Genomic DNA, 57671 nt, shown 5'->3' on the forward strand with positions numbered 1-57671 from the left:
CCTGAAGGGGCGCTCACCGCGGCGACCTGCTTCTAGGGGCGCGGGGAACTGCGCGACCAGCCACGACGGCGCCGCACCGGACCACCGACCGCCGCCGCCGGCACAGAATGGCCGTGTTCAGGACGCGGCGCTGCGCAGGCCACCGAGGTTGATCTGCTCCGTCTCGTCGTGCGCGGTCAGGTCGATGACCTGGCCGACGCCTCGCGCCTGCGCGTCGGCGGGCTTGAACTCGGCCTCGGACTCGGCCTTGTGGAGCGCGAGCGCCTCCTGGCCGACGACGTCCGCGAGGTCCTCGTTGTGCATGGCGTCCATGCCGCCCGCGGGCGAGCCCTTCTGGGTGCCGAAGAAGTCGAAACCGCCGGTGACCAGCGGGCGCGGGATCGGCGCGGCCGGCAGCACCGCCACCGCGGTGGGCACCGTGAAGTGGCCCGAGGGCCGCACGGAACGGGCGGACGGTGCCGCCGTGGGGTGGGCATCCTGCTCCGCCGGCGCCGGGGTGGTGTCCTCCGCCTCCGGTCCGGCCGTGGTCGTGGCGGCCGCACGCGCGTGCCCGTCGGCCGCCCCGGGCTGCCCCTGCGCCTCGTCCTCCGGCGCGCTCTCGGCCGCCGGGGCGGCCTCGGTCCCGGCGGCCGTCTCCGCCGCGCCCTGAACGTCGGTGTCCGCCTCGGTCCCGTCCTTCGGGGTGTCCTTCGCGTCGAAGCGGGCCAATGCCACCTTGGCCCGCAGGAACAGCTTGGAACCCTCCGGAGAGAAGACCGCGGGAACCGTCTCCTCGACCGTCAGCGCCTCGGCCTCGTCCGCGGCACTGTCCGCGGCCTTCTCCTCGGCCTTCTCCTCGCCGGGGGCAGCGGATCCCGGCGCCTCCGCCTCCTCCGCCTTGCGGGGGGCCGGCAGGGCGTTCGACGGCTCGGCGGCCTCGATCTCCAGCAGGCGGCGGCCCTCCAGGGCGCTCGCCCGCTCGGTCTCGGCCGTGGCGTAGCGGCGCAGCAGGGACGCGTGCTCGTTGCGCAGCCCGGCCAGCTCCGACCGCTTCGCGCGCAGCCGCTGCTCCAGCTTGGCGCGCAGCTCCCGCGACTCCTCCAGGTCGGTCTCCAGCTCGGCGATCCGCTCCTCGTGGCGCCACTCGTCGCTCGCACGCGCGCGTGCGAGGTCGGCCACCTGCTTGCCCGCCTCGCTGTCCCAGCGCCGCATGACGGCGGCACCGACGGCCGCGGTGGCCGCGGCTATCGCGGCCAGGGTGCGCAGCACCGTCGGTTGGGAGAACAGCCAGGGGCCAAGGGCGCAGACGAGGGAGACACCGGCGATCGCCGAGGGAGGCAACAGCCTGTGCAAGGGCGGGGAATGACGGTGGCGTCCACGTGGCATGGCCAGAAACTTACCGCGCGTAGGCGAATCGTGGTGCCCGGGGCCGTAAAAACACAGCGACAACGAAGTCTTCACACGGTATCGGCAGGGGCGGGACTCAGTGGCCGCCCAGTCGGCCGCTGATCCACTGGAGCGTCGCGGGGATCTCGCGGCGCCAGGTGTTGAAGTTGTGGCCGCCGCTGTCGAGGATGATCGACGAGATCCGGGTCAGCTTCGTGGCCTCCACGCTCGCGATGAATTTCAGCGTGGCCTTGTAGTTGGTCTCCCCGACCTTGCTGCTGGTGACCAGCAGGGAGGTGTTCGGGGCGGGTTCGTGCTTCAGGAACCACCAGAGGTCGGCCCGGTCGCGGAGATTCCGGTCGCCCTGGAAGAGGTCGCCGGTCGTGGCGTCGAGGGGCGCCTTGTACGACGGGGAGAGCCCGGCCCCTGCCCCGTACACGCCGGGGTGGTGCACGGCGAGCTTGAGCGCGCAGTACCCGCCGGTCGAGTCGCCGACGATCCCCCAGCCGCCCTGCCCGACGGCGGCCCGGTAGTGCGCGCGCACGGCGTCGGGCAGGTCCTTGGCGAAGAAGGTCTCGGTCTGCGGCCCGTGCGGGACGTCCACGCACTCGGTGTCCCGGGGCGGCGCGACCGTGGGCCGCAGCATCACCAGGATCGTCGGACGCATCTTCCCGTCCCGGACCAGGTGCTGCGCCGTGCGCGGATAGTGCAGCTTGTCGACCAGCGCGCGGGCGGTGCCCGGATAGCCGCTGAGGACGACCACCACCGGGAACGTCCGCGTGCGGTACTGCGGCTGGAAGTACTCCGGCGGCAGGTACACGTAGGCGGGCGTGGTGATGTGCGTCGTACGGCCGACTATGCCGACCTGCTGGATCTGCCCGGCCGTCCGGGGCAGCGAGCCGCCCATGCCGTGCACCTCCGAGGTGGACAGCACCTGGAGCGGGCCGGAGGCGTGGTTGACGACCACGCCCTGGTCGGTCTCCGTGCCGAGCAGGTCCGCCCAGCTCGCGTAGAAGCCGAAGGCCTGGTTGACCGCTATCCCGACGCACGCGAAGAGGGCCAGCTGGGTGGCCAGCAGAAGACCGACGCGGCCGCTGACGGCCCGCCAGTTCCGGCGGCCGAGCCGGGGCCACAGCCACACCGTGCCGACGAACAGCAGTACGGCGCACAAGATCGCCAATGCCAGCAGTTTATTGCTCGTGAGACCCATGAGGTGCTTCCTGCCTGCGCTTTCCCCCGTGACCTTCGCTGTTTTCAGCGAGCCTTGCCCCGGGCTTTCCCTGGCCTTTGAACCGGCTTTCCGGTGGGGAGTGAACCTCTCCCCCCGAGACACCGTCCTAGAGGGCGCAATGTCGCCGGATGCCCGAATCGGGCCCGGGTTCAAGGTCTCTCGCAGAACTACGGGATACGATGTCTGTCAGGATAGATGGGGAAATGTCGGGCGAGGTTCCGAGCCGATCAGGCCGGGCGCGGCGCATAGTCCGCGGCCCGCGCCCTGAGGCCGTCCCCGCCCTGGTCGGCAGGGCGTGCGCGGTCGTAGGCGTCCTGGACATCGCCGCGGGTGTGTTCCCGCGCTTCCGTCACAGCCGTATGCACGCCATGGCCGAGGTGCTGCCAGGCTCGCTCGGCCCGTTCGCCGCCGCGCTCTCGCTCAGCGTCGGCGTGCTGTTGCTGCTGCTCGCGCACGGCCTCAAGCGGCGAAAGCGGCGGGCCTGGCGGGCCGCGGTCGCGCTGCTGCCGGCCGGCGCCATCTCGCAGTTCGTGTACCGGCACTCGGTCATCGGCGCGCTGATCTCGCTCGCCCTGTTCGTGCCGCTCGTGCTCCACCGCGACGAGTTCAAGGCGCTCCCCGACCCCCGCAGCCGGTGGCGCGCGCTCGCCAACTTCGTCCTCATGAGCGCCGGTTCGCTCGCGCTCGGCCTGGTCGTCGTCAGCGCCCACCCCAGGCGCACGATCGGCGACCCCAGCCTGGCCGACCGCATCACCCACGTCCTGTACGGCCTGTTCGGCTTCGAGGGCCCCGTCGACTACGAGGGCTCCACCTCCTGGACGGTCGCCTTCTCCCTCGGCGCCCTCGGGCTGATCACCGCGGTCACCACCATCTACCTCGCCTTCCGCCCCGAACACCCCGCCGCCCACCTCACCGAGGAGGACGAGACCCAGCTGCGCGCCCTGCTCGACAAGCACGGTGCCCGCGACTCCCTCGGCCACTTCGCGCTCCGCCGCGACAAGGCGGTCGTCTTCTCCCCCAGCGGCAAGGCGGCGGTCACCTACCGCGTCGTCTCCGGCGTGATGCTCGCCAGCGGCGACCCGATCGGCGACGTCGAGGCCTGGCCCGGCGCCATCGAACGCTTCATGGACGAGGCCAAGGCCCACTCCTGGACCCCCGCCGTCATGGGCTGCTCGGAGACCGGCGGCGAGGTGTGGACCCGCGAGACCGGCCTGGACGCCCTCGAACTGGGCGACGAGGCGGTGGTGGACGTCGCGGATTTCTCGCTCGCCGGACGCGCGATGCGCAACGTGCGCCAGATGGTCAAGCGCATCGAGCGGGCCGGCTACGAAACCCGGGTACGGCGCATCCGTGACCTCGGCGAGGCCGAACTCGACCGCATCCGCCGCGCCGCCGAGGACTGGCGCGGCACCGACACCGAGCGCGGCTTCTCCATGGCCCTCGGCCGCATCGGCGACCCCGCCGACGGCGACTGCCTGATCGCCACCGCCCACAAGGCGGATGATGAGCCCGGCCAGTACGGCGACCTCAAGGCGATCCTGCACTTCGTGCCCTGGGGCACCGACGGCGTCTCCCTCGACCTGATGCGCCGCGACCGCTCCGCCGACCCCGGGATGAACGAACTGCTCATCGTGGCCGCCCTCCAGGCCGCCCCGAAACTCGGCATCAACCGGATATCCCTCAACTTCGCCATGTTCCGCTCGGCGCTCGCCCGCGGCGAGAAGATCGGCGCCGGACCGGTGCTGCGCGCCTGGCGCGGACTGCTGGTCTTCCTCTCCCGCTGGTTCCAGATCGAGTCCCTGTACAAGTTCAACGCCAAGTTCCAGCCCCGCTGGGAACCGCGCTTCGTGGTCTACCGGGCCTCCGGCGACCTCCCGCGCATCGGCCTCGCCGCCATGCAGGCAGAGGGCTTCGTCAGCCTCGCCCTCCCGCTGCCCCGCTTCCTGCGCCGCCAGGCACCCGCCCCCCGCCCGTGCGCCCACAGCATCGCCGAACAGGGTGTACGCGCGGCCTGACCCCCTGACCGGCCCGAGCGGACGCCCCGCCCCCTCCAGCCCTGAGGGCGCCGCTCGGGCCACGGGGCTGGCCACGGGGCCCTGGGCCTACGCTGAACGTATGAGCAACCACAGCGGACGTGGCCAGGTGGCAGGGCTTCCGGCATGGGACCGGTGCGCGGTCATGGGGGTCGTGAACGTCACCCCCGACTCCTTCTCCGACGGCGGCCGCTGGTTCGACACGACCACCGCCGTCAAGCACGGCCTCGACCTCGGCGCCCAGGGCGCCGACCTGGTCGACGTCGGCGGCGAGTCCACCCGCCCGGGCGCCACCCGCGTCGACGAGGACGAGGAACTGCGCCGGGTCGTCCCCGTCGTCCGCGGCCTCGCCGCCGAAGGCGTCGTCGTCTCCGTCGACACCATGCGCGCCTCCGTCGCCCGGCAGGCCCTCGCCGCCGGCGCCGCCCTCGTCAACGACGTCAGCGGCGGCCTGGCCGACCCCGACATGATCCCCGTCGTCGCCGACGCCGGCGCCCCCTTCGTCGTCATGCACTGGCGCGGCTTCCTGGAGGGCGGCAACGTCAAGGGCGTGTACGCCGACGTCGTCGGCGAGGTCCTCGACGAACTGCACGCGCGCGTGGACGCCGTCCTGGCCGGCGGCATCTCCCCCGACCGGATCGTCGTCGACCCCGGCCTCGGCTTCTCCAAGAACTCCGAGCACGACCTGACCCTCCTCGCCCACCTCGACCGGCTGCACGCCCTGGGCCACCCCCTCCTCGTCGCCGCCTCCCGCAAGCGGTTCCTCGGCCGGGTCCTGGCCGGACCCGAAGCGGCGCCCCCGCCGGCCCGGGAGCGCGACGCCGCGACCGCCGCCGTCTCCGCGCTCGCGGCGCACGCCGGCGCGTGGGCGGTGCGCGTGCACGAAGTACGCGCCACGGCCGACGCGGTACGGGTCGCGCGCGCCATAGAAGGAGCGCGCACCGGAACGGACGCGCCGGGTGAAGGAGCCCGGTGAGCGCCCCCCATACCGACGTCGAGCAGGTCGAGGCCGCCAACACCGCCTTCTACGAGGCACTGGAGAACGGCGACTTCGAGACCGTCTCAGGCCTCTGGCTCACCCCCGCCGACCTGGGCGTCGACGAGGAGTACCACGACCCCGCCGACAGCGGGGTGATCTCCTGCGTGCATCCCGGCTGGCCGGTGCTCACCGGCCGCGGCGAGGTCCTGCGGTCGTACGCGCTGATCATGGCGAACACCGACTACATCCAGTTCTTCCTCACCGACGTGCACGTCTCCGTCACCGGCGACACCGCCCTGGTGACCTGCACGGAGAACATCCTCAGCGGCGGCCCGGCCCCCGAGGGCAGCCAGGAACTCGGCCCGCTGGTCGGACAGCTGGTCGTCGCCACGAACGTGTTCCGGCGCACCCGGGACGGCTGGAAGCTCTGGTCCCACCACGCCTCACCGGTGCTCTCCGAGACCGACGGGGACGAAGAGGACGACACGCCCTCCTAGCGCCGGACACCCCCTGGCGGACCAAGAAGTGGCTGGAATCACGAACCCGCGAGTAGGTACGGCTACCGGCCCATGAGCCACCGGGTTCTCCGCGGGAAACACCCGATGAACCCTGCCGCACCCCGGCGAACCCGGGCCCCGTTCCCCGGCGCTGTCAGTGCCCGCAGGTAGATTCGTGTGAGGCCGGTCCATCGCCCGCACGCGGTGCGGCCCGGCCGCACACCGACGATTGCAGGAGTGATTCGCGTGGATCGTGTCGCGCTGCGCGGCCTGAGGGCCCGCGGGCACCACGGTGTCTTCCCGAAGGAGCGCGAGGAGGGCCAGACCTTCATCGTGGACCTCGCCCTCGGCCTGGACACCCGTCCGGCGGCGGCCGACGACGACCTGACGAAGACCGTGCACTACGGCATCGTGGCCGAGGAGGTCGTCGCCGTGGTCGAGGGGGAACCGGTGAACCTGATCGAGACGCTCGCCGAGCGGATCGCCCAGGTCTGCCTCAAGCACGAGGGGGTAAGAGAGGTCGAGGTCCAGGTCCACAAGCCGGACGCGCCCATCACCGTCCCCTTCGACGACGTCACCGTCACCATCACCCGGAGCCGAGTATGACCGCATCCTCCCTGCGGGGTCCCGTCGACCCGACCGTCCAGCCGGTGCCCGCCTCCGTCGTCGCGCAGGTCGACGCCGCCGACACCACCCTGTCCAACCCCAAACGCGCCGTGGTCGCCCTCGGCTCCAACCTCGGCAACCGCCTGGAGACCCTTCAGGGCGCCGTCGACGCGCTGGAGGACACCCCGGGCGTCCGCATCAAGGCCGTGTCGCCGGTGTACGAGACGGAGCCGTGGGGCGTCGAGCCCGGCAGCCAGCCGACGTACTTCAACGCGATCGTGGTGCTGAAGACCACCCTCCCGCCGTCCTCCCTGCTGGAGCGGGCGCACGCGGTCGAGGAGGCGTTCAACCGGGTGCGCGACGAGCACTGGGGCCCGCGCACCCTCGACGTCGACATCGTCGCCTACGCCGACGTCGTCTCCGACGACCCGCACCTCACCCTCCCGCACCCGCGCGCCCACGAACGCGCCTTCGTGCTCGCGCCCTGGTACGACGTCGACCCGGAGGCCCTGCTGCCCGGCCGCGGCACCGTCGCCGACCTCCTGGCCGCCGTCACCCGGCACGGCGTGGAAGCCCGCGGGGACCTGGAACTCCGACTGCCCGAGTAGTCGTTAAGGTCGAGACGACCACATCGCTGCGGGGGAGCTGAAGGAAAACAGTGAAAGAGCTGCGGATCAGGGTGCTGGCCGGCGTCTTCGTCGTGGCCGGAGTGCTGTCCTGGGCGGCCGCCCGCCTCTGGAACGCGGTGGGGACGCTGCCCAGCGTGCCCGTCGCCGCCCCGATCGTCCTCGCCCTGATCGCCGTGGTCCTGCTCTCCACCGCGCTCTCGCTGCGCGCCCGTCTCAAGGCCCAGCGCGAGCGCCGCCCCGGCGCCAAGGGCGTCGACCCCCTGATGGCCGCCCGAGCCGTCGTCTTCGGCCAGGCGAGCGCCCTCGTCGCCGCCCTCGTCGCCGGCATGTACGGCGGCACCGGCGTCTTCCTCCTCGAACTCCTCGACCTCCCCACCCGCCGCGACCAGGCCCTCTACGCCGCCTTCTCGGTCGTCGCCGGCATCGCCGTCATAGCGGCAGCCATGTTCCTGGAACGGGTGTGCAGGCTTCCGGAGGACGACGACAACAACCACAGCGGGGCCGAGCCGGTGGCGTGACCCCGGGCAGGGCCGGGCGTCAGCGGGCCATGATGAGGCTCATCGCCTCGTTGCGCGTGGCCGCGTCCCGCAGCTGGCCACGGACCGCCGACGTTATGGTCTTGGCGCCGGGCTTGCGGATTCCCCGCATCGACATGCACATGTGCTCGCACTCGACGACCACGATGACGCCCCGCGGCTCCAGGATCTGCATCAGCGAGTCCGCGATCTGCGTAGTGAGACGTTCCTGCACCTGCGGGCGCCGGGCGTAGACGTCGACCAGCCGGGCCAGCTTGGACAACCCGGTGATCTTCCCCGATACCGACGGGATGTACCCGACGTGGGCGACACCGTGGAACGGGACCAGATGATGTTCACAGGTGCTGTAGACCTCGATGTCCTTCACGAGCACCATTTCGTCGTGCCCGATGTCGAACGTGGTGGTCAGGACGTCCTCGGGCTTCTGCCACAACCCCGCGAAGATCTCCTTGTACGCCCGCGCGACCCGCGCCGGAGTCTCCCGGAGGCCCTCGCGGTCGGGGTCTTCGCCGACCGCGATGAGGAGTTCGCGTACGGCGTTCTCGGCGCGTTTCTCGTCGAACTCGCCGATGGTGCCTTCGCCGTCCAGGGTCACGGGGTCGGTCATCTGGGGTGCCTCGTTCCTCAGGGTGAGCACATGTGGATCACGCGCCTCATGTACAGGCATTACGGAAATGCCGCGCCCCCCAGGCTAGGTCCTGGGGGGCGCGGCATCCATTCCGAGCCAGGTGAGGCCGGTGTGAGTCAGCTCTCGGGGCGGTCCTCGGGAGCCTTCTCGACCGCGGGGGCGGATTCGGCCGCCGTGGCCTTGACAGTGCTGATCGCCGCGGTGGCGCCGTTGGCCCCGTTGGTCAGTGCGAGCTCCTTCGGGGAGAGCACCGGCGGGCGGGTGGACGGCGTACGGCGGGAGGAGCCGGTCCAGGCGGGCCGGGCCGGGCGCTTGACGATGGCGGAGAAGACCTCGGCGATCTCCTCCTTGCCCAGGGTCTCCTTCTCCAGGAGCTGGAGCACCAGGTTGTCGAGGACGTCGCGGTTCTCGACCAGGATCTCCCAGGCCTCGTTGTGCGCGTTCTCGATGAGCTTCTTGACTTCCTCGTCCACCAGGGCCGCGACCTCTTCCGAGTAGTCGCGCTGGTGGGACATCTCACGGCCGAGGAAGGGCTCGGTGTTGTCGCCGCCGAACTTGATCGCGCCGAGACGCTCGGTCATGCCGTACTGCGTGACCATCGCGCGGGCGGTGGCCGTGGCCTTCTCGATGTCGTTGGCGGCGCCGGTGGTCGGGTCGTGGAAGACCAGTTCCTCGGCCGCGCGGCCGCCCAGCATGTAGGCGAGCTGGTCGAGCATCTCGTTGCGCGTGGTCGAGTACTTGTCCTCGTCCGGCAGGACCATCGTGTAGCCGAGGGCGCGGCCGCGGGACAGGATCGTGATCTTGTGGACCGGGTCGGAGTTCGGGGAGGCCGCCGCGACCAGGGCGTGGCCGCCCTCGTGGTACGCGGTGATCTTCTTCTCCTTGTCCGACATGATCCGGGTCCGCTTCTGCGGGCCCGCGACCACGCGGTCGATCGCCTCGTCGAGCATCTGGTTGTCGATGAGCTTGCGGTCGCTGCGGGCCGTGAGCAGAGCCGCCTCGTTCAGCACGTTCGACAGGTCGGCGCCGGTGAAGCCCGGGGTGCGGCGGGCGACCGCCGCGAGATCGACGTCGGGCGCGACCGGCTTGCCCTTCTGGTGGACCTTGAGGATCTCCAGACGGCCCTGCAGGTCCGGCGGGTCGACCGCGATCTGGCGGTCGAAGCGGCCCGGGCGCAGCAGCGCCGGGTCGAGGATGTCGGGCCGGTTCGTCGCGGCGATGAGGATCACGCCGCCCTTGACGTCGAAGCCGTCCATCTCCACGAGCAGCTGGTTCAGCGTCTGCTCGCGCTCGTCGTGACCACCGCCGAGGCCGGCGCCGCGGTGGCGGCCGACCGCGTCGATCTCGTCGACGAAGACGATCGCCGGGGCGTTCGCCTTGGCCTGCTCGAAGAGGTCGCGGACCCGGGAGGCACCGACACCGACGAACATCTCGACGAAGTCGGAACCGGAGATCGAGTAGAAGGGGACGCCCGCCTCGCCGGCGACGGCGCGCGCGAGGAGCGTCTTGCCGGTGCCGGGGCGGCCGTAGAGGAGCACGCCCTTGGGGATCTTGGCGCCGACGGCCTGGAACTTGGCCGGCTCCTGCAGGAACTCCTTGATCTCGTGGAGTTCCTCGACGGCCTCGTCGCAGCCCGCGACGTCCGCGAAGGTCGTCTTCGGGGTGTCCTTGGTGATGAGCTTCGCCTTGGACTTGCCGAAGTTCATGACCCGGGAGCCGCCGCCCTGCATCTGGTTCATCAGGAACAGGAAGACGACCACGATGAGGACGAAGGGCAGCAGGGAGAGCAGGACGCTGACGAAGGCGTTCTGCTTGGTCGGCGCGACGGTGTAGCCGTCGGTGATCTGCTTGTCCTGGTACTTGGTCTGCAGCGTGTTGGCGAGGGCCACGCCCTGGTCGCCGATGTAGCTCGCCTGGATCTTCGAGCTGCCGTCGACCTTCTCGCCGTTCTTGAGCGTGACCTTGATGGTCTGCTCGTCACCGGTGGTCAGCTTCGCCGATTCCACCTTGTTGTCATTGATCGCCGCCACGACCTGGCCGGTGTCCACCGTCTTGTAGCCGCCGGACGAGCCGACGACCTGCATCAACACGACCACGGCAAGGACGGCCAGCACGATCCACATGACCGGCCCACGGAAGTATCGCTTCACGTCCATCCATACGGAGCGGTGTCGCCCCGTCCCTCCTGCCATAGTGAGTTTGATAAGACAGTTCTTCTGACGGTACCCCAGCATTGTGGCCCGAAGCCGCACGAAGCTGCGCGGACGACTGGTGAAACCCGTCTCTGCATGCTCCAACGGCGCGAAACCCGCTGGGGTTCCCGATCGTCTTACGGAACTGGACCCCGCGGCGTATCAGCCGGGGTTCAGCCGCCGTAGACGTGAGGCGCGAGCGTACCGACGAACGGGAGGTTGCGGTACTTCTCGGCGTAGTCGAGGCCGTAGCCGACGACGAACTCGTTGGGGATGTCGAAGCCGACCCACTCGACGTCGATGGCGACCTTGGCCGCGTCCGGCTTGCGCAGCAGGGTGCAGATCTTCAGGGTCTCGGGCTCGCGGGAGCCGAGGTTGTTGATCAGCCAGGACAGGGTCAGGCCCGAGTCGATGATGTCCTCGACGATCAGGACGTGCCGGCCCTTGATGTCGGTGTCGAGGTCCTTGAGGATCCGCACCACACCGGAGGACTGGGTGCCCGCGCCGTACGAGGACACGGCCATCCAGTCCATGGTGACGGGGGTGGACAGCGCCCGGGCGAGGTCCGCCATGACCATCACGGCGCCCTTGAGGACGCCGACGATGAGAAGGTCCTTGCCCGCGTACTCCGCGTCGATCTTCGCGGCCAGCTCGGCCAGCTTCGCGTCGATCTCTTCCTTGGTGATGAGCACCTGCTGGAGGTCGGCACCCATGTCTTTCGCGTCCACCCGCATCACTTTCGGTCGGTCGTCCCACCGGCCTACCCGGCCTCTCGCCGGAGCTCCGGGGAGCTCTTCGCGAGGTCGGGATTCAGCCTTGCCGAATCACCAGTCTGCCACCCTGACGCTGGGCGACGACTTTGCCGGGGAGATTGATGGCCCCCTGGCCTCGCCATCCGGTGATGAGGCGGTCGACTTCCTCGATGTGCCGGGCGAACAGGGAACCGGCCGGTGCGCCCGCCTCGATGGCCGCGCGGCGCAGGATCCGGCGACGGACCGCGGGGGGCAGGGCGTAGAGCTTGGCGCACTCCAGCAGGCCCGCTGCGTCCCGTACGGAGGCCTCGGCCTGGCTGGCCCAGGTGTCGAGGGCGTCGGCGTCGTCGCGGGAGAGCTGGGCGGTGCGGGCGAGCGCCTCGACGACACCCTTGCCGAGGGCCTTCTCCAGGGCGGGCAGGCCCTCGTGGCGGAGCCGGGAGCGGGTGTAGGCCGGGTCCGTGTTGTGCGGGTCGTCCCAGACGGGCAGGGACTGGACCATGCAGGCCTTGCGGGCGGTCTGCCGGTCCAGCTGGAGGAACGGGCGTCGGTAACGGCCGCCGGCCCCCGAGACCGCGGCCATTCCGGACAGGGAGCGGATGCCGGAGCCGCGGGCGAGGCCGAGCAGGACGGTTTCGGCCTGGTCGTCCCTGGTGTGGCCGAGCAGGATCGCGGTGCCGCCGTGCCGTTCGAGCGCGGCGTCCAGGGCGGCGTAGCGGGCGTCGCGGGCGGCGGCTTCGGGCCCGCCGTCGCGGCCGACGGTCACGGTGATGGACTCGACCGGGTCGAGGCCGAGTTCCCGCAGCCGCAGGACCACCTCCTCGGCGCGCAGGTCGGAGCCGGGCTGCAGGCCGTGGTCGACGGTGATGCCGCCGGCGCGGACGCCGAGCTTGGGGGCCTCGAAGGCGAGGGCGGAGGCGAGCGCCATCGAGTCGGCGCCGCCGGAGCACGCGACGAGGACGAGCGGGGAGGGGGGCCGCTCGTTCGGTGTCTGCTCCGGGATCTCCGGGGCCCCGGGGAGACCGCCGGCGGGGCGCGCGAGGCGCACGCCGATCCGTCCGCCGGTGCGCTCACCGGCTGTACGGCTGTGACGGCTGTCGTCGGTGAGGATGTCGTGGAGGACGCGGCGGACCGCCAGGCGTATCGCCGCGACCGCAGGATGGGGACCCATGTCCGGTTCCCTTCATGAAGTTTTCGGGGGGTGAACCCGAGATCGGTCACTCAGAGTGTGTCGATGGTGACAGAAACGGGCCGTTCCCCGAGCATCGCACGCCTACCCATCGCTCACGGTCCCTCGGACGGGTGATTGGAGGGGCGTTCGCCTGCCGTCGGCCGGTTTCCGTTCACCACGCATCCGTTGGTTCACGACTCGGCCTTGCGGTGCACCCGCGCGACCCAGTCCGCCGGTTTGGCGATCTCGGCCTTGGTCGGCAGGGTGTTCGGGGAGGTCCACACCCGGTTGAAGCCGTCCATGCCGACCTGTTCGACGACGGCCCGCACGAACCGTTCGCCGTCCCGGTACTGGCGGAGTTTGGCGTCCAGGCCGAGCAGCTTGCGCAGGGTCGTGTCGAGCCTGGAGGCGCCCTTGGCGCGCCGCTGCTGGAACTTCTCGCGGATCTCGGCGACGGTCGGCACGACCGTGGGCCCGACGCCGTCCATGACGAAGTCGGCGTGGCCCTCCAGGAGGGACATGACGGCGGTGAGCCGACCGAGGATCTCGCGCTGGGCGGGGGTCTGGACGAGTTCGACGAACGACCGTCCGCCGTCGTCCTCCTCGGCCTCGGGGCGGCTCCCGGCGAGGGACTGGGCGGCGTCCCGGATGCGTTCGAGGACCGTCATCGGGTCGACGTCGGTCTCCGACAGGAACGACTGGATCTCGCCCTCCAGGTGGGCGCGCAGCCAGGGCACCGCCGTGAACTGGGTGCGGTGGGTCTCCTCGTGCAGGCACACCCACAGGCGGAAGTCGTGGGGCTGGACGTCGAGTTCGCGCTCCACGTGGACGATGTTCGGGGCGACGAGCAGCAGTCGGCCGCCGCCGTTCTCGTCCGCCGGGAGGTCGCGCGAGGAGGGTGCGAAGGTCTCGTACTGGCCGAGGACCCGGGATGACAGGAACGACAGCAGCATGCCGAGTTCCACGCCGGTGACCTTGCCGCCGACCGCGCCGAGGACCGCACCGCCGGGGGTGCCCGCGCGCCGCTCCTGCATCTTCTCGAGCAGCGGCTTGAGGAGTTCGCGGAACCCGGCGACGTTCGCCTTGACCCAGCCGGGCCTGTCGACCACCAGAACGGGTGTGTCGTGGATGTCGTCGGTCCCCATACGAGTGAAGCCCCGGACGTGTTCCTCCGAGGCCTTCGCGTGCCGACGCAGTTCCGCGACGATGCCCCGGGCCTCGTCGCGGCTCACCTCGGGTCCCGGCCGCACGAGTCGGGTCGCGGTCGCCACCGCGAGATTCCAGTCGACCATCCCAGATGAAGCAGCGCCACCGATGCTCGTCATGTGTCAACCGTACGTTAGCGCTACGGGTTGGGGCAGGCCGTGCGGGTTGGTGTGGTTGGCGTGACTTGTGTGGTGCGGTGGGGTGCGGTGCGGTTGAGGGCTTGCGTCGGCGAGGCGGGGGTTTGTTTCACGGTGCCCGGCGCTGTCGGCCGTGCCCACCCGTTCCGCCCTGCGGAACGCCTGCCCACGGCGATCGAGAACCGCCCGCGATCGTCCTACGGGCGACGGTCGGCAGTCGGCGAGCGGCAGGCTGGCGGCGGGCGGTGAGCGGTAGGCGGGCGGGCGGCGGTCGGCGAGCGGTAGGCGAGCGACAGGCGGGCGGCGGTCGGCGAGCGGTAGGCGGGCGTGAAGCGGTAGACCGTGGCGCCGCCCTTCGACTCGACGTCGGCGAGGACGCCCAGCGCGTCGGCGAGCGGCGGGCGGCAGTCGGCGAGCGGTAGCCGGCGGGCGGCGGTCGGCGAGCGGCAGGCGGGCGGTAGGCGGGCGGGCGGCGGTCGGCGAGCGGTAGGCGAGCGACAGGCGGGCGGCGGTCGGCGAGCGGTAGGCGGGCGTGAAGCGGTAGACCGTGGCGCCGCCCTTCGACTCGACGTCGGCGAGCGGTCGGCGGTCGGCGAGCGGTCGGCGGTCGGAGCAGTTACAGGCCCGCCAGTGCTGTCGCCGTTTCGTCCAGGGCCGCCTGGGCCGCCACCGGGTCGGTCGTGTTGGCGGTGAGGAAGGCGAAGGCGAGGAGGCGGCCGTCCTTGTCGACGACCGTGCCGGCGAGGGTGTTGACGCCGGTGAGGGTGCCGGTCTTGGCGCGTACGACGCCTGCCGCGCCGTCCGTGTAGCGGCCGGTGAGGGTGCCCGTGAAGTGGGCGACGGGCAGGCCGGTGAGGACCGCGCGCAGGTCCGGCCGGTCCACGTCGGCGGCCTTGACGAGGAGGGCGGTGAGGAGGTTCGCCGTCAGCCGGTCGTCGCGGTTCAGGCCGCTGCCGTCGTGGAAGGAGGCGCCGGTCATCGGCAGGCCCAGCTTGGTCAGCTGGGCCTCGATCGCGGCCGCTCCCCCGTCGAAGCTGGCCGGCTTGCCGGCCGCGAGCGCCGTCTGGCGGGCCAGGGCCTCGGCGATGTCGTTGTCGCTGTTGGTCAGCATGCGCTCGACGATCGAGGACAGCGGCGGCGAGGAGACGGTGGCGAGGGTCTCGGCCCGGCTGCTCGCCTTGGCGGTGCCGGGTGACGAGGTCTTGACGCCGGCGTCCGCCAGAAAGCCCGCGAACTTCTGTGCCGCGTCGGCCGCCGGGTCGCCCACCCGGGTCACCGGTCCCTCGACGGAGTCGTTGGTGCGGCCCTCGTCGGCCGTCAGGGGGCTCACGCGCGCGAGGTTCTCGTTGACGCCGATGACGTGCAGGTCGGGGCCGGAGTAGAGCGTGGTGTCGTACGAGAGGGTGATCTGCTTGATGCCCCGCGCGGTCAGCGACTTCGCCGTCTCGGTGGCGAGGGTGCGCAGGCTGGCCCAGCCGGCCGCGTCCTTGTGCGCGGTCAGGGTGGGGTCGCCGCCGCCGACCAGGACGACCTCCCTGGTGCCGGGTTCGAGGGCCACGCGCGTGGTGATGCGGTGGTCGGGGCCGAGGGCGGACAGGGCGGCGACGGCGGTGGCGATCTTGGTGGTGGAGGCGGGGGTGAGGGCGGTGTCGGCGCCGGAGCCGTACAGGCGGCTGCCGGTGGCCACGTCGACGACCACGGCGGTACGGGTACTGCCGAGCGCCGGGGCCTTCAGGAGGGGCCCCAGCAGGCTCGTGACGGCCGTTCCCGAGAGGCCGACGGACTTTCCGGCAGGGGCCGACTTCACGGTGTCCGTGGCGCCGTCCAGCGCCGTCAGGACGGGTCCGGCGCTGGGCGCTGGGCGCGGCTCGCCGTCGGCTGTGACGGAGTCCGCACCGGAGCCGTGATCTGTGCCACCCGTCCGCTCCAGGGCGGCGGCCCGGTCCCGCTCGGCCGTACGCTGACCGTCGGCGTCCCAGGGGCCCGCCGCGGTCACCGCACCGGCGGCCAGCGCGAGCCCGACCGTGGCGGCGCCCACGGTGTACTGCCAGGTCCTGAGCGTCCGGGACCGAGGCCGAGAGGGGCGGACCAGGGTGGCAAGCCGGGGTCCCGTCGCGCGCGCGGCGCGTGCGAGCCGCGGTCCCACCGCTCGCCGCACCCGCGCGACCTGCGATTTCGTGGCGTTCGCCAGGAGTGCCAGACGCGGTCGTAGGGCGGCCGCGATCTTCCGCACACGCGGTTTCGCGGACTGCCAAGGCCCCAGCTCTGGCACGACCACCAGCCCCTTTCGCGATCACACACCTGCGTGGGGGACACTTAACCATCAGAACTATGTGTTGATCATGGAGGAGCCACCGGTGGAGTTCGACGTCACGATCGAGATCCCGAAGGGTTCGCGGAACAAGTACGAGGTGGACCACGAGACCGGTCGGATCCGCCTCGACCGTCGTCTCTTCACCTCGACCGCCTACCCGACCGACTACGGCTTCGTCGAGAACACCCTCGGCGAGGACGGCGACCCGTTGGACGCGCTGGTCATCCTGGACGAGCCGACCTTCCCGGGCTGCCTGATCAAGTGCCGCGCGATCGGCATGTTCCGGATGACGGACGAGGCCGGCGGCGACGACAAGCTGCTGTGCGTCCCGGCGACCGACCCGCGTGTGGAGCACCTGCGCGACATCCACCACGTGTCGGAGTTCGACCGCCTGGAGATCCAGCACTTCTTCGAGGTCTACAAGGACCTGGAGCCCGGCAAGTCCGTCGAGGGCGCCAACTGGGTCGGCCGCACCGACGCCGAGGCGGAGATCGAGCGGTCGTACAAGCGTTTCAAGGAGACCGGCGGTCACTGAGACCACCCCGGGACAGCACCGGGAAGCGGGCCGCACGCACGCGCGTGGGGCCCGTTTTTCGTGTCCGCCGAGCGGTCATGCGCATACTGAGGGTCAGGTGAGGTTGTCGTTCAGGGAGCGTTGCGACGGTGACGGAGGCGGAGGACCGCAAGCCCAGGTCGGACGAGGCGCGGTACGACCCGGAACTGACGTCCGAGTTCGCCGTCCCGCAGGGCATCGAGGTCCCTGAGGGCGGCGGCGGTGAGCCGGAGACGACGTCCGAGTTCTCGGTGCCGGAGGGGCTCGCGGCGCGGCAGCCGGCGGCCGCCGAGCCGGAGGGGTCGGCGTTCAGCCTGCCGAGCACCTACAGCGCCCAGGACGCCCCGCCCGTCTTCACGCCCGCCTCCGGGTTCCCCGCGGTCAGCCTCGTCAAGGACGCGCCCTGGCAGGACCGGATGCGCACGATGCTGCGCATGCCGGTGGCCGAGCGGCCGGCCGTGGAGCCGGTGCAGAAGGCCGAGGAGGGTGCTCCCGCCGTCCCGCGCGTGCTCGACCTGACCCTGCGTATCGGGGAGTTGCTGCTGGCGGGCGGGGAGGGCGCGGAGGACGTGGAGGCCGCGATGTTCGCGGTCTGCCGGTCCTACGGCCTGGACCGGTGCGAGCCGGGTGTCACCTTCACGCTGCTGGCGATCTCGTACCAGCCCTCGCTCGTCGACGACCCGGTGACCGCGTCCAGGACGGTGCGGCGGCGCGGGACCGACTACACACGGCTGTCCGCCGTCTTCCGGCTCGTGGACGACCTCACCGACCCCGAGACCCATGTCTCGCTGGAGGAGGCCTACCGGCGGCTCGCGGAGATCCGCCGCAACCGGCACCCGTACCCCGGCTGGGCGCTGACCGCCGCGAGCGGGCTGCTGGCCGGGGCGGCCTCCGTGCTGGTCGGCGGTGACCTGCTGGTGTTCGTGGCGGCCGCGATCGGCGCGATGCTCGGGGACCGGCTGGCGTGGCTGTGCGCGGGGCGCGGGCTGCCGGAGTTCTACCAGTTCATGATCGCCGCGATGCCGCCTGCCGCGATCGGGGTCGCCTTCTCGCTCGCCCACGTCGACGTCGCGGCGTCCGCCGTCGTCACCGGTGGGCTCTTCGCGCTGCTGCCCGGACGGGCCCTCGTCGCGGGCGTCCAGGACGGGCTCACCGGCTTCTACATCACGGCCTCCGCGCGGCTGCTGGAGGTCATGTACTTCTTCGTCGGCATCGTCATCGGGGTGCTGACGGTCCTCTACTTCGGCGTGAAGCTGGGCGGGCGGCTCAACCCGGACGCGGCGCTGGTCGGCTCCGAACGGCCGCTGCTGCAGATCGCCGCGTCGATGGTGCTGTCGCTGACCTTCGCCGTCCTGCTCCAGCAGGAACGATCCACCGTGCTGGCGGTGACCCTCAACGGCGGTGTGGCGTGGTGCGTCTACGGCGCGATGCACGACGCCGGGAAGATCTCGCCGGTCGCCTCCACGGCGGTGGCGGCCGGGCTGGTGGGGTTGTTCGGGCAGCTGCTGTCGCGGTACCGGTTCGCCTCCGCGCTGCCGTACACGACGGCGGCGATCGGGCCGCTGCTGCCGGGGTCGGCGACCTACTTCGGGCTGCTGTCGATGGCCCAGAACGAGGTGGACAAGGGGCTGGTGTCGCTGGCCAAGGCGGCGTCGCTCGCCATGGCCATCGCCATCGGGGTCAACCTGGGGTCGGAGATCTCCCGGCTGACCCTGCGGGTGGGGTCGGCCGGGAAGCGGCGGGCCGCGAAGCGGACCAGGGGGTTCTGAGCGCCTCGTGGGGTGGGGGCTCAGGCGGGACGGCGGCTGCGGGTCGTTGTGGTTCGTCGCGCAGTTCCCCGCGCCCCCAGAAGCAGGGCGTTGCCGCTTACGGCGCCCGGTAGTGGTCCTCGGTGTACGGGTTGTGCTGCCGGTCGTAGCCGTTCTGGTCGTAGCCGTTCTGGTCGTAGCCGTTCTGGCCGTAGCCGCCCTGGCCGTAGCCGTTCTGGTCGTGGCCGTTCTGGTCGTAGTAGGGCTGCTGCTGGTCGTAGTACGGCTGCTGCCGGCCGTACTGCTGCTGGGGCTGCTGCGGGGTGTACGTCGGCTCGATGCGGCGAAGCTGGGTCGTCGCGTCGTCCATCACCGGGGGTGCCTGGTACTGCTGGACCGGCTCCGGCTGCTGCGCCTGTGCTGCCGCCGCCTTCTTGTCCTTGGCGCGGGCCCGCAGGAACTCGATGACGATCGGGACCACCGAGATCAGGACGATCAGGATCAGGATCAGCTCGATGTTGTCATTGACGAACTCGATCTTGCCGAGCCAGGAGCCGAGCAGGGTGACGCCGGCGCCCCACAGGACGCCGCCGATGACGTTGAACGTCAGGAACGAGCGGTAGGCCATACCGCTGACACCGGCGATGATCGGCGTGAACGTCCGGATCACCGGTACGAAGCGGGCCAGGATCAGGGACTTGGGGCCGTGCTTCTCGAAGAACTCGTGCGCCTTGGTGACGTTCTCCTGCTTGAAGATGCGGGAGTCCGCACGGTTGAAGAGCGACGGGCCGACCTTCTTGCCGAACATGTAGCCCGCCTGGTCGCCGAGGATCGCGGCGAGGCAGATCAGGGCGATGGCGGCCCAGAGCGGGAAGTCCAGCTGGTTCGAGGTGATCAGCAGACCGCAGGTGAACAGGAGCGAGTCACCCGGCAGGAAGAAGCCGATCAGGAGGCCGGACTCGGCGAAGACCACCAGGAGCAGGCCCCAGATGCCGAACGAGTCGAGAAGTTGGTTCGGATCCAGCCAGCTCGGGCCGAGAGCGAGCGTCATCGCGGTTCCGGTCGTCACGGTTCCGGGCTCCTGAGGGGGAAGGCACGTCGGGTTCCTAGTGCGGGCGCACAAAACTATCAACGTCAAGTGTCCGCCCCAGGTTCCACCGGTGGAACCTGGGTGGGCTGTGCCCGGCCTGGGGAATGGCTGTGGACATGGGTATCGAAGAGTACGGCGGCGGTCAGGGGCCGCAGGCCGATGTGCTGGTCGTCACCACGAACGACGTTCCCGGGTACCGCGTGCGGGAGGTCGTCGGCGAGGTCTTCGGGCTGACCGTGCGCTCCCGGCACCTGGGCAGTCAGATCGGGGCCGGTCTGAAGTCGATGATCGGCGGCGAGCTGAAGGGGCTGACGAAGACCCTCGTCCAGACCCGCAACCAGGCCATGGAGCGGCTGATCGAGCAGGCACGCGCGCGTGGGGCCAACGCCGTGCTCGCCTTCCGGTTCGACGTGACCGAGGCGGCGGACACGGGGACCGAGGTCTGCGCGTACGGCACCGCCGTCGTCATCGACAGGGAGTAGGTCCGGGTGAACGGCAGGGGGTGGCCCCGGGGCCACCCCCTGCCGCTGTGGCCCCGGCCGGGTCAGGCCGGGTGCCGGGCCGCGTTCGCCTCGATCGCCTCCTTGAGGTGCTCGGCCAGGCCCGGGGCCATCGCGTCGTAGAAGGCCCGGAAGCGCTCGTCGGAGACGTACATGGCGGCGAGGCAGCGGTGCATCTCGGGCGGGCAGTCGTAGAACCAGGTCGAGATGTGCTGCCGGTGCTCCTCCGCCATGTCCATGGCCCGTTCGCCGGCCGGCGGCTCGGCGGCGGTCACCAGGGCGGCGTAACGCGCGCTCCAGTCGTCGACCTCGGCCTTCATGCGCTGCCAGTCGGCCTTGGTGTAGCGGGCCGCGCGGCGCTGGGACTCGGCGTAGGCCTCGGTGCCGCCCCAGCGTTGCTCGGCCTCCTCGGCGTACTGCTCGGGGTCCTTGTCGCCGAAGACCTCGAAGCGTTCCTCGGGGGTGAGGTCGATGCCCATCCTGCGTGCCTCCATGGCGTGCTCCACGGCCGCGGCCATCTGCTGCAGCTTCTCGATCCGGGCGGTCAGCAGGTCGTGCTGCCGGCGCAGCTGCGCGCGCGGGTCCGCGTCCGGGTCGTCGAGCAGGGCGGCGACCTCCTCGAGCGGGAAGCCGAGCTCCCGGTAGAACAGGATCTTCTGCAGCCGGTCGAGGTCGGCGTCGCCGTAGCGCCGGTGTCCGGCGGCGCTGCGCTCGCCCGGCACCAGCAGGCCGATCTCGTCGTAGTGGTGCAGGGTGCGCACGGTGACGCCGGCGAACCCGGCGGCCTGTCCTACGGAGTAGTTCACTTTCCGCTCCTTTCCGCGCTCCACCCTGGGTCCTCACGTCACGTGAGGTGCAAGCCCGTTCCGCGGGAGGGCCCACGGACACCGCCCGTCGCGAAGTTCGGGATGTTACGTCTGTTTTGCCCGCTTATCGTGAGCCCGTGGCCCAGGACACCGCGCCGCAGGCGCTCCCCACCCCGCCCTCGGCCCCCGCGCGCGCCCTGCTGCCGCTGATCCTGCCCGCCCTCGTCGTCGGCGTAGGCAGCAGCCTGCTGTTCCTGCTGGTGAGCTCGCTGGCCGAACGGCTGCAGCACGTGCTGTGGAAGAACCTGCCCGACGCGCTCGGCATCGGACGCTACTCGGTGCTGTGGATGCTGGTGATGCTGACGGCCACCGGGATCGCGGTGGGGCTGGTGGTGTGGCTGGTGCCGGGGCACGCGGGGCCGGATCCGGCCACCCTGGGCCTGGAGGCGGTGGCGCTGCCGCCTGCCGTGCTGCCGGGGCTGGTGCTGGCGACCGTGCTGGTACTGGCGGGCGGGCCGAGCCTCGGTCCGGAGAACCCCCTCATCGCCGTCAACGTCGGGCTGGCACTGTGGCTGGGGCGGCTCGCGATGCCCCGGCTGCCGGGCTCGCTGTGGCCCGCACTGGCCGACGCGGCGACCCTGGGCGCGCTGTTCGGGACGCCGGTGGCGGCGGCCCTGGTGATCTCCGAGGCGCTGGCCGGGAAGCCCCTGAAGGGGGCACTGTGGGACAACCTCTTCGGGCCGCTGATGGCCGCGGGTGCGGGTTCGATGACGACCGCCCTGGTGGCCCGCCCGACCCTGGACCTCGGCCTGCCCGCGCTCGGCCACCCGCGCTGGCCCGATCTGGTGGCGGTCCTGGTGATCGCGCCCGCGGCCGCGCTGTTCGGCATGTGCGCCGTCCGTGCCTTCCCGTCCGTCCACGGCGCCTTCCGGCGCCTCGGGCACCCCATGGTGGCCCTTCCGGCCGGCGGGCTCGTGCTGGGCCTCCTGGGGGCGCTGGGCGGCCATCTGACGCTCTTCAAGGGGCTGGACGAGGTCGCGGAACTGGCGAAGGACCCGGCGGGCTGGTCCGCCGGGCAGTTCGCCGCGATGGCGGTCGTCAAGCTGGCCGCGCTGCTGGTGGCCGCCGCCTGCGGGTTCCGCGGTGGCCGGATCTTTCCGTCGGTGTTCATCGGCGCCACCCTCGGGCTGTGCGCCCACGCCCTGGTGCCTGCGGTCCAGCCCTCGGTGGGGGTGGCGGCGGGTGTACTGGGCATGCTGTTGGCGATCACCCGGCAGGGCTGGGTGAGCCTGTTCACGGCCTCGGTGCTGGTGGCCTCGGCGAGCGTCGTCGCGCTGCTGTGCATCGCGTCGCTGCCCGCGTGGCTGCTGGTGACCGGGCGGCCGAGAATGCAATTGCGGGCGGACGGTACGGCCCTGCGCTGATCCTTGTGAACTCCCGCGTGCCGGTCACGTCCTTCGTATGGCCCATATCGTTCATTTCGTCCATGTCGTCCAGGAGGCACTCCTCATGCCGCTCCACAAAGGCCCCCAGAAGCACCAAGAGCGACTCATGTCCGTCAACCCGTTCTTCGGTGAGGCGAACCCGGTCGCCGGCATGGCCGAGGCCCCGCCCACCCACCGGCTGCCGGACGGCCCGCTGCCGCCCTCGACCGCCTACCAGCTGGTGCACGACGAGCTGATGCTGGACGGCAACGCCCGGCTGAATCTGGCCACTTTCGTCACCACCTGGATGGAGCCCCAGGCCGGGATCCTGATGACGGAGTGCGACGACAAGAACATGATCGACAAGGACGAGTACCCGCGCACCGCGGAACTGGAGCGGCGCTGTGTGGCGATGCTCGCCGACCTGTGGAACGCGCCGGATCCGGCGAACACCATCGGCTGTTCGACGACCGGCTCCAGCGAGGCCTGCATGCTGGCCGGGATGGCGCTCAAGCGGCGCTGGATGCAGCGCAACACCGACCGCTATCCCGGCAGCGCCCGCCCGAACCTGATCATGGGCATCAACGTCCAGGTCTGCTGGGAGAAGTTCTGCAACTTCTGGGAGGTGGAGCCGCGGTTCGTGCCCATGGAGGGCGACCGCTACCACCTGGACGCGCAGGCCGCCGCCGACCTCTGCGACGAGAACACCATCGGTGTCGTCGCCATCCTCGGTTCCACCTTCGACGGCTCCTACGAGCCGGTCGCCGACCTCTGCGCGGCTCTGGACGCCCTCCAGGAGCGCACCGGGATCGACGTCCCGGTGCACGTGGACGGCGCGTCCGGCGGGATGGTCGCGCCCTTCCTCGACGAGGACCTGGTGTGGGACTTCCGGCTCCCGCGCGTGGCGTCGATCAACACATCGGGCCACAAGTACGGGCTGGTCTATCCGGGTGTCGGCTGGGCGCTGTGGCGGGACAAGGAGGCGCTGCCCGAGGAACTGGTCTTCCGGGTCAACTACCTGGGCGGCGACATGCCCACCTTCGCCCTCAACTTCTCCCGCCCCGGCGCCCAGGTGGTCGCGCAGTACTACACCTTCCTGCGCCTGGGCCGGGACGGCTACCGCGCGGTGCAGCAGGCGTCCCGGGACGTGGCCACCGGGCTCGCCGAACGCATCGAGGCGCTCGGCGACTTCCGCCTGCTCACCCGGGGCGACGAGCTGCCCGTGTTCGCGTTCACCACGGCCGACCACGTGACCGCGTACGACGTCTTCGACGTGTCCCGGCGGCTGCGCGAGAGCGGCTGGCTGGTGCCCGCGTACACCTTCCCGGCGAACCGGGAGGATCTGTCCGTGCTGCGGGTGGTGTGCCGCAACGGCTTCTCGAAGGACCTGGCGGACCTGTTCGTCGACGACCTGTCCCGGCTGCTGCCCGGCCTGCGCCGGCAGCCGCACCCGCTGACCCACGACAAGGAGGCGGCCACCAGCTTCCACCACTGAGCGTGCCGCCGGAGGGGCCGCGCGACGTGTCCGTCGGCCGTGCGTCGTCCACGGCGCCGTCGTGGCTGGTCACGCGGCTCCCCCAGCCTTCGGCCGGGGGTACCCCCAGCGCCCCCTTCGGAGCGCCTACGCGCCCTGTTCCAAGGCCACCAGCTCGAAGGCCGTCTTCCCGTCCAGGGACTCGCGGATGATGTCCGCGTGGCCGGCGTGCCGGGCGGTCTCGCGGATCAGGTGCAGGCAGACCCAGCGCATGGACACCCGGCCCTCCGGCGGGAACCAGGGCTGCGGCGGGAGCGGGAAGGTGTCGTCGAGGCTGGGGACGGAGCGGATGAACTTCTCCGTCTCGGCCGCGACCTGCTCCCAGTAGGCGAGCTGGGAGGCCACCGTCTCGTCGCCGACCAGCTGGAAGGTCTCGTGCCAGTTCGACTGGTCGCGCTCGATCGCCGGCGGTTCCTGCCTGGCCCGCGCGATCCAGCTCTGCTCGACCTCCGCACAGTGCTTGAGCAGGCCCGCCAGGGACAGTTGGCTCGCGCTCGGCCGCCCGGCGGCCTGCTCGTCGGTCAGGCCGAGCAGCGCCCGGCGGATGCCGCCGCGCTGCTCCTCGATGAAGGAGAGCAGTGCTCCGCGCTCGTCGCCCTGTGCTTCCGCGGGAACGTGAGTGACCATGACCGGCCGCCTTTCGGGTTGTGCTGACCTGACACGACCGAAGCTACGGGCCCTTTAGGACAGGACGCGTCCTAAAGGGCCCGGGTGGCCGAACTTCGCCGGTCAGAACGGGAAACCGCTCCGGCCGTGCTGCACCGAGATCCACTTCAGGGTGGTGAAGGACTCCACGGTCGTCTCGCCGTTCAGGCGGCCGATCCCGGAGTGCTTCTCGCCGCCGAAGGGGACGACGGGCTCGTCGTGGACGGTGCCGTCGTTGACGTGGAACATCCCGGTGTCGATCTGCTTGGCGAAGGCCACGCCCCGCTCGACGTCCCCGGTGTGGACCGCACCGCTGAGGCCGTAGGGGGTGTCGTTGACCAGGCGTACGGCCTCCTCCTCGCCGTCGAACGGGATGAGGAAGGCGACCGGGCCGAAGACCTCCTGGCGGAGCAGGTCGGAGTCGGCCGGGACGCCGGTGAGGACCGAGGGCCCGACCAGGTTGTCGGTGGTCGTGCCGCGCACCAGGGCGGTGGCGCCCTCGGCGACGGCCTGCTCGACGGTGGCCGAAATCGACTCCGCCTGCTGGGAGTTGATCAGCGGGCCGATGACGGTCTGCGGGTCGTTCGGGTCGCCGGTCTTGAGGGTCCTCACCTTGGCGACGAACTTCTCGGTGAACTCGTCCGCGACGGAGCGGTCGACCAGGACGCGGTTGGCGGCCATGCAGACCTGGCCCTGGTGCACGTACCGGCTGAAGACCGCAGCGTCGACCGCGTAGTCGATGTCGGCGTCGTCGAGGACGACGATGGCGCTGTTGCCGCCCAGTTCGAGCACCGAGCGCTTGAAGAGCGAGGCGCAGACGGTGGCCACGTGCCGGCCGACCTTGTCGGAGCCGGTGAAGGAGATGACCTTGGGGACCGGGTGCTCGATGAAGGCGTCGCCGATCTCCGCGATGTCGGTGACGACGACGTTGAGCAGGCCGCCGGGCAGGCCCGCGTCCTCGAAGAGCTTCGCGACCAGGGTGCCGCCGACGATCGGGGTGTTCTGGTGCGGCTTGAGGACCACGGCGTTGCCGAGGGCGAGCGCCGGGGCGACCGACTTGATCGAGAGCAGGAAGGGGAAGTTGAAGGGGCTGATCACGCCCACCACGCCGACCGGCACCCGATAGACGCGGTTCTCCTTGCCGTCCACCGGGGAGGGCAGGATCCGGCCCTCGGGACGCAGCGCCCACTGGATCGACTCGCGCAGGAACTCCTTGGCGAGGTGCAGCTCGAAGGCGGCCTTCAGGTGTGTGCCGCCGAGCTCGGCGATGATCGCCTCGGTGATCTCCGCCTCGCGCTCCTCGATCAGGCGCAGGGCCTTCTCGAAGACGGCACGGCGGGCATAGGGATTGGTGGCGGCCCACTGCTTCTGGGCGCGCGCGGCGGCCTGGTAGGCCTGATCTATCTCGTCGACCGCGGCTATGGTGATCGACGCGAGCTTCTCGCCGTCGTACGGGTTGAAGTCGATGATGTCCCAGGACCCGGTCCCCTGGCGCCACTCACCGTCGATGTACTGCTGGGCCAGGTCAGTGAAGTACGACGACATGCGATCCCCAAATCACTAGCGGCCATGATCAACATCACGGTCTGATCACACGTCATCGTACTTGTGTGACACGCCAGTTGGGGACGGAGAGCGAACTTCTGGGGAGAGCCCCGGGAGAGCGGCCGCGGGCTAGGAGAGCTGCAGCAGACCGCGCAGCAGGTCCCGGCTCTCGTCCGGGCCCGGGCTGTCCTGCTGGAGTTCCTTGAGCGCCAGCTCGTACTGGGCGACGTCCTCGCGCTTGTCGAGGTAGAGGGCGCTGGTGAGCTGCTCCAGGTAGACCACGTCGGACAGGTCCGACTCGGGGAAGCTCAGGATGGTGAAGGAACCGCCCTCCCCGGAGTGCCCGCCGAAGCTGAACGGCATGATCTGCAGCCGCACGTTGGGCCGTTCGGAGATCTCGACGAGGTGCTGGAGCTGGCCGCGCATCACCTCGCGGTCGCCGTAGGGGCGGCGCAGGGCGGCCTCGTCGAGGACGATGTGGAAGTCGGGGGCGTTTTCGGCCACCAGGTACTTCTGCCGCTCCAGGCGCAGCGTGACCCGCCGTTCGACGTCGGCCTCGCCGGCCCCCCGCATACCGCGGCGCACCACGGCGCGCGCGTACTCCTCGGTCTGGAGGAGCCCGTGGACGAACTGCACCTCGTAGGCGCGGATCAGGTGCGCCGCACCCTCCAGGCCGACATAGGTGGGGAACCAGGTCGGCAGGACGTCGGAGTAACTGTGCCACCAGCCGGCCACGTTGGCCTCGCGGGCGAGGGAGAGCAACTGTTCGCGCTCGGCCTCGTCGGTGATGCCGTACAGCGTCAGCAGGTCTTCCACGTCCCTGGTCTTGAAGCTCACCCGGCCCAGCTCCATGCGACTGATCTTCGACTCCGAGGCGCGGATCGAGTACCCGGCGGCCTCACGAGTGATCCCCCGGGCCTCGCGCAGCCGCCTGAGTTGCGAGCCGAGCAGCATTCGCCGCACCACCGATCCGGGCTCTCCCGCGCTCACGTTCGCCAGCCTCCCCAACCGTCTTCAGGGCCCGCAGTCTGCCACTAAAACACTCCGAGCAGTACTCGTCCGGTTACGGAAACGGCAAGCGGCCAAAGTTTAAGCACAGGAACTGGCAAGCAGGTAGTAAGCCAAGAGCAGCAAGTTGGCGGAAAAAATGGCCAACAAGCGGTACGGGAGGGTCCAATTCGGTCGCGTGCACGTGCATCTGCCCTTGCATCTGCTGTGCGCATCCGAAACCATGGTCCCGCGCCACCGCTGCATCGCAACGACCGCGAATTCCCGGGAGTGCCTCGCATGGGGACGAATGGATCGACCATGCTCAAGCCATTACGGCAGGGCCTTCCGCCGCTTGATCCCGCGGCCGTGTCCAACGCCGCCTCCTGCGCCCTGCCCGCCCGTTACGAAGCGGTGCGCGAGGCCCGCCGGTTCACCCGGAGAACACTCGGCCAGTGGGACGTCGGCGACCGCTTCGACGACATCTGTCTCGTCGTCTCGGAACTCGTCACCAACGCCCTGCGGCACGCGGTGCCCGGTGAGACGGACTGCCTCGCGCCGCCGCAGGGGCCGGCGGTGCGGCTGCACCTGATGCGGTGGACCGGACGGCTGGTGTGCGCGGTGCGCGACCCCAGCCACGAGACGCCCGTCCCGCGCGACTCCGAGGACTTCTCGGCGGAGTCCGGCCGCGGGCTGTTCCTGGTCGACTCGTTCAGCGACGGCTGGGGCTGGCACCCGCTGGCGGGCACCCTCAGCGGCAAGGTCGTGTGGGCCCTGTTCCGGCTGCAGGCCGCCGAATGACGGACCCGGCGTCTTCGGACGCCGGGTTTCTACGCGCGTTACCCGCACGCTGCGCACCGAACGTACCGGGCTGCCCCGGACACGGCGGCCGTCAGCTCGTGATCAGGTGGTCGAACTCGCCGTCCTTGACGCCCAGCAGCATCGCCTCGATCTCGGCGCGCGTATAGACGAGCGCCGGCCCGTCCGGGAAGCGCGAGTTGCGCACCGCCACGTCGCCGCCCGGCAGCCGGGCGAACTCCACGCAGGACCCCTGCGAGTTGCTGTGCCTGCTCTTCTGCCAGGCCACTCCGTCCAGCTGCGTGGCAGCCATGCCGTTGTACACGTCAAACCCCCCGTACACGCCGTCAACGTCGAGGTCCACAGGTCGCTCCCCGGTGTGCACTAACTGGCTGATGTGACCATTGATGCAGCGGTCAACTGACCCGGATCATAACCTTGTTCACGTGCAGATGCATGAGCAGATGCACGTGCACGCGGGGTGTTCCTGCGGTTACAGCTTTGACGTCCGCTTTACCCAACCCGTTCCAGCGTCTGCCCCAGAGTCCGCAGGACATGCGACCGCCAGCCCCCGTCCATGATCGCGCGCCGCCATCTGCGCGGGATCGCCCGGATCGAATCCTTCATGCACTAAGAAAAGACGCTTACCCCGGCCCAGGTGTTCCAGCGTCCATGTGACGGTCCGGTGAGTGAGATTGGCCGGATCGGGACCGGACCGCCGGAGGGACGGCATCCGCCACCTGCCGTAGGCGGGAACCCGCACGTCGAGGACGTCGGGGGGAGCGACCCGACCGAGGCCGGCCCGCGGTCGTACGTACGGCCTGTCGCCGCCGAATCCGCGGGAACAGACCCACAGCGGATACCTACACGGCATACGCAGGTCCTCCAGGTGAGTGCTGGTAGCTTGCCGCTGTCGTCCGGGCGGCCGGGCGGCCGACCCCCTAGAACCCGGGAGCGTTGCGGTGACCACGGCTACGGCGAGTACGGCTACGACGCGCAGGGAGACGGCGCGCAGGGAGACGGCGACGGCTTCGGTCACGCCCGCGGCGGTGGGGCGGAGCGCTTCGGCGGGGGCGGCCGGGGCGGGCGCGCGCCCGCGGCCGGCTCTGCGGGTCGTGGCCGCCGCCGCGGGGCTGGCGGGCGCGCTCGCGCTGACCGCGTGCAGCGGGGGCGACGGGTCCGGCGGCGACTCCTCGGCCACCCCGTCCGGCACGTCGTCCGCCGACGCCACCGCCGCGGGCGGTTCGGACGGTTCCACGGCCTCCTCCGACGCGCTGCAGGGCAGCTGGATCACCACGAGCGGCGGCAAGATCGTCGCGCTGGTCGTCACCGGCAAGGAGGCCGGGCTCTTCGAGACCGGCGGGGCGGTGTGCAGCGGGAGCGCCGGTGAGGAGGCCGGGATGCGGATGATCCACCTCACCTGCACGGACGGCAGCAAGGACCGGGTCACCGGAATGGTGGACTCGGTCAGCAAGAGCGGCATGAAAGTCACCTGGTCCGGAAAATCGGGCGAGGAGACCTACACCAGGGCCGAGGGCGGCAAGCTGCCGTCGGGGCTGCCGACGGCGAACCTGGGACAATAGGCCCCGGCAGGGCCGTTCCCGACCGGCGGCAGGCGTGTTCCCAGCGGCCCGGGCGGGCGGCGGGGACACTCCGGGAGGCGGTCGAAAGCGGGGGCGGGCGCGCGGGGCCCGGGCCGGGGCGTGATGATGCTGGAACACCGTCACGACCTCGATGGGGATCTGCACATGCGCGCCATTCCGCTCACCGTCACCGCCGTCGCCGCCGCACTGGCCCTGACCGCCTGCAATGGCAGCGGCTCCGGTTCCAGCTCCAGCGGCAAGAACAGCTCGGCCTGCGAGATCGGCAAGGTCTCCGTCCAGGTCGGCTCCGCGAGCGTGGCGCCGGCCGCGGGGGACACCGGCGAGGTGCCGGTGAGCATCACCAACCAGAGCGCGCCGTGCACGCTGGACGGCTTCGCCGGGGTCACGCTGAAGGCGGGCGGCGGCACGTCGGCGGCGGTCGGCACGCAGTCGGGGGCGAAGAGCGTGCAGCTCAAGCTCGCCAAGGGCGACTCCGCGACGTTCTCCATCAGCTACGTGCGCGGCAAGGACGGCGACGGGGGGAGCCTCGCGGCGACGTCGCTGACGGTGGCGCTGCCGGGGGGCGACGCGACGGAGAGCTTCCCGTGGAAGTACGGGGCGGTGGCGGGCCGCCAGGGGGCGGCGGAGAAGCCGAACGCCTCGGTGGGGGCGTTTCAGCAGGCGGGGGACTGAGTCGAGGGCGGCGCGGTCGCATTTCGGCCGGGCTTCGGCTTACCGGCGGTGGGGGTTCCCGCGCAGTTCCCCGCGCCCCTGACGGGGCCAGCGCCGTGGATCCGCGCCACGCCATGGGGGTTCCCGCGCAGTTCCCCGCGCCCCTGACGGGGGCCAGCGCCGTGGATCCGCGCCACGCCATGGGCGTTCCCGCGCAGTCCCCCGCGCCCCTGACGGGGTGGGGTGTGGGTCAGGGGAGTTGGGGGTGGGAGTGGACCTGGGCCTGGTCTGCTGCTTTGGTGCCCTCTGTCCAGCCGGCCTCGTCGGTGATGCCGCGCAGGCGGGTCGTGGTGGTGTCCGGGAACATCTGGGCCATGCGGTCGGTCACGGCCAGCTCTCTCGTGGCCAGGACCGGGAGAAGGTCCCGGGACGGGTCGGTGTCGGCCAGGGCCGACCGGGCCGCTGCTCTGAGGCGGTCGCCGACCCGGTGGGCGTAGGCCGCCAGGAAGGACTGGCGGAAGGTCTTCGTGCGTTTGCGGCCGCCCGCCCGCTGCGCCGCCTCCGCCTTCGTCATCGCGTGCGTGGCCTGCACCAGCAGCGAGGTGTGGAGCAGCTCGACCACCTCCAGGTCCGCCTCGAAGCCGACGACCGTGGAGAAGGCCAGCGGCTCGTTCCACACCGCGCGGCAGTGGTTGGCCGTGGCCACCGCGTCCAGCAGCACCGCCTTGGCCTGCTCGTAAGGCGGCTCGACGCCGATCCGGCAGGCGCCCGGCGCGTCCGGCGCGGGCGCCCCCGCGGCGAGCAGCGCCTCGTCCACGCTGTGCCGGGCCATCAGCTCCTGCGCCTTGGCGCTCAGCGCCTCCGCCTCCTCCGGAAAGCCGGTGGCCTCCGCCTTGGCGAGCAGCGCGCGGATCCGGGTGAGCATGCGGGAGGACTCCGGGCGGTGCCCGGCCGCGGCGGGCCGGGGCTCGTCCAGGGGTTCCAGGGCGGGCAGCCGCAGCAGCAGCCGGTAGAGCTCCAGCACGGCGGTGGCGTGCGAGAAACGGTCGCCCACGCGCGCGGGGCCGCCGTCCGCCTCCGGCAGCGCGTCGAGCTGCGCCCGCCAGCGAGGGCCGCGCGGCCGGTCGTCCGGTGCCTGCGCCCGGATCAGCCCGGCGGCGAGCCGTACGTGCGGGTCGTCCAGCTCGCGGCGCACCAGCCGGACCACGTCGGCGGGCTGCCAGCCGCGCCGCCAGGCCGCCGCGACGAACTCCCGGCCCCGGTGCGCGAGTTCCGCGTCGGCACCGGAGTCGGCCGCGAGGAGGGACGCGCCCGTGTCGAGGCCGGTGTCGGTGTCGTCGTACAGGGCGCTCCGGAAAGCTCGGTCGACGGTGCTGGGCTGGCTGCTGGTCACGTGTCGATCGTGCCATGCGGCGCCGACAGCGGTCGGTGGCCGTCCACAGCCTGTGGACAACGTTCCGGGGCCCAGCCACTCACCACCCGTCCACAGGTGTCAACCGAGGGTTGACAGGGCTTAGGTGTCAACCTAAGGTTGACATATGGCTACCGACCCGAACATCACGGCATCCGTACGCCTCGACGACCTGATCGCGGCGATCAAGAAGGTGCACCCCGAACCCCTCGACCAGCTCCAGGACGCGGTGATCGCCGCCGACCACCTGGGCGACGTGGCCGACCACCTGATCGGCCACTTCGTCGACCAGGCCCGGCGGTCGGGCGCGTCCTGGTCCGAGATCGGCAAGAGCATGGGCGTGACCCGGCAGGCGGCACAGAAGCGCTTCGTGCCGAAGGAGTCCGCCGCCCTCGACCCCAGCCAGGGCTTCGACCGCTACACCCCCCGCGCCCGGAACGTGGTGATGGCGGCCCACAACGAGGCGGTCGCGGCCCGCAACCCCGAGGGCCGCCCCGAGCACCTGGTCCTCGGCCTGCTGGCGGAACCGGACGGCATCGCGGCGAAGGCGATCCTCGCGCAGGGCGTCCTCCTCGACACCGTGCGCCAGACGGCGACGGCCGCGCTGCCCCCGGCCTCGGACGACGCCCCCGACCTCGTCCCCTACGGCACGGAGGCCAAGAAGGCCCTCGAACTCACCTTCCGCGAGGCCCTCCGCCTCGGCCACAACTACATCGGCACCGAACACCTGCTGCTGGCCCTCCTGGAACACGAGAACGGCGACGGCGTCCTCAGCGGGCTGGGCATCACCAAGCCGGCGACCGAGGAGTACGTCGCCAAGGTGCTGGGCCTGCTGCTGGCGGAGCAGCGGGCCGCGGACGGACCGAAGGACGGCGAGGCCGGCTGAAGAGTCCCTCGACACAGCGAATTCGCAGCTCAGCGCGATTGTCAGTGGCGGCTGCCACACTCGCAGCATGACCGACCGGTGGGCTCTGGCTCCGGCCGAGGACGGTGGCGTGGACGTCGCCCCCCTCGGTCCGGACGGGCTGCCCGCCGGGCCGGTGCGGCGGGAGCCCGATCTCGCCGGGGCGGTCAGGGGCCGCCCGGAGGTGACGCGCTGGGTGTGGCGGTCGACCGCCGAGGTCTACCCGCGTCTGCTCGCCACGGGGGTGCGAGTGGAGCGGTGCTACGACATCGAGGACGCCGAGACACTTCTGCTGGGCCACGAGGGACGGTCCGGCGAGCCGCATTCGGCCGCCGCCGCCCTGGCCCGCCTCCGCGGCGGCCCCGTACCGCCCGACCCGCCGCAGCGCGCGGCCGAGCCGGGCGCGCAGTCCCCGCTGTTCGAGCCGCAGGGCACCGCCCGCCTGACGCTCGACGAACTCCTCACGGTCTACGCCGAGCAGCAGCGCCGGCACGACCGGGCCGAACACCCGGACCGGATGCGGCTGCTGACCGCCGCCGAGTCGGCCGGGATGCTGATCGCCGCCGAGATGAACGGCGCGGGCGTGCCCTGGAGCGCCGAGGTCCACCGCGAGGTGCTGCGCGAACTCCTCGGCGAGCGGTACGCGGGCGGCGGCGAGCCGCGCCGGCTGGCCGAGCTGGCCGACGAGGTGTCGGCCGCGTTCGGCAGACGGGTGCGCCCGGATCTGCCGGCCGACGTGGTCAAGGCCTTCGCCCAGGCCGGGATCAAGGTGAAGTCCACCCGCCGCTGGGAGCTCTCCGGCATCGATCATCCGGCCGTGAAGCCGCTCCTCGAATACAAGAAGCTGTACCGGATCTGGGTGGCGCACGGCTGGACCTGGCTCCAGGCCTGGGTGCGCGACGGCCGCTTCCGGCCCGAGTTCCACGCGGGCGGCACCGTCACCGGGCGCTGGGTGACCAACGGCGGGGGCGCACTGCAGATCCCCAAGGTGATCCGGCGGGCCGCGGTCGCCGACCCCGGCTGGCGGCTGGTCGTGGCCGACGCCGACCAGATGGAACCGCGGGTGCTGGCGGCGATCTCCCGCGACCCCGGGCTGATGGAGGTCGCCGGGCGGGAGACCGACCTCTACCAGTCCGTCTCCGACCGCGCCTTCTCCGGCGACCGTGCACAGGCCAAGCTCGCCGTCCTCGGCGCGGTCTACGGCCAGACCTCGGGCGACGGGCTGAAGAACCTGGCCGCGCTCAGACGCCGTTTCCCCAAGGCGGTCGCCTACGTCGACGAGGCGGCGCGGGCCGGCGAGGAGGGCCGGCTGGTGCGCACCTGGCTGGGCCGGACCTGTCCGCCGGCGACCGGCGCGGGCGACGGCACCGAGGAGGCGGGGATGCCCCAGGAGGAGCCGGAGGAGCAGGCGGCCGAGGGCTGGGTGCCTGGCTACGCCTCCACCAACTCCCGGGCCAGGGGCCGCTTCGCGCGCAACTTCGTGGTCCAGGGCAGCGCCGCCGACTGGGCCCTGCTGATGCTCGCGGCGCTGCGCCGGACCTGCGCGGACCTGGCGGCCGAGCTGGTCTTCTTCCAGCACGACGAGGTGATCGTGCACTGCCCCGAGGAGGAGACCGAGACCGTCGTGGCGGCGATACGGGACGCGGCCGACCTCGCCGGACGGCTCACGTTCGGGCAGACACCGGTGCGGTTCCCGTTCACGACGGCGGTGGTGGAGTGCTATGCCGACGCGAAGTGACCGGCCGGATCAGTCGCCGGATGCCAGCAGGCCGCGCAGCTCCGCTAGGACGTCCGGCTCGTCCGTGCCGTCCAGGGCGGTGAGGGCCTCGCGCCAGACGCCGTGCGCCTCCCCCGTGCGCCCCTGCTCGCGCAGGAGCAGGCCGAGTTGGTGGCGGGCGAGACCGCCGCTGTAGCGGTCGGCGCGAGCATCGGCGCGGCGCAGGAGTTCGGCGCACTCGTGGTGGGCGCGGCCGATCCTGCCGAGGGCGCGCAGCGCGCGGACCAGGCCGAGCCGCGTCTGGGACTCGCCGTGCCAGTCACCGTGGCCGCCGAGGATGCGCAGGCTCTCCTCGAAGTGCGCGGCGGCGGCCGCCGGTTCGCCGAGGCGGAGCTGGGCGTAGCCGATGTTGCAGTGCGCGGAGTGCCGCAGGATGACGGCGCCGATGGCGTCCCCGATCGCGAGGGAGCGCCGGTGCTGCTCGATGGCGGCGCGCGGGTCGGTGTGCTCGTAGAGGTTGCCGAGATGGCTGTGGGTGACGGCCTCGCCGTAGGGGTCGTTCAGCTGCCGGGAGTAGTCGAGGCTCTGCCGCAGCGCCTCGCCCGACTCGTCGTACCGGCCGAGCCCCTCGAGCAGCAGCCCCCGGTTGTTCAGGGCGCGCCGGATCCAGGAGGCCATGCCCAGCCGCCGCCACAGGGCCAGCGCCCCGTCGGTCAGGTCGAGGGCCTCCCGCTGGCGGCCGGTGAGGAAGCGCAGGCCGGCGAGGTCGCCCAGCGCGTAGGCCTCGGCGGGCTCGTCTCCGAGGCGCCGGGCGGCGGCCAGGGCGGCGGTGCCGAGCACCTCCATCTCGGCGACCCGGCCACTGCGCAGGACGTAGGGGTAGAGCAGCCGGACGAGCGTGGCGAGGTAGGCGCTGATCCGCGTGTCGGCGGTGTCGGCGTACCGCTCCACCAGGGCGACGATGTTCTCCAGCTCCATGTCGCCCCAGGCGAAGGCGTGCTCGGCGCACTCGAAGGACGGCAGGGCGGCGGTGTACGGCTCGTGCTCGGGCGGTTGGGCGGCGGTGGGCCGGCGGCGGTCGCCCTGGTCGCGTCCCGGTTCGAGGATCGCGAGGAGGGCACGTTCGGCGACGGCGGCGAACCAGCGCAGGGCGGTGAGAGCGGCCTCGGTCCGGTCGACGCCGTGGGTGCCGCCGGCCCGACCGCTCCCGTCGGTGCCGTCAGTCCCGTCAGTCCCGTCAGTCCCGTCGGTCCCGTCGGCCAGTTCGCGGGCGAAGTCCCGTACCAGGTCGTGCGGGGTGTAGCGGCCGTACGCGGTCTCCTCCAGCAGGGCGACGTCGACCAGCCGGTCCAGGGCGGCCTCGGCGCGGCGCTCGTCGGTGCCGGTGAGCCGGGCGGTCAGGGGGGCGCCGTAGGTGGGCAGGTCGAGTGCGCCGAGGCGGCGCAGGACGAGGGCGGCGTCGCGGTCGGGGACGCGGTCGGAGCCGGCCAGGGCGTCATGGGCCACGGCGAGGGAGCGCCGGACGCTGAGGTCGTCGTATTCGAGGTGGCCCAGCCTGTCCTCGGTGGCGGCCAGTTGAGCGGCCAGCGCCTCGGGGGTGAGGGCGCGGCGGGCGGCCAGCCGGGCGGCCACCACGCGCAGGGCGAGCGGAAGCCGTCCGGTGAGGCCGACGAGCGGGTGACCGGCGTCGATCTCCGCACGCCCGCTGACCGCGCGCAGCAGCGCCGCGCTGTCCTCGCCGGTCAGCGGCCCGAGCGGGAAGTGATGGGCACCGTCGAGCGCGGTGAGCGGGGACCGGCTGGTGACGATCACCGCGCAGCCGGGGCCGCCGGGGAGCAGCGGCCGCACCTGGGCGGCGTTCGCGGCGTCGTCGAGGAGCAGCAGGGTGCGGGTCGGCGCGAGCAGGGAGCGCAGCAACGCGGCGGCCGCGTCGGGGTGTTCGGGGATGTGCCGGGGATCGGCGCCGAGGTCCCGCAGCAGCGCGGCGAGCGCCTGGCCGGGGGCGAGCGGGGGCCTGCCGGGGGTGGCACCGTGCAGGTTGACGTAGAGCTGGCCGTCGGGGAAACGATTCCGCAGCTGGTGCGCCACGTGCAGCGCGAGCGCGCTCTTGCCGACACCGGCCATGCCGCTGAGGACGGCGAGGCTGGGGGCGGCCACGGCTTCGCCCCCGTTCCTCGTGTTCCCGTCCGCACCACCCGTGCCGGTTTCGTGGTCGAGTGCGCGTGGCCCCTGCGGGGCGCGATCGACGTCGGCGGCTGCCGGCGGACGGGCGACGGCGTGGGTCAGTTCTTCGCACGTGGCGGTGCGACCGGTGAAGTGGGCCGGGGCTGGCGGGAGTTGGGCGGGGCGGGGGGTGGCGGAGTCGTCGCGCGTAGAACCCGGGTCAAGGGGCTGGTCAGGATCAGCGCCTTCGGCTTCCGGCTGACGGTCGGGTGACGCACCCGCCGGGGACACGGGGAACCGCGCGACCGGCCACGGCGCACCCGCGCCCGCCCCACCACCCGAGGCTCCCTCGGAAGGCAGCCCCTCACCCGGGCCGTCCTCCGGCGTCGGCGCTCCTCCCGCCGCGCCACTGCCCCGCAGCACTTCCACATGGGCCCGGCGTACCGCGGGACCGGGCTCGATGCCGAGTTCCTCCCTCAGGCGGTTGCGCAGGTCGCGGTGGACGGCGAGGGCCTCGGCCTGCCGCCCGCCGCGGTGGAGGGCGAGCATCAGCTGGCGGTGATAGGCCTCACGGAGCGGGTACTCCGCGACGAGCGCGGCCAGCTCCGGTACGACGCCGCCCAGCCGGGGCCCGCCGAGGGCGAGTTCCGCGTCGTAGCGCCACTCCAGGAGCAGCAGCCGGGCCTCCTCCAGGCGCTGCACGAAGGCGAGGCCGCCGAGTTCGGCGGGGAGGCCGCCGAGCGGGGTGCCCCGCCAGAGCGTGAGCGCGTCGGCGCAGGCGGGCAGCACCCGCGCCCACTCCCGCCGCCCGTGCGCCGCGCGCGCCTGGGCCACCCGGGCACCGAACACGTCGACGTCCAGTTCACCGTCGTCGACGCGGAGCAGATACCCGGGCGGTACGGCCCGCAGCCGCTCCGGGTCGTCGAGGAGGCGGCGCAGCCGGGTGACGTGGTTGTGCAGCGAGGCGCGGGCCGACACCGGGGGCGCGCCGCCCCACAGTGCCTCTCTCAGCGACTCGACGGAGACGACCCGCCCGGCCTCCAGGAGCAGCGCGGCGAGCAGCGCGCGCACCTTGGGGCTGCCGATGGGGCGTACGTCGGCCGCGTCGTAGAGAACCGGAGGTCCCAGCAGTCCGAACCGCAGCTCGTACCGCCGCATCACTCCACCCTTCGCCTCCCCGCACGGCGGAGGTGCCCGCCGGTCCTGGATCCTGGCGGAATCGCACCCCGTCGGGGATGAGTTCCCGCCACCTTCTCTGTGCCGGCCGGAGCCGGAATCCGCTGGGTTCCCGGCCTGCTCCCGGCGCCGAACGACGGCTTCGCGCCAACCGATTGGCGACCTCCGGGACAACCACTGGCCACATGTTAGCGATCCGTTGGCGAGCCCTGATGTGATCTTCGCATCGGGCCGGGTCCGACGGCGCACGCGTGGATCGCGTGACTCGGGGGAGTGTCGCCGCAGGCCAGGGTCCGGGGACGCGAGAGGGTTCCGGTCGGCGGAGGTGATCGACCGGGACCCTCGTCCCGTTTCCGGACCGGACCGGACCGGACAGGACAGGACCGGACAGGACAGGACCCGACAACGACCGGCGCCCCGGCTTTCCAGCCCCCCTGCCCCCCTGCTCCCCTGCTCCCCTGCTCTCCTGCTCCCCGGCCTCAGACGACGGGCGGGCGTCCGAGCCGCGTGAGCCGCCAGACCGTGCGCCAGCGCATCGGACGGCGTTCCCCGGCCGGCTCGCGGAACCCCTCGGCGAAGCCGGCGAACCAGGCCCGCAGGCCGCCCGTCGAACGGGTGCGCAGGAGCGTGATCAGTATCCAGACGCCGAGGTGGACCGGGATGAGCGGCAGGGGCAGCCGACGGCGGGTCAGCCAGACGCGGTTGCGGGCGGTGACCCGGAAGTAGACGGCGTGCCGGGCAGGCGAGGTCCGGGGGTGCTGGAGGAGCAGTTCGGGGGCGTAGAGGATCCGCCAGCCGGCGTCGGCGGCCCGCCAGGCGAGGTCGGTCTCCTCGTGCGCGAAGAAGAACTCGGCGGGCCAGTCGCCGGTCTCGGCGAGCATGGCCATGCTCAGCGCGTGCCCGCCGCCGAGGAACCCGGTGACGTAACCCCCGCGCAAGGGGTCGGCGTTGCCGACACGCGGCACGTGCCGACGCTGGGTCACACCGCGCTCGTCCGCGATCCGGAAGCCGACGATGCCGAGGCGGGGGTCGGCGGCGAACAGGTCCCGTACCTGCCGGAACACCTCGACGTCGACGAGCAGGCCGTCGTCGTCCAGTTCGACGACGACGTCCACGTCGCCGAACGCGCGCAGGGCGGCAAGGGCGACGTTGCGGCCGCCGGGGCAGCCGAGGTTGTCCTCGACCTCGAGGGTGGTGACCTCGCCGGGCAGGTCGAGGCGGCGGCCGAACTCGGGCAGCCGGCAGCCGTTGCCGACGATCACGATCCGGTCGGGGGCGAGGTCCTGCTTGGCGATGGACCCGAGCAGAGCGTCGACTTCGTCGGGCCGGTTCCCCATGGTCACCACGGCAACACCCAGCCTCGGCATCTGCATGCCCCTCACCCCATCCGGACGACGACGGCAGCCGCACCTGTCCCCAGGATGGCCATTGTTCACCAAGACGTCACCACGGGTAGTTCGATACTCCATAAATGGGCCTGTCCCATGGAGCCACGCGGACGGCCACGCGCACCGGACGGGGAGACTCCGGACACGCCGGTGAGCGCCTCCGAGGGGGCGAAGCGGCGCGGTAAATTGGCGAGTCATGCTCTCCGTACAGGTCCTGGGACCGATCGGTGCCGACCTCGACGGTGCACCGGTCCACCTGGGAAGCCCCCGGCAACGCGCGGTCCTCGCCCTCCTGCTGGCGAACCGCGGCCGGGTGGTCTCCGTCGACCGGCTCATCGAGCACCTGTGGCGCGGCCGGCCCCCGCAGAAGGCGGCGGCCTCCCTGCACGTCTACGTGTCGAACCTGCGCCGCGCGCTCGAACCCGGCCGGGCGCCCCGCACCCCCGCCGGCGTCCTGGTCAGCGTCGCGCCCGGGTACGCGGTGCGGCTGCCCGAGGAGTCGGTCGACGCCTGGCGGTTCGAGGCGGCGGTACGGCGGGCCCGTACGGCACCTCCGGCCGAGGCGCGGCGGCTGCTGGAGGAAGCCATCGGGTGGTGGCACGGGGCGGCGTACGGCGAGTGGGCCGACGAGGAGTGGGCGGTCGCCGAGGCGGCCCGGCTGAGTGAACTGCATCTCGCTGCCCGCGAGTTGGCGATCGGGGCGACGCTCGCGTCCGGGGCCCCGGCGGAGGCGGTGCCGGCGGCCGAGGCACTGGTGCGGGAGCATCCGCTGCGCGAGGAGGGCCGGCGGCTGCTGGCCCTCGGGCTGTGGGCCGTCGGGCGCCGCGCCGACGCGCTGGCCGAACTGCGTCGCGCGGCCGCCGTCATGGCCGACGAGCTCGGCCTGGATCCGGGCGACGCCCTGACCGAGCTGGAGCAGGCCCTGCTGACGGGGCGCACCGAGTTCCTGCGCGCGGCGGTGCCGTCGCCCGCCGGGCCGGCTGCGGCCGTACCGCCTGCACCGTCGGCGGCTTCCGGGTCGGCGCCGGGCGTCCCGTCCATGCCGCCCACGGGCCCCGCCGGAGCGCCGGTCTCTGCCGGGCCGCCCGGCCCGCTCGCGGACTCCGCGGCCACGGTGGGCGTGGACTCGTCCGCCGGGGAACTGTTCGTGGGCCGGGAGGGCGAGTTGCGGGCGCTGGCCGAGGTCGCGCGCGATGCCCGGCGGGGCGGTGGCGTGGTCCTGGTGACCGGGCAGGCCGGGGCGGGCAAGTCGGCGCTGCTGGGCCGGTACCGGCTGCGGTTGCGGGAGCAGGGCTGGACCGTGGTGGTCGGCCGTTGCCCCGAGTTCGACGGCGCCCCCTCCGCCTGGGCCTGGGTGGAGGCGCTCGGTGAACTCACCCAACGTGTGCCGCCCACCGACCCGGACGCGCTCGGCGCGCTGCTTCATGAGGCCGGCTACGGCGAAGGCGCGGCGGGCGGCCAGGAGGGCACCGGGTTCCCGGGCCCGGACGGCGGGGCGGCGTCGGCCGGGCGGTTCCGGCTCCACCGGGCGTTCGGTGCCTGGCTGCGGGAGGCCGCCGCCGAGGCACCCCTGGCGGTCGTCCTCGACGACCTGCACCGGGCGGACGGCGAGACCCTGGCCCTGCTGGAACGCGCCGCCGAGCTGGTCGGCTCACCGGTGCTGGTGATCGCCGCCTACCGCCCGGCCGACGCAGCGGACCGGCTGACCAAGACCCTCGCCGAACTCGCCCATCGCTCCCCGCACCGGCTGGCGCTCGGCGGGCTGCCGTTGCCCGACGTGGACACCCTGGTCGGCGCGGTGTGCGGGGAGCCGGTCGACGCGGCCATCGTGACGGCGCTCGCCGAGCGCACCGGGGGCAACCCCTTCTACGTCCGTGAGAGCGCCCGGCTGCTCGCCGCCGAGGGGGCCCTGGTGGCCGTCTCAGAGGTGCCGCAGGGCGTACGCGACGTGCTGCGTCGGCGGTTGCGGCAGTTGCCCGAGGGGGCGCCGGCCGTCCTCCAGCTCGCCTCGGTCGTCGGCCGCGAGACCGAGATCGGCGTTCTCGTCGAGGCCGCGGACCCGGCACGGCACGGCGAACACGACGTGCTCGACGCCGTCGAGGCGGCCGTCGTGGCCGGCCTGCTGACCGAGCCGGCGCCCGGTGTGGTCCGGTTCGCGCATGCGCTGGTCCGCGACACCCTCTACACCGATCTGGTCGGCGTACGGCGCGCACGGATGCATGCCCGCGTGGCAGAGGTCCTGCGGCGGCGCCGGCCGGACGACCTGGCGGCCCTCGCACACCATTTCGCGCGGGCGGCGAACGCGCGGACGGCGGCCCTGGCCGTCGAGTACTCGCTGGGCGCGGCCGATCTGGCCGAGCGGCGCTACGCCCACGACACCGCGGTCGAACTGCTCACCCAGGCGATCGAGTCCTTCGCGCTGATACCCGCCGCCCCTGTGGACGGCCCCACCATGGACGGCACGACCGTGGACGGCACGACCGTTGGCGGCACGACCGGCGGTACCGACGGCGACAGGACCGGCGCCGACGGCCGGGCCGGGCGGCTGGTCGCCCTGCTCGGGCGGCTGCTGCGGGCCGAGATACGGGCCGGGGCCATCGTCGCGGCGCGGCACACGCGGCAACGCGCCCTCGCGGCGGCCGAGGGCGCCGGGCAGGACGAACTCGCGGTGGCGGCGCTCGGCGCGTGGATCGGACCGGAACCGACACCGAGCGGTGCCCTCAGCGGGCCGCGGGGGCTCGTCGAACCGGCGGCGCTCGGCATGTTCGTCGACCGGCTGATCGCCCGCGCCGACCTGGACCCGGCCGTCCTCGGCATCGTGTCGCCCCCGCCCCCGCCCCCGCCCCCGCCCGTGGACGAGGGCGGCCACGGGTACGACAGGGGCAGCGGTGCCGGGGCGGGGGCCGCTACGGGGGCCGGGGCCGACGGGCGTGCGGAGCGGGCGGCGGAGGCGGCGCGGCGGCTGGCGGTCGCCCGCGCCGTCGGGGACCCGCTGCTGCTCTCCTCCGCGCTGACCGTGGCGTCCGCCGTCACGCCCGACGTGTCCCCGGACCGCCGCGAGGCGCTGGCGACCGAACTGCGGGTGCTCGGGTACGCGCACGACCTGCCCGCCAACAGCTGGGTGCGGGAGCACATCGGGGCCATGGCCGCCGGCGCCCGCAACGACGTCGCCCAGGTCCGCCGGCACACCACGGAGGGACGGACCGTCGCCCGGCGGCACCGTCTGGTGGAGGCGGAGACCATCAACGTGACGACCCTGGCCATGCTGGTCCACGTCGAGGGCCGCTTCGCCGAGTCCGAGGCCGGCTACGCGGAGGTGCGGGAGCGGCTGCGCTCCCGCGGATCACCGTACGGCGACTTCGTGCACGTCCTGGGGCTGACGACCGTACGGCTCGGGCAGGGCCGCCCGCGGGAGGCCGAACCGCTGCTGCGGGCCTTCCTCGGCGAACCGGGAACCGGCCCCGGCCGCGAGCGCGAACCCGAGCCCACCGCCGAGCTCGCCCTCGGGGTGGTCCTCGCCCGGCTGGGCGAGCAGGAACAGGCGCACGCGCTCGGCCGGCGCACCGCGACCGCCGTCCCCCTGGTACCCGACCACCTGTACGGCATCGCCCTGTCCCTCCGGGCCGAACTGGCCTTCCTGCTGGGCGACCTGACCACCGCGCTGGAACTGGTCCCGATCCTGCTGCCGCTGCGCGACCAGCTCGCCGGCGCGGCCAGCGTCTCCTTCGCCACCCGGCCGTTCGCCCATTCGCTGGGCGAGCTGTACCGGCTGCTGGGCGACGAGGCGGAAGCGCGCCGGCAGTTCGCCCGCGCGGAGGAGGTGGCGGGGCGGTGGGGCTCCCGGCACCTGGTCTCGGCGGCCCGTGCGGCCGCGGAGGACCGGGCCCGCCGGGGATGACGCGACGGCGGCCGGGTCAGGCGAGCCGCCACTTCTGGTTGGACGTCCCGGAGCAGTCCCACAGCTGGAGCCGGGTGCCGTTGGCGGTGCCCGCGTCCTTGGCGTCCACGCACTTGCCGATCACGGAGTTGACCAGGTCGTGGGAGCTGTTGAGGTTGAACTTCTGGGCCCAGCCACCGTTGCAGGTCGCCAGCTGGACGGCTGCGCCGTTGTCCTGGGAGGCGTTGGCGATGTCCAGGCACAGGCCCATGGAGCGCACGCTGCCGTCCGACTTGAAGACCCACTTCTGCCAGGCGTCGCCGTCGCATCCCCACAGCCGCAGCGGAGAGCCGTCCGCGCCGGCGTGGGCACTCACCTCGACGCACTTCGAGGAGGCGTAGCCGACGATCGCGTCGCCGGGCACGGTGGCCGAGGAGGCGGCATGGGTGGCGGCCGGCTCCGAAGACGGTTTGCTCGTCGCCTTGCCGCCGCCGTTGGTGCCGGCGGCTTGGGCCGCCTTGGTGCCGGAGGCCTTGTCCGGGTGGGCGGAGTCCACCACCGAGGCGGTGTGCGGGTCCTGGTGCCTGCCGGGTTTGGTGGTCTTGGAGCCGTGCGACGGGCGGTCGCCGCCGGACGCGGACGCGGAGCCGCTCGGCTGCGCCGTGGCGCCCTCCGTGAGCTGGGGGACCGTGCCGTCGCCGACGGCGGCGGCGGGCGGCGTGGAGTCGTCGTGGTTCGGCAGCGCCATGAACGCGGCGCTGCCGAGGCCGAGGACCAGCAGGGCGCAGACGGCGACCACGGCTCCGACGACCCGCGCGCCGCGTTCCGGCCGGGCCTCCGCGGAGCCTGCCTCGTCCCGCGCACCGGGCTGGTCCGGCCGCGCCTCGGGCGACCGGAAGAGCCGACCGGGGCCGGCGGCCAGATCGGGCTCGGTCGCGGATGCGGGCGTGGACGTCGCCGTAGGTGCGGGCGTCGACGTAGAGGTGCGGTGGGGTGCGGATGCGGGTGCGCTCTCGCCGTCCGGGGCGGACGAGGTCCCGCCGGATGCCGCCGGTTCCGCGGCCACCGTCAGGGAGGCGGCCACCCCCGGGGAAGCGGCCACCCCCGGGGAAGCGGCCACCCCGGGGGAAGCAGGCACCCCGGGGGAAGCAGGCACCCCCGGGGAAGCAGGCACCCCCGGGGAAGCAGGCACCGCCCCGGCCGCCCTCGCGGACTCTGCCCCGGACCAAAACCCGGCCCCGGACCCGGACTCTGCCCCGGACCCGGACCCGGGCTCGGCTTGGGACTCGGACCCGGCTTCGGACCCGGCGGACCCGGAGTCGGCTTCGGCCCCAGAACCGGACCCGTTCTCGGACCCGGCTTCGGACTCGGACCCGGAGTCGGAGTCGGAGTCGGCTTCGGGCCCGGAAGCGGTCTCGGTTTCCCGGAGCCACGGCAGCGGCCGTTCCCAGACGGCCGGTTGCTCCGGCGTATCCGGCTGCCCTGCGGTGTGCTCCATGTCTGCGCCTGCCCGTCTCCGCGTGTGGTGTTCCCCGGCGCGCGAATCTAGGGGCGCGGAATCGGGGCGGCCTGCCGTTCGTCGCGGAGTCTGCCCCGCAGGACCGGAATCCCTTCCCCTGCGGGCCGGTGGGGGCAGGTCGCGCAGTTCCCCGCGCCCCCTACGGGGCGCTCCTCAGCCGTTTCTCTCAAGCCGCGGGCAGTCGTGCCGCTGGCCGGCGCGGGTGGGCGGCCGCGGTCCCCCGGCAGAAGGCTGGGGGAGGCACCGCGCCGGCGCCGGTAAGCGTCCCCACCCCCCACCCCGGCCCCCCGGAGCTCTGCTCGCTACAGCGTTCCCGAGCGCAGGGCGAAGGCGACCGCGTGGGTGCGGTTGCGCAGGCCGAGGCGGTTCATCATGACGCTGACGATGCTCTTGATGGTGCGCTCGGAGTAGTTCAGCTTCTGCGCGATCTCCGTCGTCTCCAGCCCCTCGGCCAGCAGCCGCAGCACGTCGACCTCGCGGGTCTCCAGACCGGACGCGGTCAGCCCGAGCGGCCCCAGCACGTCCCGCTGGACCGCCCGCAGGTGGTCGACGAGCCGCCCCTGGACCGCAAGGGGCAGCGCGGCCCCGCCCTCGGCCACCGCACGGACCGCCTCCACGACCTTGTCGTACGTGGCGTCCTGACGCCACATCACCCCGCGCAGCCCGTGGCGCATCGCCCGGAGCAGGTGGGCTTCGCCGATGTGCGCGGTGATCAGCACGATCCCCATGCCCGGATTGGTCGAGCGGGTGGCCGCCGACTCCATCAGCAGCACCGTCTCCTCGGTGACGTCCGGCGTGATCATGAGGACCACGTCCGCGTGCCGGTGCTCCTCCTGGGGCACCACCTGCAGCCCCGGGTACCGGCGCAGGCACGCGACGGCCCCCTCTCCGGTGATCGGGTCACCGGCGAGGACTGCGATCGAGATCATCCCCAACGTTCCTGCTTTCCTTCCGCGAGTGGACGGTGGTTCCGGAGCGGCGAGGAAGGATCGTCGCCGGACCGCCTTAACGCCGACTTGGCGTGTACTTGGCGAAGCTGCCCCTCCGGCCAGGCTTCGCTGTCCGAGGGGGCGGACATCGGCTCTCCCCCCGCAGGCGTCCGCGGCCTCCTGCCTACGCTCCACGCGCGGGTCCCGGAGCAGAGCTGTAGAGCAGCAGAAGAGAAGAGAGCACGTTGAGCACCGTCGTCGCCAAGCGCTCGCCGCGTGCCGAAGGCCCTCCGATGCCGGAGGGCCAGGTGGAACTGGCCGAACCCCCGGTCCTCGGCGAACCGGCCACCGCCGACTTCGGCTCGGTGATGACGTACCTGCCGATGGGCCTGGGTGCCGGGGCCATGGTGCTGATGTACTCGGTCGGCAGCGGCGGTACGTCCATGTACATGATGACCGGGATGATGGGCATCGCCATGGTCAGCATGACGTTGACCCAGATCGGCCGGCCCGGTGCCGAGCGGCGCCGCCGGATGCGTGCCGAACGCCGGGACTACCTGCGCTACCTCGGCCAGAAGCGGGTCCAGGCCCGGCATGCGGCCGACGGGCAGCGGGCGGCGCTGCTGTGGGACAACCCCGAGGCGTCCGACCTGTGGGCGGTGGCGAGCGGGCCCCGGCTGTGGGAACGCAGGCCCGGGCACGAGGACTTCGGCCGGGTCCGGATCGGTCTCGCCACCCGCCGTGCCGCGCTGGAGTTCCTGCCCCCGCAGACCCGTCCGGTGGAGGACCTGGAGCCGCTGTGCGCGATCTCGCTGCGCCGGTTCACCAAGGCCCACCAGACCGTGCCCCTGCTGCCCGTGCCGGTCTCGCTGCGGCGCTTCACCAGCGTCGAGTTCACCGGCGAGACCGCCGAGGCGGTGGCCCTCGCCCGGGCGGTGCTCGGGCAGCTGGCGGTCTTCCACTCCCCCGACGAGCTGCGGGTGGCGGTGCTGGGCGACGAGGCCGCGCGCCGCGAGTGGGACTGGCTCAAATGGCTGCCGCACAACGCCCATCCGGTGGCGGAGGACGCGGCGGGTGCGGTACGGCTGGCCGCCGGGGACCACGACGAGTTGATGGACCTGCTCGGGCCGGACGTCCGCGACCGTCCCGACCACGACGCGGCCTCCTCGCCGAGTGTCGCCGAGCCGTTCACGGTGATCGTCGCCCAGGGCGTGCGGCTCCCGCCGAACACACGGCTGTCGGGGGCCGGGATGCGCGGGGTGGTGCTGCTGGACCTCACCGGCGCGGTGCCCGGCGGCCCCAAGGTGCTGCGGCTCACGGTGCGCGGCGGCCGGGTGGACTTCCCGAGCGGCGCCGAGAACGTCACCGGCCGGGCCGACCGGCTCGGGTCCGTCGAGGCCGAGCACCTGGCGCGGGCGCTGGCCCCGATGCGCACCGGCGGTGTCGTCGACCTGGTGGACCAGCCCCTGGAGTCCGACTTCGACCTGGCCACGATGCTCGGCATCCGGGACGTACGCGGGTTCGACGTCGCGGCCAAGTGGCGGCCCCGGCTGGCCCAGGAGGCCCGGCTCAAGGTGCCGATCGGGGTCACCGAGGACGGCGAGATCGTCGAGCTGGACCTGAAGGAGTCCGCGCAGGGCGGGATGGGCCCGCACGGGCTGCTGATCGGCGCCACCGGCTCCGGCAAGAGCGAACTGCTGCGCACGCTGGTGACCGGCCTGGCCGCCACCCATTCCTCCGAGATCCTGAACCTGGTCCTGGTGGACTTCAAGGGCGGCGCCACCTTCCTCAACATGGACCGGCTGCCGCACACCTCCGCCGTCATCACCAACCTGGCCGACGAGCTCCACCTGGTCGACCGCATGCGGGACTCCATCAACGGCGAGATGATCCGCCGCCAGGAGCTGCTGCGGGAGGCCGGCTACGCCTCGCTCTACGAGTACGAGAAGGCACGCGCCGCCGGTACGAGCACCCTCGCCCCGCTGCCCTCGCTGCTGGTCATCGTCGACGAGTTCTCCGAACTACTTGCCAGCAAGCCGGAGTTCGTGGAGCTGTTCGTCTCCATCGGCCGCCTCGGGCGCAGCCTCGGCGTGCACCTGCTGCTGGCCTCGCAGCGACTGGACGAGTCCCGGATCCACCGGGTCGAGGGCCACCTGTCGTACCGGCTCGCGCTGCGCACCTTCTCCTCGATGGAGTCGCGCAGCGTGATCGGCACCTCCAGCGCCTACGAGCTGCCGTCCGCGCCCGGCAACGGCTACCTCAAGGTCGACACCACCAACCTGGTCCGGTTCAAGGCCGCGTACGTCTCCGGGCCCGCGCCCGCGGCGCCGGGTCCCGAGGAGACGTCCGGGCCCCAGGGCGTCGTACGGGAGGTGACCGCGTTCGGGCTGGAGCGGCACGGTCCGCCCGCCGGGTCCCACGAGGCCGCGGCGGCCGCCCGGCTGGTCTCGCTCGCCGAGGAGAACCTGCGCGACCAGGACACCGGGGCCGAGGAGGAGACGGAGGGCGGCGGGGACAGCCTGCTGGAGGTGTTCGTCGGGCGGCTGGAGGACAGCGGCCCGCCCGCCCGGCAGGTCTGGCTCTCCCCGCTGTCCGAGTCGCCCGGCCTGGACCAGCTGCTGCCCGGCATCGTGCCCGACCCCGAGCGGGGCATGGGCGCCGCCGACCCGCGCGTACAGGGCGCGCTGCGCGTCCCGCTGGGCATGGTGGACCGGCCGTTCGAGCAGCTGCGCGAACTCCTGACCGCCGACCTGTCCGGCGCCGACGGCCACATGGGCCTGGTGGGCGCGCCGCAGACCGGCAAGTCGACGCTGCTGCGCACCCTGATGCTGTCGCTGGCCCTGACCCACACGCCCCGCGAGGTCCAGTTCTACTGCCTGGACTTCGGCGGCGGCGGTCTGGTCTCCACCGCCGGCCTGCCGCACGTGGGCTCCGTGGCCACCCGCCTCGAACGCGACCGGGTGCTGCGCACCGTCGAGGAGCTGACCCAGCTCCTGGAACAGCGGGAGCAGTTGTTCACCTCCAGGGGCCTGGAGTCGATGGCCGCCTACCGTGCGCTGCGCGCGGACGGCTCCGTCGACGACCCGTTCGGCGACGTCTTCCTGGTGGTCGACGGCTGGGCCACGCTCCGCCAGGACTTCGACGACCTGGAACAGCGGATCATGGAACTCGCCGCTCGCGGCCTGTCGTTCGGCCTGCACGTGGTCGCCTCCGCGGTCCGCTGGTCCGAAGTGCGGCCCCGGCTGCGGGACATGCTCGGCACCAAGCTCGAACTGCGGCTCGGCGACGCGATGGAGTCCGAGGTCGGCTCCCGGGCCGCGGCCGGTGTCCCGCACCGGCCGGGACGCGGCCTGACCGGCTCGGGACACCACTTCCTGTCCGCGCTGCCCCGACTCGACAGCTCCTCGCGCACCGACGACCTGACGGCCGCCACCAAGGCCGCCGTTGCCGAGATCGACACGTTCTGGACCGGCCCCCGGGCGCCCGGCGTGCGGCTGCTGCCGACCCGGCTCGACGCCCGCCGGCTGCCCACCCCCGCGGGCACCCGGGACCTCAGGTTCTGCCTCGGCTGGGACGAACAGCGGCTCGCCCCCGTCTGGCACGACTTCGGGACCACCCCCCACCTGCTGGTCTACGGCGACGGCGAGACCGGCAAGACCAACGCCCTGCGCCTCGCCATCCGTGCCATCACCGCCCGCTACCGCCCCGAGGAGGCCAGGATCCTGCTGGCCGACCCGGGCCGCGGCCTCCTCAAGGACGTGCCCGAGGAGTACCGGGTCGGATACGTCGTCGACGGCGACGCCCTCGGCAAGCTCGCCGACAGCGCCGCCGTGTCCGTGGCCAAACGGGCCCCCGGCGCCGACGTCACCCCGGAGCAGCTGGAGAAACGGGACTGGTGGACCGGCCCGCTGCTGTTCGTCCTCGTCGACGACTACGACCTCTTCGCCGGCGCGCCCGGCACACCCTCCCCGATGAACCCGCTGGTGCCGCTGCTCGCGCAGGGCGCCCACATCGGACTGCACCTGGTCGTCGCCCGCTCCACCTCCGGCGCCATGCGGTCCGTCATGGACCCGCTGATCCGCCGGATGTGGGAGCTCGGCAACCCGGCGCTGCTCTTCTCCTACCCCAAGGAGGAGGGCAAGTTCATCGGCGAGGCCAAGCCCCGCACGCTGCCCGCCGGCCGCGCCCAGCTCGTCACCCGGCGCACCGTCCAGCTCGTCCAGACCGGCCTGGTGTCGGCGGCGCCCGTCCCCACAGGAGCACGATGACCACCGCCCCGGCCACCACCGATCCCACCACCGGCGCGCCGTCGGCCGTCCGGGCCACCGAGGTGTGCCGGCTCACCGTGGAGGCACCGGCCGGCCGGGCCGACCTCGCCGTCCCGGTGACCACCCCGGTCTCCGCCCTGCTGCCGGTGCTGCTGCGGCACGCCGTCGGCCCCGACCTGCAGGGCACGCCCTGGGTCCTGCAACGGCTCGGCGCCGACCCACTCGACCCGGAGGCGACGCCCGAGAGCGCCGGGCTGCGGGACGGCGACGTGCTGCACCTGCGACCGGCCGACGCGGCACTGCCCGCGCTGCACTTCGACGACGTCTCCGACGGTGTCGCGCACACGGTCGGCACCGGATCCGGCCGGTGGCACCCCGGACTCACCCGGAACCTCGGTCTCGCCCTGTCCTGCCTGGCGCTGGCCGCGCTCGCCGCCACCGTGCTCGGCGCGGGCCCGGGCGCGCTCAGCTCGGCCGCGGCCGGGGCGATCGCCCTGGTGCTGGCCGCGGGCTGCGCGGCAGCGGCCCGCGCCCGGGCCGACCGCGGCAGCGTCCTGGTCGCCGGGGTGGGCGCGTTCGGCTTCGCCGCGCTGGCCGGGACGGTCCTGCGGGAGGGCCCGTCCGGCGGGTTCGTCCCGGGCACCACGGGAACGCTGCTGGCCGCCGGCTTCGTGGTCGCGCTGGCCGGCCTGCTGCTCGCGCTGGGCGCACTGCCCCTCGTCGTCCCCGGCACCGTGCTGCTCACCGCGGTCGCCGCCGCGATCGGCGCGGGACTCGCCGAGGCCACCGGGCTGCACGGCGTGCAGGCCGCCGCGGTGGTCGCGGTCGGTCTGTTCGTCCTCGGGCACCTGGCCCCCCGCCTCGCCCTGCGCACGGCCCGGCTCCGGGTCCCCCAACTCCCGCACGACGCCGAGGAGCTCCAGCTCGACATCGAGCCGGCGCCCGGCGATGCCGTGGCGGACCGGGTCGCCGTCGCCACCGCCTGCCTCGACGTGATCGGCATCTCCTCGGCGCTGGTGTGGGCGGTCGCGCTGTGGCTGCTCGCCGACCGCGAGCACGGCTGGGCCGGCTGGCTGCTCACGGTCTCGCTCAGCCTGGCCGTCCTGCTCCGCGCCCGCGGCACCAACGGCACCCTGCAACGGGTCCCCGCCGTCCTGGCCGGCGCCTACGGCCTCGGGCTCGTCCTCATCGTCCGGGTCGCGCCGACCGGTCCCGGCGGCCGGGCCGCCGTCCTCACGGTGCTGCTGGCGGCCGCCCTGCTCCTGCTGGTCGGCGCCTGGCGGCTGCCACGGGCCCGGCTCCTTCCGATGTGGGGGCACTTCGGCGACCTGCTGGAGACCGTCACGGCGATCGCGCTGCTGCCGCTGCTGCTCCAGGTGCTGCACGCGTACGGCTACTTCCGCGGCCTCGCGGGCTAGGGGCGACGGCAGCCATGCAGACGCGACGCGATCACGTGCAGGCCTACCAGTTCGCCATGGGCCGCCTCGCCTCCGCCCTGGTCAGCGGCGACCCCGGCCGGGGCGACAGCCCCACCCGGCGGTCGGCGCTCGGCTCGGTCTTCGGGGTGGGCGTGGCGGTGCTGCTGTGCGCCGGGTTCGGGGTGTACGGACTGATCTCGCCCGTGGCCAAGGACGACTGGCGCAAGGACGGGGCGATCGTCCTGGAGGAGGACACCGGCAACCGGTACGTGTACGCGAACGGCGAGCTGCGCCCCGTACGCAACTACGCCTCCGCGCTGCTGATCGCCGGCAAGCGCACCGCGCCGGAGACGGTGTCCGCGAAGTCCCTGGCCGGGGTCCCGCACGGCATCCCGGTCGGCATCCAGGGTGCCCCGGACACCGTACCGACGACGTCCGCACTGGCGACCGGGGCGTGGGCACGGTGCCTGCCGGCCGGAAACGGGCCGGCAGGCAAGGAGTCCGGCGGTGAGGAGCCGGCCGGCCGGGGGCAGGCGCTCCTCTTCGGTGGTCCCGCCGCCGCACTCGCCGGCCTGCCCGCCGACCGCCAGGTGCTGCTCGCCGGGCCCGGGAAGTCCCGGTACCTGCTGCTGCGCGGCGTCAAGTACCCGGTCCCGGGCGCCTCGACGCTGATCGCGCTCGGCCTCGACGGCCAGGCTGCCCTGCCCGCCACCGCGGACTGGCTGGCCGCCGTGCCGACGGGCGCCGCGCTCACCGCGCCCGTGCCGGCCGGTGCCGGGAAGCCCGCCGGGCAGGTCGCCGGGCAGGCCACGAAGGTCGGCCAGGTCTTCCGTACCAGCACCGACGGTTCGGTGCACTACTACGTGATGCGTGCCGACGGAGTCGCCCGCGTCAACGCCACCGAGTACGCCCTGCTCGCCGCCCGGCCCGGTGCACCGGCACCGCGCCGGGTCGGGCAGTCGGACATCGCGGCGGCCGCGGTCTCGGCGGACGACGCCCCGACCGGCCGGATGCCGGACCTGACCGGTGTCCGCGCCCTGGCCGGCGGCACCGTCTGCCTCACGGAGGCGGCGGACGGCGGGGCCCGGATCACCGTGGGCGGCGCCGGCGCCGGGGGGATCGTGCTGCCGGCCGGCGGGGGTGTGCTGGCCGTCCCGCACGGTTCCTCGGCGGGCGACCGGACCGAATACCTGATCACCGAACAGGGCCTGAAGTACCGGATCGCCGACACCGACGCCGAGCGGGCCCTCGGCTTCGGCGACGGCAAGCACCGGGTCACGCTGCCCGCGGGCGTCCTCGCCCTGGTCCCCGACGGTCCGGTGCTCAGCCGCGCCGCCGCCGCGAAGGGCTGAGCCCGGTGCCCCGGCTCCGCCTTCGCTCGACACCGGTGGGCGATGCCCTGCTGATCCACCCCAGGGACAGGTTCGACGAACGGGCGGCCGCGTTCGCCGGCGGGATCGCCGAGGACCCGCTCCACACCCTCGCCGTGGTGGACCTGCCCGGTGACGCCGTCGCCACGGAGTGGGCGGCGGTGGCCCGGCTGCTGTCGGCCGCGCGGTACGGCAGCCCGCGGCTGGTCTTCGGCCGGGGCACCCCCGCCGATGTCCGAACGGCGTGCCGCCACATCGCCGACCGGCTCGAACGCGAGGTGCTCGCCCCCGACGGCGACCTCGTGCCGACCGTCGGGGGCGGCCTGTTCGTGCCCGGCGACGACGGCGCGGCCTGGCTGCGGTTCCGGCCGGGCCACGATCCCGAGCCCGTGGCACAGCGCTTCCCCAAGCCGCACTGGGAGTTCTCCGCACCGGCCCGCACCCAGCGGGCCGGGACCCACGCCGTCGCCCAGCCGCTGCCCGCCGGCGTGTGGTTGCGCCACGCCGGTCCGGATCCCCTGGCCGCGCACCACCGGCGTGCGGTCGAGGCCGCGCCCACCGACCCGCACCACTACCTGGTCGTCCTCGGCAGCCCCGGGACCCCGCCGCTCTCCGCCGCCGATGTGGCACGCTTCTGGGACACCACCGTGCTCCCCGGCGCCCGCCCGGCGGTGCGCTTCGTCCTGTACGGCACTCTCGACGTCCCCGGCGGCCACACCGCCCCCGGACAGGCCCTCGCCGACGCCCTGGGCCACCCGGCCGTCCTGTACGACGGCCTCCCCGGCGACCGCGCCGCCCCCGCCGGGACGACCTACCTCCCCATCGGTTTCGCGCCACCGGCACCGGACCCCGGCGGCGCCGTCCTTCCACCCCGTCCGGCCGCGCCGCCCGTCCGCACGGAGTCCGGCACCGCCGGCGCGCCGGGGGCCCACTGCGCACCGGACACCGCGTCGTCCCCGGAACTGCCCGCCGAGCACGACGCCGAGGGTGCGACCGACCTCTCCGAGGCGCCGACCGTACGCAACACCGCCGGTACCGATACCGGCACCGACGCCGTCGGCGAGGGCGGTGACGAGGGCGGCAGCGGGGGTCCGGCCGCGGGGTCCGGCGCCGGGCCGGGCAGCGGCGCGGCCGACCTCGACGAGGCGCCGACCGTACGCAGCAGATCGCGCGCGACACCGAAGGGGACCCCGGCAGGCACACCCGGAATCGAGGCGCCGTCGGCGTCCGCCGCGACGTCGACGCGGACGTCGCGGCCGGCCCCTGAGCCCCGCCCCGTGCCGTCCGCCGACCCCACGCCCGCCCCGGCCACCGCCGCACCCGCCCTCGCGCAGCGGCCCGTACCCCCCGCCTCGCCACGGTTCCGGTTGGAGTCGGCCGCGCCCGAGCCGGAGATCGGCGAGATCGGCGAGATCCACGACGTTCACGGCATCGGCGGCATCGGCGGCATCGGCGAGGACGGCGCTGCTCCGCCGGCGGCGGTCCCGGCCCCCGGTCCCGTGCCGGCCCAGGGCTCCGGCAAATCCGGCCGCGCCGACGTGCCGTCGGTCTCCGGGCGAGCGGGTGCCGTGCGGGTGCAGCCCGTGCCGCGGGCCGCTGCCTGTGCGCTGCCGCCCGAGCGGGGTGTCGCACAGGAACGGGACTGGATGCGCCGGACCTTCAGCGAGCAGTACAACGCCCTGGCCGGTTCGGTCTCGCGCGTGATGTCGGAGTCGCCCGGACTGCGCGGCCGGTCCAGGACCGAGGCGGCGGACGCGCTGACCGACCTGGTCGCGGTACGCCTGTACCTGTCCGGCGACGCTCGCCGGGCCGACGCCGCCGTGCGTGCGGCCGTACCCGGACCGCACGTGCCGCTGGCGCGCTGTGTGACGGCCGGGCTGCGGCGGCTGCCCTCCTACCGGGGCCCGGCCCTGCTGCGCACCCGACTCGGGGCGGCGGAGCGTGCCTGGTACCGCGAGGGCGCGCTGGTCACCGAGTGGGCGTTCTGCCATGCCCGCACGTCACTGCACCCCGGCCCGCGCGGCAGTGACGCCACCGACGTCCTGATCTGGTCGATGACGGCACGGCGGACCAGTTCGCTGGACCCGGACGTCCCCGACCGGGTGGTGTTCCTGCCGGGCACCGTCTTCAAGGTGCTGCGCGCCGACGGCCCCGCGGTGCTGATGCGGGAACTGTCACCCTCGGAAGCCTCGGAAGCCGCGCAAGCCGCGGAGGACACCCGGGAAGGCCGGGACAGCCGGGACGGCCGGGGCGACGTGACGGCGAAGCTCGACGAGATCGCCGTCAAGGGCCTGGAGAAGATCCTGGACGCGCTGGAGCGGACCGGCACCGACGCCGCGGCCGGGAGCGCCGATCCGCCCGGACTGATCGTGACCCACCGTGCGGTCCGCACAGAAGGAGCCGAGCCGTGAGCAGGCAGGTGTTGCTGGTCTCCCCGGACCGCCCGGGCGCCCACCGCACGATCGGCCGGGCGCTGGCCGAGGCGGCGGACGGAGCGCTGATCACGGTCGCCCCCGGCCGCTACGAGGAGTCGCTGGACGTCGTGCGGCCGGTGACCCTGGCCGCCGAGGGCGGCGCCGGGACCGTACGGGTGCACGCGTCCGCCGGCAGCACGGTCGTGGTGCGGGCCGAGGCGGTGCAGCTGTCCGGGCTGGTCCTGTCGGGCGCCGACCGGGAGGCCCCGGTCCTCGACCTGCGGCGCGGGCAGTCGGCGCTGGACGGGTGCCGGATCGAGGGTGCGGCGTGGACGGCCGTACTGGCCTGGGACGAGGGCACGCTGGCCGCCCGCGGCTGCCGGGTCGCCAACCCGCACGGGGCCGGCGTGGTGGTCACCTCGCCCGGCGGCAACGTGCTGTCCGACACCGAGATCACCGAGGCCGGCTCCTCGGCGGTGGTGGTCGCCGAGCACGGCCGCCTCGACATCCGGGACTGCCGGCTGGACCGCCCCCGAGGCAACGGCGTCTGTGTCAACGGCAACGCCTCCGCGACCGTCGAGGACACCCTCGTCACCGGGAGCGGCAAACCCGCCGTCGCCGTCGAGCAGGAGGCGCGCGCCGCACTGCTCCGGGTCACCGTGACCGGGAGCACCGCGCTGGACGCGTACCTGACCGGCCGGGGGGAGACCACCCTCACCGACTGCGCGTTCTCCGGCTCGGGCGGGCAGTCCGTGCACATCGCCGACGGCGCCGCGCCGCACCTGCGCGGCTGCACGGTCTCCGGCGCGGCCCGCAGCGGCGTCCAGGTGGCCGGGGGCGCCCGGCCACGTCTGGAGGACTGCGAGATCACCGGTACCCCGGTCGGGCTGCACGTCACCGGTGCGACAACCACCGTCCGGGCGACGGGGCTGGTCGTCCGGGATGCCACGACGGCCGCCGTGCAGGCCGTCGACTCGGGTACGGCCGAACTGGAGCGGCTCACCGTCACCGCCACGGGCACGGGCACGGGTACGGGTCCGGGTACGGGCGCGGGTACGGGTCCGGGTACGGGCGCGGGTACGGGCAACGCAGGAGCCGGGGTCCGGGCGCAGGGCGGTGCCAGGGTGACCCTGCGGGACGCCGAGATCGCGATGAGCGGCGGCGGCCGGGGAGCCACGGGGTTGGGCCTGGCCGGGTCGGCGAGCGTGTTCGTGGCCGGATCCGCGCTCCGCGGGTGTGGTGCGGTCGTCGGCGCGGACGCCGAACTCACCTCGCACGACACCGAGTTCGCCGATGCGCCGGGCGACGCGGTGCGGGTCCTCGCGGGCGGCTCGTTCACCGCTGTCGGGTGCCGGATGACCGGCGCGCGGGGCCAGGGCGTCAACGCCGACGCCGACGCCCGAACCGACCTCAGCAACTGCGCGGTCCAGGACAACGCCGGCGACCGGCCCGCCGACCGGTCGGCCGACGGCTTCGGCGGCGACGGCCCTGGCGGCGGCCAGGACGGCAGTCGGAACGGCGGTCGGGACGGCAGTTGGAACGACGGCCCGACCGAGGGTCAGGACGGCGGTCGGGACGACGGTCAGGACGGTTCCGGGACCCTCCGCCCATCGGCCGCCGGCCCGGACGTCTCCCGTTCCCTCACCGGACCGCTCGCCGAACTGGACGCGCTGGTGGGCCTGGACAGCGTCAAGTTGGAGGTCACCGGGCTGATCAACCTCAACAAGATGACCAAGCGGCGTACCGAGATGGGCCTGCCCATGCCGCCGATGAGCCGCCACCTCGTCTTCGCGGGGCCGCCGGGCACCGGCAAGACGACCGTGGCCCGGCTGTACGGCGCGGTCCTCGCCGAACTCGGCATCCTCGGCCAGGGGCACATCGTCGAGGTGGCCCGCGCCGACCTGGTCGCCCAGATCATCGGCGGGACCGCCATCAAGACCACGGAGGTCTTCAACCGGGCACTGGGCGGGGTGCTCTTCATCGACGAGGCGTACACCCTGACCAACCAGTCGAGGGGTACCGGGCCGGACTTCGGCCAGGAGGCCGTCGAGACGCTGATGAAGCTGATGGAGGACCATCGCGACGAGATCGTCGTCATCGCGGCCGGCTACTCGGAACACATGGACCGGTTCCTCGCCTCCAACCCCGGTATGGCCTCCCGGTTCGCCCGGACGATCGAGTTCCCCAACTACGCCCCGGAGGAACTGGTCACCATCGTCCGCGGCCTGTGCGCCAAGCACTACTACGAGCTCTCCGACGACGCCCTGCACGCACTGTCCCGCTATTTCGAGGACGTCCCCAAGGGCCCGACCTTCGGCAACGGCCGGGTCGCCCGCCAGGTGTTCGAGTCGATGATCGGCGCCCAGGCGTCCCGGCTGGCCACCCGCCCGCCCGGCCATGACAGCGAACTGAGCCTGCTGACCGCCGCGGACATCGCCCCGGCCCCCCGTGCCCTGTCCCCCACCCCCATCACCGCACCCGCGCCTCCCACGCCTCCCGCAGCCACACCGGCTGCGACCCCGGCGACCGCACCCGCGACCGCCCCCGCGACCGCCGACGGCGGTTCCGTCTCACAGGGGCCACCCGCGCCCGACGACGAAACCGTCACAAGTGGCTCGGGTGGTGCGGGTGGTGCGGGTGGTGCGGGTGGTGCGGGTGGAAAGACACCCGCCGAAGGCGAAGCCGAGGCCACCCGCCACCTCACCGCCCTCACCTCCCTCGCCCCCGTCACCGACGCACTGGCCGCCCGCCTGGACACGCTCGCCAGGCTGGGGCAGGGCCCCGCAGGCCTCGCGGACGTGGTGCTGGAGGGCGCCCCGGGCAGCGGGCGCCGAGCGGTGGCCGCCGCCTACGGCAGAGCGCTCGGCGAGCTCGGAGTCGTACCGTCCGGGGCGTTCACGCACGTGGCGCTGTCGGCCGTGCCGGTCCGCTGGGCCACCCAGCCGCGCACCTTCCT

41 protein-coding genes and 1 pseudogene (1 of these 42 running past the window's edge) are annotated in these 57671 nt (G+C 73.0%); 22 read left to right on the plus strand and 20 right to left on the minus strand.

Annotated features, from left to right (window positions below; genetic code table 11):
* Positions 1-117: 117 nt before the first annotated feature.
* Both AB0472_RS06955 and AB0472_RS06960 read right to left on the minus strand, forming a co-directional pair.
* Positions 118-1365 carry a hypothetical protein gene (locus tag AB0472_RS06955; RefSeq protein WP_366354085.1) on the minus strand — a complete coding sequence of 416 codons (1248 nt, stop codon included), beginning with the start codon at positions 1363-1365 and terminating at the stop codon, positions 118-120.
* Positions 1366-1462: 97 nt separating this feature from the next.
* Positions 1463-2575, minus strand: a complete 1113-nt coding sequence (locus AB0472_RS06960; RefSeq protein ID WP_366354087.1) for an alpha/beta hydrolase-fold protein — start codon at positions 2573-2575, stop codon at positions 1463-1465.
* Between the two features lie 224 nt (positions 2576-2799).
* Between AB0472_RS06960 and AB0472_RS06965 the strand changes: the two genes are divergently transcribed.
* From AB0472_RS06965 to AB0472_RS06990, 6 genes are all read left to right on the plus strand, one after another.
* Positions 2800-4611: a phosphatidylglycerol lysyltransferase domain-containing protein gene (locus AB0472_RS06965; RefSeq protein WP_366354089.1), complete on the plus strand. Its 1812-nt coding sequence runs from the start codon at positions 2800-2802 to the stop codon at positions 4609-4611.
* 100 nt (positions 4612-4711) lie between these two features.
* A complete protein-coding gene (folP, locus tag AB0472_RS06970) occupies positions 4712-5605 on the plus strand; it encodes a dihydropteroate synthase (RefSeq protein ID WP_366354090.1) in 894 nt (297 codons plus the stop codon).
* Positions 5602-6105: a nuclear transport factor 2 family protein gene (locus AB0472_RS06975; protein WP_366354092.1), complete on the plus strand. Its 504-nt coding sequence runs from the start codon at positions 5602-5604 to the stop codon at positions 6103-6105. The genes folP and AB0472_RS06975 overlap by 4 nt, the downstream gene beginning before the upstream one ends.
* 246 nt (positions 6106-6351) lie before the next feature.
* The gene (gene folB, locus AB0472_RS06980; RefSeq protein WP_093500050.1) at positions 6352-6711 is read left to right on the plus strand and encodes a dihydroneopterin aldolase; all 360 of its coding nucleotides are present in this window, start codon (positions 6352-6354) and stop codon (positions 6709-6711) included.
* On the plus strand, positions 6708-7319 hold the full coding sequence (gene folK / locus AB0472_RS06985) for a 2-amino-4-hydroxy-6-hydroxymethyldihydropteridine diphosphokinase (RefSeq protein WP_366354094.1): 612 nt from the start codon (positions 6708-6710) through the stop codon (positions 7317-7319). The genes folB and folK overlap by 4 nt, the downstream gene beginning before the upstream one ends.
* 50 nt (positions 7320-7369) lie before the next feature.
* The gene (locus AB0472_RS06990) at positions 7370-7858 is read left to right on the plus strand and encodes a DUF3180 domain-containing protein (RefSeq protein WP_366354096.1); all 489 of its coding nucleotides are present in this window, start codon (positions 7370-7372) and stop codon (positions 7856-7858) included.
* Between the two features lie 19 nt (positions 7859-7877).
* On the opposite strand, the gene folE is transcribed toward AB0472_RS06990, so the two are convergent.
* The 6 genes from folE to dacB all read right to left on the minus strand — a co-directional run bounded on the left by folE (position 7878) and on the right by dacB (position 16240).
* Positions 7878-8483, minus strand: coding sequence for a GTP cyclohydrolase I FolE (folE, locus tag AB0472_RS06995; RefSeq protein ID WP_366354098.1), 606 nt, complete (start codon positions 8481-8483; stop codon positions 7878-7880).
* Between the two features lie 137 nt (positions 8484-8620).
* Positions 8621-10660, minus strand: a complete 2040-nt coding sequence (gene ftsH, locus AB0472_RS07000; RefSeq protein WP_366354100.1) for an ATP-dependent zinc metalloprotease FtsH — start codon at positions 10658-10660, stop codon at positions 8621-8623.
* Positions 10661-10869: 209 nt separating this feature from the next.
* Positions 10870-11430 (minus strand): hypoxanthine phosphoribosyltransferase, encoded by a 561-nt coding sequence (gene hpt, locus AB0472_RS07005; RefSeq protein ID WP_093500061.1) that lies wholly within the window; start codon positions 11428-11430, stop codon positions 10870-10872.
* Positions 11431-11506: 76 nt separating this feature from the next.
* Positions 11507-12619, minus strand: a complete 1113-nt coding sequence (tilS, locus tag AB0472_RS07010; RefSeq protein WP_366354102.1) for a tRNA lysidine(34) synthetase TilS — start codon at positions 12617-12619, stop codon at positions 11507-11509.
* A gap of 191 nt (positions 12620-12810) precedes the next feature.
* Positions 12811-13944: a zinc-dependent metalloprotease gene (locus AB0472_RS07015; protein WP_366354103.1), complete on the minus strand. Its 1134-nt coding sequence runs from the start codon at positions 13942-13944 to the stop codon at positions 12811-12813.
* A 634-nt stretch (positions 13945-14578) separates the two neighbouring features.
* Positions 14579-16240 carry a D-alanyl-D-alanine carboxypeptidase/D-alanyl-D-alanine-endopeptidase gene (dacB, locus tag AB0472_RS07020; protein ID WP_366354105.1) on the minus strand — a complete coding sequence of 554 codons (1662 nt, stop codon included), beginning with the start codon at positions 16238-16240 and terminating at the stop codon, positions 14579-14581.
* Between the two features lie 79 nt (positions 16241-16319).
* Between dacB and AB0472_RS07025 the strand changes: the two genes are divergently transcribed.
* Together AB0472_RS07025 and AB0472_RS07030 are read left to right on the plus strand one after the other, a co-directional pair.
* Positions 16320-16811: an inorganic diphosphatase gene (locus AB0472_RS07025; RefSeq protein ID WP_018547987.1), complete on the plus strand. Its 492-nt coding sequence runs from the start codon at positions 16320-16322 to the stop codon at positions 16809-16811.
* A 128-nt stretch (positions 16812-16939) separates the two neighbouring features.
* Entirely contained in the window at positions 16940-18598 is a 1659-nt protein-coding gene (locus AB0472_RS07030; RefSeq protein ID WP_366354107.1) for a threonine/serine exporter family protein, read from the plus strand.
* Between the two features lie 97 nt (positions 18599-18695).
* On the opposite strand, the gene AB0472_RS07035 is transcribed toward AB0472_RS07030, so the two are convergent.
* Positions 18696-19628, minus strand: a complete 933-nt coding sequence (locus AB0472_RS07035; protein WP_366354647.1) for a VTT domain-containing protein — start codon at positions 19626-19628, stop codon at positions 18696-18698.
* A gap of 155 nt (positions 19629-19783) precedes the next feature.
* Between AB0472_RS07035 and AB0472_RS07040 the strand changes: the two genes are divergently transcribed.
* Positions 19784-20149: a YbjQ family protein gene (locus AB0472_RS07040; RefSeq protein WP_093508133.1), complete on the plus strand. Its 366-nt coding sequence runs from the start codon at positions 19784-19786 to the stop codon at positions 20147-20149.
* Positions 20150-20211: 62 nt separating this feature from the next.
* On the opposite strand, the gene AB0472_RS07045 is transcribed toward AB0472_RS07040, so the two are convergent.
* Positions 20212-20973 carry a MerR family transcriptional regulator gene (locus AB0472_RS07045; RefSeq protein WP_366354109.1) on the minus strand — a complete coding sequence of 254 codons (762 nt, stop codon included), beginning with the start codon at positions 20971-20973 and terminating at the stop codon, positions 20212-20214.
* Between the two features lie 137 nt (positions 20974-21110).
* Here AB0472_RS07045 and AB0472_RS07050 point away from each other — a divergent pair, with 137 nt between their 5' ends.
* Both AB0472_RS07050 and AB0472_RS07055 read left to right on the plus strand, forming a co-directional pair.
* A complete protein-coding gene (locus AB0472_RS07050; RefSeq protein WP_366354111.1) occupies positions 21111-22397 on the plus strand; it encodes an ion channel protein in 1287 nt (428 codons plus the stop codon).
* A gap of 85 nt (positions 22398-22482) precedes the next feature.
* The gene (locus tag AB0472_RS07055) at positions 22483-23892 is read left to right on the plus strand and encodes a glutamate decarboxylase (RefSeq protein ID WP_366354113.1); all 1410 of its coding nucleotides are present in this window, start codon (positions 22483-22485) and stop codon (positions 23890-23892) included.
* A gap of 126 nt (positions 23893-24018) precedes the next feature.
* On the opposite strand, the gene AB0472_RS07060 is transcribed toward AB0472_RS07055, so the two are convergent.
* The 3 genes from AB0472_RS07060 to AB0472_RS07070 form a co-directional block, all read right to left on the minus strand.
* Positions 24019-24558: a DinB family protein gene (locus tag AB0472_RS07060; RefSeq protein WP_366354115.1), complete on the minus strand. Its 540-nt coding sequence runs from the start codon at positions 24556-24558 to the stop codon at positions 24019-24021.
* A gap of 102 nt (positions 24559-24660) precedes the next feature.
* Positions 24661-26121, minus strand: a complete 1461-nt coding sequence (locus AB0472_RS07065; protein ID WP_366354116.1) for an aldehyde dehydrogenase family protein — start codon at positions 26119-26121, stop codon at positions 24661-24663.
* A gap of 129 nt (positions 26122-26250) precedes the next feature.
* Entirely contained in the window at positions 26251-27075 is an 825-nt protein-coding gene (locus AB0472_RS07070) for a helix-turn-helix transcriptional regulator (RefSeq protein WP_366354649.1), read from the minus strand.
* A 333-nt stretch (positions 27076-27408) separates the two neighbouring features.
* Here AB0472_RS07070 and AB0472_RS07075 point away from each other — a divergent pair, with 333 nt between their 5' ends.
* Positions 27409-27909, plus strand: a complete 501-nt coding sequence (locus tag AB0472_RS07075; protein WP_366354118.1) for an ATP-binding protein — start codon at positions 27409-27411, stop codon at positions 27907-27909.
* A 91-nt stretch (positions 27910-28000) separates the two neighbouring features.
* On the opposite strand, the gene AB0472_RS07080 is transcribed toward AB0472_RS07075, so the two are convergent.
* A complete protein-coding gene (locus AB0472_RS07080) occupies positions 28001-28219 on the minus strand; it encodes a DUF397 domain-containing protein (RefSeq protein ID WP_089100703.1) in 219 nt (72 codons plus the stop codon).
* A 200-nt stretch (positions 28220-28419) separates the two neighbouring features.
* A pseudogene (locus AB0472_RS07085) lies at positions 28420-28588 on the minus strand (SRPBCC domain-containing protein); the annotation flags it as partial.
* 280 nt (positions 28589-28868) lie between these two features.
* Between AB0472_RS07085 and AB0472_RS07090 the strand changes: the two are divergent.
* Together AB0472_RS07090 and AB0472_RS07095 are read left to right on the plus strand one after the other, a co-directional pair.
* On the plus strand, positions 28869-29489 hold the full coding sequence (locus AB0472_RS07090; protein ID WP_366354120.1) for a hypothetical protein: 621 nt from the start codon (positions 28869-28871) through the stop codon (positions 29487-29489).
* Positions 29490-29654: 165 nt separating this feature from the next.
* Entirely contained in the window at positions 29655-30182 is a 528-nt protein-coding gene (locus tag AB0472_RS07095) for a DUF4232 domain-containing protein (RefSeq protein ID WP_366354122.1), read from the plus strand.
* Positions 30183-30411: 229 nt separating this feature from the next.
* On the opposite strand, the gene AB0472_RS07100 is transcribed toward AB0472_RS07095, so the two are convergent.
* Positions 30412-31554 carry a DUF2786 domain-containing protein gene (locus AB0472_RS07100; protein WP_366354124.1) on the minus strand — a complete coding sequence of 381 codons (1143 nt, stop codon included), beginning with the start codon at positions 31552-31554 and terminating at the stop codon, positions 30412-30414.
* 145 nt (positions 31555-31699) lie between these two features.
* Between AB0472_RS07100 and AB0472_RS07105 the strand changes: the two genes are divergently transcribed.
* Together AB0472_RS07105 and AB0472_RS07110 are read left to right on the plus strand one after the other, a co-directional pair.
* Positions 31700-32458 (plus strand): Clp protease N-terminal domain-containing protein, encoded by a 759-nt coding sequence (locus tag AB0472_RS07105; protein WP_366354126.1) that lies wholly within the window; start codon positions 31700-31702, stop codon positions 32456-32458.
* 67 nt (positions 32459-32525) lie between these two features.
* Complete coding sequence (locus tag AB0472_RS07110; protein ID WP_366354128.1) at positions 32526-34214, plus strand: bifunctional 3'-5' exonuclease/DNA polymerase; 1689 nt, start codon at positions 32526-32528, stop codon at positions 34212-34214.
* 9 nt (positions 34215-34223) lie between these two features.
* Here the strand turns inward: AB0472_RS07110 and AB0472_RS07115 are convergent, their stop codons facing one another.
* Both AB0472_RS07115 and AB0472_RS07120 read right to left on the minus strand, forming a co-directional pair.
* A complete protein-coding gene (locus AB0472_RS07115; RefSeq protein ID WP_366354130.1) occupies positions 34224-37514 on the minus strand; it encodes a BTAD domain-containing putative transcriptional regulator in 3291 nt (1096 codons plus the stop codon).
* Positions 37515-38011: 497 nt separating this feature from the next.
* On the minus strand, positions 38012-38905 hold the full coding sequence (locus AB0472_RS07120; RefSeq protein WP_366354131.1) for a glycosyltransferase: 894 nt from the start codon (positions 38903-38905) through the stop codon (positions 38012-38014).
* 211 nt (positions 38906-39116) lie between these two features.
* Between AB0472_RS07120 and AB0472_RS07125 the strand changes: the two genes are divergently transcribed.
* Positions 39117-42818, plus strand: coding sequence for a BTAD domain-containing putative transcriptional regulator (locus AB0472_RS07125; protein ID WP_366354132.1), 3702 nt, complete (start codon positions 39117-39119; stop codon positions 42816-42818).
* A 16-nt stretch (positions 42819-42834) separates the two neighbouring features.
* Here AB0472_RS07125 and AB0472_RS07130 read toward each other — a convergent pair whose 3' ends face one another.
* Positions 42835-43899 carry a ricin-type beta-trefoil lectin domain protein gene (locus AB0472_RS07130; RefSeq protein WP_366354134.1) on the minus strand — a complete coding sequence of 355 codons (1065 nt, stop codon included), beginning with the start codon at positions 43897-43899 and terminating at the stop codon, positions 42835-42837.
* A 719-nt stretch (positions 43900-44618) separates the two neighbouring features.
* Complete coding sequence (locus tag AB0472_RS07135; protein WP_366354136.1) at positions 44619-45245, minus strand: response regulator transcription factor; 627 nt, start codon at positions 45243-45245, stop codon at positions 44619-44621.
* A 245-nt stretch (positions 45246-45490) separates the two neighbouring features.
* On the opposite strand from AB0472_RS07135, the gene eccCa reads away from it, so the two are divergent.
* The 5 genes in view from eccCa to AB0472_RS07160 are tightly spaced (at most 35 nt apart) and all read left to right on the plus strand, a layout consistent with a single transcriptional unit that may run on beyond the window.
* The gene (gene eccCa / locus AB0472_RS07140) at positions 45491-49513 is read left to right on the plus strand and encodes a type VII secretion protein EccCa (RefSeq protein ID WP_366354137.1); all 4023 of its coding nucleotides are present in this window, start codon (positions 45491-45493) and stop codon (positions 49511-49513) included.
* Positions 49510-50931: a type VII secretion integral membrane protein EccD gene (eccD, locus tag AB0472_RS07145; RefSeq protein WP_366354139.1), complete on the plus strand. Its 1422-nt coding sequence runs from the start codon at positions 49510-49512 to the stop codon at positions 50929-50931. The genes eccCa and eccD overlap by 4 nt, the downstream gene beginning before the upstream one ends.
* 14 nt (positions 50932-50945) lie before the next feature.
* Complete coding sequence (eccB, locus tag AB0472_RS07150; RefSeq protein WP_366354141.1) at positions 50946-52283, plus strand: type VII secretion protein EccB; 1338 nt, start codon at positions 50946-50948, stop codon at positions 52281-52283.
* Between the two features lie 35 nt (positions 52284-52318).
* Positions 52319-54712: a hypothetical protein gene (locus AB0472_RS07155; protein WP_366354143.1), complete on the plus strand. Its 2394-nt coding sequence runs from the start codon at positions 52319-52321 to the stop codon at positions 54710-54712.
* Positions 54709-57671: the 5' portion of a right-handed parallel beta-helix repeat-containing protein gene (locus AB0472_RS07160; RefSeq protein ID WP_366354145.1), read on the plus strand. Its footprint extends 481 nt past the window's final position; the window shows 2963 of its 3444 coding nt (coding positions 1-2963); its start codon is at positions 54709-54711; the stop codon falls past the right edge of the window. The genes AB0472_RS07155 and AB0472_RS07160 overlap by 4 nt, the downstream gene beginning before the upstream one ends.

The sequence above is a fragment of the Streptomyces sp. NPDC086777 genome (assembly GCF_040702065.1).
In the GTDB taxonomy this organism is placed as follows: Bacteria; Actinomycetota; Actinomycetes; order Streptomycetales; family Streptomycetaceae; genus Streptomyces.

Excerpts from the sequence above, each read along its gene's own strand:
- AB0472_RS06955 (WP_366354085.1), bottom strand. The coding sequence starts at position 1,365 with ATGCCACGTGGACGCCACCGTCATTCCCCGCCCTTGCACAGGCTGTTG.
- AB0472_RS06960 (WP_366354087.1), bottom strand. The coding sequence starts at position 2,575 with ATGGGTCTCACGAGCAATAAACTGCTGGCATTGGCGATCTTGTGCGCC.
- AB0472_RS06965 (WP_366354089.1), top strand. The coding sequence starts at position 2,800 with ATGTCGGGCGAGGTTCCGAGCCGATCAGGCCGGGCGCGGCGCATAGTC.
- folP (WP_366354090.1), top strand. The coding sequence starts at position 4,712 with ATGAGCAACCACAGCGGACGTGGCCAGGTGGCAGGGCTTCCGGCATGG.
- folK (WP_366354094.1), top strand. The coding sequence starts at position 6,708 with ATGACCGCATCCTCCCTGCGGGGTCCCGTCGACCCGACCGTCCAGCCG.
- folE (WP_366354098.1), bottom strand. The coding sequence starts at position 8,483 with ATGACCGACCCCGTGACCCTGGACGGCGAAGGCACCATCGGCGAGTTC.
- ftsH (WP_366354100.1), bottom strand. The coding sequence starts at position 10,660 with ATGGACGTGAAGCGATACTTCCGTGGGCCGGTCATGTGGATCGTGCTG.
- hpt (WP_093500061.1), bottom strand. The coding sequence starts at position 11,430 with ATGCGGGTGGACGCGAAAGACATGGGTGCCGACCTCCAGCAGGTGCTC.
- tilS (WP_366354102.1), bottom strand. The coding sequence starts at position 12,619 with ATGGGTCCCCATCCTGCGGTCGCGGCGATACGCCTGGCGGTCCGCCGC.
- AB0472_RS07015 (WP_366354103.1), bottom strand. The coding sequence starts at position 13,944 with ATGACGAGCATCGGTGGCGCTGCTTCATCTGGGATGGTCGACTGGAAT.
- AB0472_RS07035 (WP_366354647.1), bottom strand. The coding sequence starts at position 19,628 with ATGACGCTCGCTCTCGGCCCGAGCTGGCTGGATCCGAACCAACTTCTC.
- AB0472_RS07040 (WP_093508133.1), top strand. The coding sequence starts at position 19,784 with ATGGGTATCGAAGAGTACGGCGGCGGTCAGGGGCCGCAGGCCGATGTG.
- AB0472_RS07055 (WP_366354113.1), top strand. The coding sequence starts at position 22,483 with ATGCCGCTCCACAAAGGCCCCCAGAAGCACCAAGAGCGACTCATGTCC.
- AB0472_RS07060 (WP_366354115.1), bottom strand. The coding sequence starts at position 24,558 with ATGGTCACTCACGTTCCCGCGGAAGCACAGGGCGACGAGCGCGGAGCA.
- AB0472_RS07065 (WP_366354116.1), bottom strand. The coding sequence starts at position 26,121 with ATGTCGTCGTACTTCACTGACCTGGCCCAGCAGTACATCGACGGTGAG.
- AB0472_RS07070 (WP_366354649.1), bottom strand. The coding sequence starts at position 27,075 with ATGCTGCTCGGCTCGCAACTCAGGCGGCTGCGCGAGGCCCGGGGGATC.
- AB0472_RS07075 (WP_366354118.1), top strand. The coding sequence starts at position 27,409 with ATGGGGACGAATGGATCGACCATGCTCAAGCCATTACGGCAGGGCCTT.
- AB0472_RS07080 (WP_089100703.1), bottom strand. The coding sequence starts at position 28,219 with ATGGCTGCCACGCAGCTGGACGGAGTGGCCTGGCAGAAGAGCAGGCAC.
- AB0472_RS07095 (WP_366354122.1), top strand. The coding sequence starts at position 29,655 with ATGCGCGCCATTCCGCTCACCGTCACCGCCGTCGCCGCCGCACTGGCC.
- AB0472_RS07105 (WP_366354126.1), top strand. The coding sequence starts at position 31,700 with ATGGCTACCGACCCGAACATCACGGCATCCGTACGCCTCGACGACCTG.
- AB0472_RS07110 (WP_366354128.1), top strand. The coding sequence starts at position 32,526 with ATGACCGACCGGTGGGCTCTGGCTCCGGCCGAGGACGGTGGCGTGGAC.
- AB0472_RS07115 (WP_366354130.1), bottom strand. The coding sequence starts at position 37,514 with ATGCGGCGGTACGAGCTGCGGTTCGGACTGCTGGGACCTCCGGTTCTC.
- AB0472_RS07120 (WP_366354131.1), bottom strand. The coding sequence starts at position 38,905 with ATGCAGATGCCGAGGCTGGGTGTTGCCGTGGTGACCATGGGGAACCGG.
- AB0472_RS07125 (WP_366354132.1), top strand. The coding sequence starts at position 39,117 with ATGCTCTCCGTACAGGTCCTGGGACCGATCGGTGCCGACCTCGACGGT.
- AB0472_RS07135 (WP_366354136.1), bottom strand. The coding sequence starts at position 45,245 with ATGATCTCGATCGCAGTCCTCGCCGGTGACCCGATCACCGGAGAGGGG.
- eccD (WP_366354139.1), top strand. The coding sequence starts at position 49,510 with ATGACCACCGCCCCGGCCACCACCGATCCCACCACCGGCGCGCCGTCG.
- eccB (WP_366354141.1), top strand. The coding sequence starts at position 50,946 with ATGCAGACGCGACGCGATCACGTGCAGGCCTACCAGTTCGCCATGGGC.